The organism is Slackia equolifaciens (assembly GCF_003725995.1).
Lineage (GTDB): Bacteria > Actinomycetota > Coriobacteriia > Coriobacteriales > Eggerthellaceae > Slackia > Slackia equolifaciens.
This window is the reverse complement of record NZ_QIBX01000003.1, coordinates 1-57,671: the sequence shown is the minus strand read 5'-3', so window position 1 is coordinate 57,671 and position 57,671 is coordinate 1. Positions and strand designations below refer to the sequence as shown.

The window sequence follows — 57,671 nt, the reverse complement described above, 5'->3', positions numbered from 1 at the left end:
GAATAGAGCAACTGGGGCAACGCAAGCGCCCGAAATGGACAAAAGGCGCGATGCGCAATTCCATCGAAGAACTCCCCGCGCTCACGACAGGGGATACCCAACCGTCAAAGATCGAACAAGCTCCACCCGCTTCGCCTCAAATCCATCGGGCATCTTTCGAATTCTTCTACCAAGCCGATTCGCAAGTTGCACAGCAAAGTCCGCGAACTTGGCGCCATCGAAAACCGTCTCTTTTGTGAGTACCAACTCGGTATAACCGCACGCACTAAAGATATTTGCCTTGAGCGAATCACGATGTACGCTCTCCTGCCCCGTATGGTAGGGGCCTCCGTGGTATTCAACAACAAGCCGCTTATCTGGCCAGACCATATCGCATTCATAATAAGGGCGGCCATCTTCGTCATAGCGTACGTGCTTCCCGCTCCCTCTTCCAAGCGCTCCTTCCATTGGTTGCGTGCCGTTGAATTTACGCACATCGGGGGTGATTGCCTCGTCGACATACACGGGGTAGTTAAGAAAAGGACGCGGATACGAATACCCGCCATAACGAGGCGGAAGGGTTAAGCACAAAGCCGCAATCGATTCCATTGGGGAACGGCTGCGGGGCAGAACGAATTCAAGCGCAGCCAGAGCCTTTTTAGAACCTGGAAATGAAGCAATCTCTTGGGCGAACATCCTGAGGGATTGGGGGCTTGCCACCGGCCTTCGCGGATAAAGCCTCCTTCTCCTTTGCACCCTGGGCACTGGGCCTGACTGGAACAGCTCTTCTGTTGCATTCACGTCACGAGCGTATATCCCGCACAGCATCATCGCGAACAGTGAAAGCTGCGGCATATTCAGACGGTTGGCCATTTGGACATATGTAAGCTCAGGAGAGCACACCGCAACGCCTGGCGTTATCTCCACAAACGATCCGTTTGGGAAAGCGCGATCGCACGAATGGCACGACAGATTCCGGAAAGACCTCCTGTCGGCCTGCTTCGAAACCAGCACATGGATATCCTCATTGTTTGGGAAGATACCAAGATTGCCCACGAGCTCTAGAGAAGCAGCCAATGGTGGTCGGAGCGCCGAAGAGATGCTGAGCGAGCGCGCAGGAACATCGATGGAGCCGAAAGCATCCCAAAAGCGTGCGGCTGATATGTGAGAAAGCGTTGCGTTCATGCGCACAATGCTAACGTGCCATCGAGGCAAAGCGTACAAGGGCGGAGAAAAATCTCATTCGGGGCTTGCTCCGTTACGTAACCGTTATATTTGGCCAGATGGCGATACGATTTTAGACAGGATTGACCGAAAGAGCGAACAAGCTTTGGCGAGGTTTTGGACAGGTTTCGGCAAGGTTTGGGACAGAATGCGGCAGGCTGGAAGAGATATTGGGTTCTTATGTGAGTCTCGGCGATTGGAGGTCAGGAAAAGACCAGATTGGAAGCCGTTGAGTCGCATGTCATCACGATCGAGCCACGGGATAATTCGGAACGCAGTCTGCGTGAAGCATGCGCAGTGGTTACGGGGGGGGGGAATTTGCTCTATTCCCCGGTTTTCGGGCAAACGGCTCCACAAATCATGGAAATAGAGCAGCACATTGCGTACCGAGGCAATGAACAGACAGACCCAAAATTCATTGCGCATCCTTTATCAGGCATTATGCTGGAATGCCTGATTTTCCTAATCAACGCCCAATCTCCCACGAAAGAAAAACCTGCTCTATTCTCCCCTTCTCCAACATCCGATGCGCAAGATTTAAAGAATAGAGCAGCAATCCCTCCTCAAACAATACCGACTTCCTTGCTGACGCAGTATTTAGACAACACCCATCAGAAAAGCGCCGCATTCGGAAATCATCAATAAGAAAGGCGGCGCATTTGGAAAACGTCCATCAGAAAGGCGCCGCATTCGGAAACGCATCCATCATAAAAGCACCATGCTTGGAAACATCCATCAACGATTACAGGTCAAATCCAAAGACGAGCTGCTGGATTTGGCACACAGCAACGACGCAGAGTAGAAGCACCGAAGCGGGGGTCGCTATTCCCGCGCCTCGAGCACGTCGATGACTTCTTGAAGGTCACGCGGAAGCTTATCCTCGAATTCCATGCGCTCACCAGTAATGGGATGGGTGAACGCAAGCCTATAGGAATGAAGGAACTGACGGTCGAGGCCCAGGTTATCCTTCTTCTGCCAGCCGTACACCGGGTCGCCCACGCAGGGGTGCTTGATGTACTCCATATGCACACGAATCTGGTGGGTGCGACCGGTAAACAGCTTACAGTCGATCAGGCTGTACCCGTCGTCGTTTTTTCCGGGCTCGAAGCGGCGCAGCACCTTGAACGTGGTGATGGAGGGGCGCGCGTTGTCGCGGTCCGAGATCTTCATGCGCATGCGGTCGCGCTCGCCGCGGGCGATGGGCGCATCGACAAGACCGGTTTCAAGGGAAATCCACCCGTGGACAAGGGCGAGGTAATGCCGGTCGACGTCGCGCAATCGGATGTCTTCCATAAGCGCCAGGCCCACCTCGTTGGTTTTGGCGCACAGCATGAGCCCGCTCGTATCACGGTCGAGACGATGCACGATGCCTAGACGGTCCTGCTCGCCCTGCACGTCGCACAGGTTCTCCTTGCCGCAATGGGCAATAAGCGCATTCACCAGCGTGTCGCCATAATGCCCCTCCGAAGGATGGCATACAAGTCCCGCCTGCTTCGAGATGACGAGCAGATAGTCATCTTCGTAGCGAATGTCGAGCGGAATATCTACCGCCTCGAGCTCGGGAGCATGCGGGTCTTCAAAAACCGCGTATTGCAGCATATCCCCCGCCTGAACGCAGGAGCTCTTGCGCGCAAGTTTGCCGTTGAGCGAAGCGCCACCTTCTGCGATGCACTTCGCAGCGGCGGATCGAGTGGGATAGAGCCCCTCCGCGGCCATGAATGCATCGAGGCGCATGCCGGAAGCGTTTTCAGGAACAATGGCGATAGACATGTCAGCCACGAGGCTCCTCCTCTTCCCCATCGACGTTGCTGGCAGCTCCTGGTTCGGAACTCATTTCGAGTTCATTGACGCGCGAAGCGCTCCTCTCGGCGACGACGAAACCAATCACGATGATAACGAATCCGCAGGTTACTCCAATATCCGCGACGTTAAACACCGGGAAATCGATGAACGTGAAGTCGATGAAATCGACCACGAAACCCTGGATGAAGCGATCGAGCGCATTGCCCAAACCGCCGGCAAACACGAGAGCAAGACCCAGCGTTTCCAGCCAGTTCAAACGATGGCCCGCAAAGCGCGGCCACAGCAAGAAGGCAACGAGTATGGCGACGCACACCACACATGACAAAACGCCGAGCGCAAAAGTGGAATCGCCGAAAAGACCCCAAGCCATACCGGTGTTATGCACAAGGCGAAAGCGGAACAAACCGAAATCGCCCGCTGACGCCTGGCCAAGTTCGTACGACCCCTCGAAATACACCTTTGTGAGTTGGTCGAAAATGACCCAGATAACGGCAACGGAGCAAAAGAGGGCCAGAATCGAGGCGGCTGGACGCGAGGGAACGCCCTTTCCGGACGAAACGGACTGTTGCAGCTGTGGATCAGTATGTGAAGAGGAAGCAGTCACCTCGAGGTATCTCCTTTTATCTCTACCTACGCTGACGAACAACGCAGCACGCCAAACTCAAGCGGAATCCCTACGAGCGCATTGTCTAAGACCATGCAGCACATTGGAAAACGTCGCTTGAGCGACATCCGAAAAGAAATGCGACCAACAGGACGCAAAGGAGGGCGCCAACCTATAAGCTGGCGCCCTCGATACTCAGTCTAGACACGAGCTGGGCTTCGCATCGCTCGAGCAGGGCGAAAAATCCTAAGCGAGCTTGTCTAGCACATCGCCGCAACGCTTGCACACGTCGGCATGGTTTGCGTTGCCGCCGAGCTCGCGATGGTTCCAGCAGCGCGGGCATTTCGGCGCTTCGGTTTTTGAAACACTCGCGCGGATCTCCTCGCCATCGGCGGGCATAAGCGTCACCTTGGCAACGATAAAGAGCTCCTCGAGGTCGGCGTCATCGAACGTGGACACGATGTCGACCACCTCAGCAGGCGCCTCGATGGTGATATCCGCCTCCTGCCTCTTGTTGACGACCTTCTCGTTGCGAGCCTCCTCGAGAGCTTTGTTCAAGGAATCGCGCACCTCGAGTAAGACCGAGAACTTCTTCATGAGCGCATCGGCATCCTCGCCCTTAGGCAGCGCGGGGACGAAATCGTCGTCAGTAGGCCAGCCTGCGAGCTGCACGCTTACGGGTCGGCCTTCGCGATTGCGCTCAGATGCGGGGTAATGCTCCCACACCTCATCGCAGGTAAAGCTCAGGATGGGGCTCATCACGCGCACCATCACCTCGAGGATGTTCATCAGCACAGTCTGCGCGGCACGGCGCGACGTGGAATCAGGTGCCTCGGCATACAGACGATCCTTGATGACATCCATATAGATGGCCGAAAGATCGGTGATTACATACTCGTAAAGCGTGCGGAACACCTGGTGAAACTTGTATTCGTCGTAGCCGCGCTCCACTTCGTGCAGCACCTCGCGCAAGCGCAGCATCGCCCATACGTCGATAGGCGTCAGATTCTCGAACGCCACGCCGTCACGCTGCATGTCGAAATCATCCAGGTTACCCAGCAGGAAGCGGAACGTGTTGCGGAAGCGGCGATACGCGTCAGAGGTACGCTGCAGGATCGTGTCGCCGATGGACACATCCACGGAATAGTCGGTGGACGCCACCCATAGACGCAAAACATCGGCGCCGTACTTATCGGTAACTTCCTTGGGGTCGATGCCGTTGCCCTTGGACTTCGACATCTTCTCGCCGTTCTCGTCAACGGTGAAGCCGCAGCACATCACGCTCTTGAACGGCGACTGGCCGAATGCTCCGGTGCCCAATAGCAGCGAGCTCTGGAACCAACCACGATGCTGATCGGAGCCTTCGAGGTACATATCGGCGGGCCAACGCAGGTGATCGGCCTCGGCGCGGTGCTTGAGCACGCCCACATGGCTCACTCCGCTCTCCCACCACACATCGAGGATGTCCTTCTCGGGAATCAGCTCGTCGCAGCCGCACGCTTCGCAATGGGCGTCAGCGGGCAGATAGTCTTTGGGATCCTTGGTAAACCAGGCATCGGCGCCCTCAGTATTGAAAAGGTCGATGACGGCATCGAAGATCGCCTCGTTGGCCGCGGTCTCTCCGCACTTGGCGCACTTGAACACCGGAATCGGAACACCCCAAGAGCGCTGGCGAGAAATGCACCAGTCGGGACGGTCGGCGACCATTGCGCCGATGCGGTTGGCGCCCCATTCGGGGATGAACTGAATATGGTTGTGAATCTGGTCAAGAGCGGCCTCGCGCAGCCCGGTCTTCTCCATAGACACAAACCACTGATCGGTGGCGCGGAAGATGACCGGCTGATGGCAACGCCAGCAATGCGGGTAGCTATGCGAGATTTCCTTGCCAGCAACCAGCGTACCGCGCTCGCGCAGCCATTCGATAATGTGCGGGTTGGCCTCATCGGTATCCATGCCGGCGAAGTAAGGCACGCTCTCCATGAAGCGACCATCGTCGTCGACGGGCATGAGAGTGTCGATGCCGAACTCCTGGCCCACCAGATAGTCCTCGACGCCATGACCGGGAGCGGTGTGAACGGCGCCGGTACCGGCATCAAGCGTGACGTGATCGCCCCAGATAATGCGTCCAGTGCGCTCGAGGATGGGGCACTGGTAGGTTATCCCGTCGAACTGGTTGCCCTTCATGAGCGCCGGCTCTCCGCCCTGCTCCACGATGCGATAGCTTTCCCATCCTGCAGTCTCGGCCACCGTTTCCACCATCTCGTGGGCAAACAGCATATAGACGCCGTTTGCCTCCACGAAGCAGTAATCGATGTCGGGGCCGAAAGATACAGCTGTGTTCGCGGGAAGCGTCCAGGGAGTGGTGGTCCAGATGAGCACGTAAGCGCGGTCAAGATCGACGCCCGCTTCGGCGAAAGCCTGCGGAATCTCATTGAGCTTGAAATTCACGTAGATAGAAGGCGAAGTCTCGTCCGAGTACTCGATTTCCGCCTCGGCGAGGGCGGTATGACAATGTTTGCACCAATGGATAGGTTTACGGCCGCGATACACCGCGCCATCGAGGTACAGCTTCTTGAAAACTTCGACGTTCGCGGATTCAAACGTGGGTTGGAACGTGAGATAAGGATGATCCCAATCGCCGTTTACGCCCAGACGCTTAAAGCCGTCGCGCTGTACGTCAATGAACTTCTCCGCCCACTCGCGGCACATGCGACGCACGGTCGCCTGAGGGAGCTCACGCATCTTCTCGGTACCGAGCTTCTTTTCAACCTCGTGTTCAATCGGCTGGCCATGGCAATCCCAACCAGGGATGTAGGGCGTGAAGTAGCCGCGCTGAGCATGAGACTTGACCACGAAGTCCTTCAGAATCTTGTTAAAGGCATGACCAATATGAATGGGGCCATTGGCATACGGAGGGCCGTCATGCAGGATGAAGGGCTCACCGTCCTTGTTCTTTTCAAGAATGCGCCCATACAAATCCTCTTCCTCCCACTTAGCGAGCCGCTTAGGCTCGTTTTCGGGAAGATTCGCGCGCATGGCGAAATCGGTCTTGGGCAGATTCATCGTGTGCTTGTAATCGTTTCCCATCGTGTACTCCGATCCTCGCTTTCTAAACAGGCCGCACGATGCGGCAAAACCATAAGTTTTGCCATTATAGATAAAAGATGCCCACGCAAAGTGAAGAATAGGAGAAACCTCGCGCAGATGCGCGGTATGACCACGAATCGCACCCAATCGTAAAACCCGTCATTAAATAGTTTTGGATTTAAAAATTGCGAGAAGCACAGGGAGGGGGCGCAGCACGAGCATAAGCCAGAAGGACCGCTCGCCAAACTACATACGCATAAAGAGAAATAAAGAGAAAAACGTTTATACTTTCATGGTAGACGAACAAATGCGACATGCATAAGGCACAAGGAGGAGTCATGGCATATCAGATCGTCACCGATTCGGCATGCAATCTCACCGAAGAGATGATCGACGAGTTTGGACTCGAAATCCTCCCCCTCACGTTTATGGTTGACGGCGTACAGCATCAAAGCTACCTCAAGGGGGAGAAAACCGACCTCAAACAGTTTTACACAATGATGCGCGAGGGCAAAGTAATAACCACCTCGCTTCCAAACATGCAGGAGTCCGAAAAGACCCTGCGGGCGATTGCGGATTCCGGCAAGGACATCCTATATCTCGGCTTTTCGAGCGCGCTTTCGGGCACGTATGCGGCAACGGAACTTTTGCTCAAGCAAATTGCATCCGACTACCCCGATCGCACATTCATCTCCGAGGAGACTTTTGCGGCATCGGGCGGACAGGGCATGCTCGTATACCTCGCCTGCAAAAAAGCGAAAGATGGAGCCTCCATGGAAGAGGTCGCCCAGTTTGTGCGCGACACACGCGACCATCTCTGCCACTGGTTCACGGTGGACGATCTGATGTTTCTGTTCCGCGGGGGCCGCGTAAGCCGCACAAGCGCGTGGGCGGGCACGCTCCTCAATATCAAACCCGTTCTCCATGTGGACAACGCAGGCGCGCTGATCCCTATGGAAAAGGTGCGCGGTCGCAAAAAGTCCATCAAAGCGCTTGTGGACCACATGGAAAAGACCGCCATCGATCCGAAGAGCCAGACGATTTTCATTACACATGGCGACTGCATCGAGGACGTTGAGGCGCTTAAGGCCGAAATCACTGAACGCTTCGGAATCACCGACTTCGTGGTGAACTACGTCGACCCCGTAATCGGCGCGCATTCGGGCCCCGGCACGTTGGCGCTATTCTTCGTCGGCACCGAGAAATAGCAATCGAGCGAGACGCAGACCGAGTTTGCTATAGCGCCGTTGATGGCATCCGCGGCCATCAACGGCGCTTATTATTACTTCGATTTGAGCACGTGGAACCTACGGTTAGGCAACGCCGCTGGATCCGAAGCCGCCTTGGCCTCGTTCGGTCTCATCGAGAGAATCGACCACATTCCATACCACGTTTTCCACCTTCTGAATCACAAGCTGCGCGATACGATCGCCGGGGTTGACTTCAAAAAAGTTGTTAGGATCGAGATTAATGAGCGCGACCTTAAGCTCCCCACGATAATGGCTATCAATGAGGCCAGGGGTATTGAGAACGGTAACGCCCTGCTTGATGGCAAGGCCGCTTCGGGGCTGCACAAAGCCTGCATATCCCTCAGGTATCGCGACAGCAAGACCGGTGGAAACAAGCGCACGCTCGAACGGAGCGAGCGTCACATGCTCGGTAGCACGAAGATCCATGCCGGCGTCGCCCGGATAGGCGTACGCGGGAATAGTCACGTCATCCGTCAAGCGGGTGATATTGATAGAAAGCTGCTGAGACAAAAGACTCTACCGCCTTTCATGAAGAGAAGACAAAACAATTCATAGCACGATACACAAAGACAACCGTCATGCACGGCGGTCATAACGGGCAGTCGTCGTAGCCATCGGCAACCGATAACAACCACGGGAAAGAGAGAATATGAGAATTTATTTCTCCAGCCCCTTCAGAGCCTCTTGGAACTCCTCAAGCGTCTGAAAATCCTTATAAACGCTCGCAAAACGGATGTATGCGACATCATCGAGGCCCTTGAGGTGCTCAAGGACGATATCGCCTAAATCTTTAGAACGAATCTCCATGCGACCGGAGTTGCGAAGCTCAGCTTCGATAGCGTCAATAATCTCGGTCTTTTTCTCATTAGGAATGTTCGGTCGCTTGGCGCATGCAATTGAAATGCCGCGATACAGCTTCTCGCGATCGAACACTTGGCTTGATCCATCCGCCTTTACGACGATGATGGGGTTATCACCCAAGCGCTCATACGTTGTGAAGCGATTGCCACATTTGAGGCATTCGCGACGGCGCCTAATAGAATTGAACTCGTCTGACGGACGAGAGTCGACTACCTTGGATTCTGGATGGCCGCAAACAGGACAGCGCATTCGATCCTCCGTTCGCTCAAAGAGCATAGGGTTCAGTGCGTGCTTATCATACACGCTGAACAAAAAAGTGGGGACCGAACGATAAAATACACGCGACACACAATAAGACAGCAAGACACCGCGCGCCCAAGATCGACGAGAAACCTAGAGGACGATAAGCAGGCCAAGAATGAGGGTGGCAGCACAAGAGGCAAAGATGGCGCCGAATGAAGAGAGAATACGATCGGCGCCAGAAGCGCTGCCATACTTCAGCAAGGAAGGAACTTCGCGCAGGCCCGACGCGGCATAGGCGATGCGAAGATCATCCGTGAAGTACGCATCCTGATAATCGTCCGAAGAGCGACCGTTGCCGCGCAACACCGTAAAACGCGCCTGGGGATCCTCCATCTTAAGAGCGGACGTTCCATCGATGTAGGTATGCATTTCACGAACAGCCATTTTATTGCCTCCGAACTCTTGCAACGAACCTTTGTTCGGATATATAATAAATCGCACAAAAGTTCGTGTCAACGATTTTCTCAAACATTTGTTCGCTCGTTGGCCGAACGTGCGCCAGCCTAGACGCTGCTTCGACGGGCCCGCTTTCATTCGTAAGCGCGAAGCACGCGATGCTGTCGCATCGGCGGAACACGCCGGCGGCCTGAATGGAAAAGCCGCACGAAAGGATTGGAGAGCAATGAGCCAGCCCGAGGTCAAAAACACCAAGAAGATCACGAAGAAGCAGAAGGCCGTTCTCGATTTCATCGAGAAGACAATCGATGAAACTGGAATCGCGCCTACGGTACGCGACATTTGCGAAGGGCTGGGGCTTTCCTCCCCTTCCACCGTGCATGTTCACCTGAAAACCCTTGAGGATAAGGGACTCATCCATCGCGACCCGCTTAAATCTCGATGCATTACCATCGTGGGCCACGAACGCAAAGCACCCAGCGAGCCTGAAATCGATGAGGCTATTGGCTCAGGCAGCTTCTCCAACGTGGTAACGCTTCCTGTCGTTGGCAATGTTGCTGCAGGTATCCCCATTCTCGCCGAGCAGAACGTTACGGAGACCATTCCGCTCCCTACTGAAATCGTGGGCGATGCAAGCTCCTTCTTGCTCAAAGTGCGCGGTGACTCGATGATCGAAATCGGCATTAATGACGGCGATTTCGTTGCCGTAAAGCAGCAGCCTACCGCCAACAACGGCGATATCGTGGTCGCTATGGTAGAAGACGGCGCAACGGTGAAACGCTTCTTTAAGGAGAACGGCTACGTACGACTTCAGCCTGAAAATTCGTCGATGGAGCCCATTATCGTGACCGAGAACGTCTCTATCGTTGGCAAGGTCACAGCCGTATTCCGCCGTTTATAGCGCTCCCCCCCCCTTCGCGCGAAATGCGCAAAGGAAGCGGCCGGACCGCACGTGAATCACTCGCGATTTCAATGGACACACACAAAAGCCTCCGATGCTACATCGGAGGCTTTTTAAGCAAGGCGACACTTTTCGGATGAACGAGGGAGCCTTCCAGAATACAAATACGACATGCCTTCATAGCCAACATCATCCGTGGCGAATTAGCACGACGGCTTATTGCATTTAGACGCCGTCAAGCGGAGACGCTGGTTCCATCTGTCCGAAATTCGCTGAACGTTTTCACAAGATTCTGCGGCACGCGCAACGTCATAACCGTGCCACGCTCCTCGTACGCCTCGGCGATCACAGTGCATTTCGCGTGTGCAAGTGACGTAACATCGCCTCGAGAATAGGGAACGACCACCTCCATCATGCTTTCGCTCGCCGTGGCCGCGCGCTCGATTGCATGAATCAGGTCTTCGCTTCCCTCCCCTGTCTGAGCCGAGACAAACACGGCATCGGGATAGCGCGCAGCAAGGGCGATCCGTTCTGAGCCATCCACAAGGTCGCACTTGTTGAACACGAGAATCCGCGGTATCTCATGAGCGCCGATCTGCTCGAGGGTTTCATCCACCGCAGCCATCTGACGCTCGCGTTCAGGAGACGAAGCATCCACGACGTGAAGAATCAAATCGGCGCCGCGAATCTCATCGAGCGTGCTGTTGAACGCCTCCACGAGCGTGGTAGGAAGCTTTTGGATAAACCCGACGGTATCGGTGAGCGTCACCTCTCTCCCCTCGGGAAGCACGAGCTTGCGCGTAGTGGAATCGAGCGTCGCAAACAGCTTGTCGTAGCTCAAGACCTCGGCACCTGCCAAGCGATTGATAAGACTTGATTTGCCAGCATTGGTGTATCCAGCTTCGGCAACCTTGTAAATCCCGGAGGCATAGCGTGCGGCGCGTTGCGTAGAGCGCATCTTCGACACTTGGGCAAGCTCGCGACGAATCGAAGTAATGCGCTTGCGCACCATGCGGCGGTCGACCTCAAGCTGACTTTCGCCTTCGCCGAAACGCGAGCCCACGCCTCCGCCCATGCGGTTGCTTGCAAGATGGGCCCACATGCCGCGCAAACGCGGATAGAGATACTGATTCTGAGCGAGCCGTACCTGGAGCCTACCCTCCTTCGTAGTAGCGTGAAGAGCGAAGATATCCAAGATCAGCGCCGTACGATCGATCACCTTGACATCTTTAGGCACCACCTTCTCGAGATTGCTCTGCTGGGAAGGGGTGAGTTCCTCGTCGAAGATAACCACATCAGCAGCAAGAGACCGACACATATCCGCGATTTCTTCCGCCTTGCCGCTTCCGACGAACGTACGCGGATTGGGCGCATCGAGACGTTGCGTAGTGGTGGCAACCACCGTGGCACCCGCGGTGTCGGCAAGACGGGCAAGCTCCGCAAGCGACGACTCCACAGAGGTGTCATCCAAGGCGTTTTTGTACTCGATTCCAACAAGAATCGCCCTTTCAAGCCCCTCGGTTAGACTGCTCACTGAAGTATCGGAAAATGACATAGACGCCTCCGGTTATGCGTTGATCATCTGCACTATCGAATCGGCTACGCGACGAACATCGCCATCATCGGCGTTAATCCAGGTGATGCGCGCATCGCCGCGCCACCACGTACGCTGTCGCTTGGCATACCGACGCGTTGCAAGCTTGATCGCCTCGATCGCATCCTCAAGAGAGCACTCTCCGCGTAGAGCTGCAACGATTTCCTTATACCCTATCGCATCGCGGGCCGTGCAGGCGGACTCGAACCCCGCATCGATAAGCCTCTTGACCTCATCCACCAGACCGCTCTCAACCATCATATCAACGCGATGGTCAATGCGCCGCTTGAGAATCTCAGGGTCAACGGCCAAGCCAAAGAATGCAGCGGGGACATATTGGGCGATCGTTGCAAGCCCTTCGTGCTGGCGAGCGTAGCTCACACCGTCTAGCTCGAGCATCTCAAGAGCTCTCAGGACGCGCTTTGCGTTATTCGGATGAATGAGCTGCGCGCTCTCGGGGTCGCGCGTGTTGAGCTCTGTCCAAAGAGCCTGGGAGCCGTGGGCCTCAAGAAACGAATTCCATCGATCGCGAACAGGATTATCCACCTGTTCGCCCTGAGGGAATCGATAGTCATCAATGGCGGCGCGCACATAGAAGCCCGTGCCGCCCACGAGAACCGCCCTCTTTCCACGAGCATCGATATCGCTGAAGCATTCACGCGCGTATTCTTGGAACAAGGATGCAGAATACGCCTCGCCAGGATCAACGATATCAAACCCCCAGTGCGGCACAACGCGCTCAGGCACGGGAAGCTTGCCCGTGCCGATGTCCATTCCGCGATAAATCTGCATCGAATCGGCTGAAACGACCTCGCCATCAAGCGCCGAAGCGACCAGCTGGCCCACATCGGTCTTTCCTGAGGCGGTAGGTCCGACGATGCACACCACGGGACGCGAAAGCTCAAGCCTGTCGCACTCGCCTTTACCCACGAATGATCTCTCCCGACAGATACCACGTCTTCGCTTCGTCGATACGCACGGGAACGATCGTACCCTGAAGCCGTTCGATCGCCATACCCTCAGGAAGCTTCGCATGCACCGTCACATTATGGGGGCTGTGGCCGGTGCACATCGACCCATCGCGCTTCGATGTGCCCTCGATAAGCACGTCAAGCGTGCGTCCCGCGAAACGCTGATTCTGCTCGTGCGCAGAGTCTTGCACCAAGTCAACTAGCGATTCGAACCGAGCCTGAATGACCTCGCGAGGAGTCGTATCCTCCATTTTGGCGGCCGGCGTTCCCTCGCGGCGCGAATAGATGAACGTGAACACCTGGGAATATCCAATGGACTTCACCAGATCGTACGTCGCCTGGAAATCCTCCTCGGTCTCGCCCGGAAAGCCGACGATGATGTCGGTCGAAAGGGAGATATCGGGGCACACGGCACGCACCTTGTCCACAAGTCCGCGATAGTGATCGGCGGTATAACGGCGGTTCATTGCCTTGAGAATCTGATCGCTTCCCGATTGCACCGGAAGGTGCAGTGCGGGCATCAGGTTAGGCAGCTCGCCGAAAAGCGCAATCACCTCGTCGGTGAGATCTTTCGGATGCGAGGTGGCGAAACGTATGCGCTCAACGCCCGTGGCGGACACCCCCCTGAGCACGTCAGCGAAGCGCGGCTCTCCGTACAGATCGCGACCGTACGAATTGACGTTTTGGCCCAGAAGCGTGATTTCACGCACGCCATCGGCAACAAGCGAGCGGGCTTCGGCCACCACGTCTTCGAGCGTGCGCGACCGCTCCCTCCCGCGCACGTAAGGAACGATACAATACGTGCAGAAGTTGTTGCAGCCCACAGTAATAGGCAGCCAGGCAGCCCATGGATGAACGCGCTTGGAAGGCAGGTCGGTGGAAAACGTAGCAGCGGATTCAAGCGTCTCTACGCGGTGGTCGCCCTCCTGAATTGCCTCCTCGAGCAGAAGAGGCAGATGCTCTATATTCTGCGTGCCGAACACCACGTCGACATGAGGGAGCGCGTCGATAAGCTTTTGGCCGTCACGCTGACCGATGCAGCCACCGATGCAGATCATGCGCTTTTTCAAATCGCTGCCGCTAGGGAGCGGGATGTTTTTAATGGAAGCCACCTGGCCCATAAGGCGCACGTCGGCCGCTTCACGGATGCAGCACGTAACGAAAACGGCGATTTCGGCATCCTCGACGGATTCAACCTGAATGGCACCTAGGGATTCGAGCATGCCGGCAATGCGCTCGGAATCATGCTCGTTCATCTGACAACCATAGGTATAAAGACAGAACGTCCGTTCTGACAAAGAAGACATGAGGCCTCGCTTTCAGGCGATGGATATGGACTGCAGCCGCCGCACGAATCGCTACGAGATGCGCGATTCGAAGGAATCGGGGGTCGAAGCGGCGCGTGCGTGCCGGGGTTCAACATCGAACCTTATGGCGGTGCGATATTCCCCGTCGATTACGATGTCAGCGAAAGAGGGAATGCAGACGATTTCGATGCCAATCGGCGACAAGAAGCCGCGAGAGATGGCAATCGCCTTGACCGCCTGGTTAACAGCGCCCGCCCCTACGGACTGAATCTCGACACACGAGCCGTCTTTGATCATGCCGGCAATGGCGCCAGCCACCGAAGCGGGAGACGACTTGGATGAGACTTTGAGGCAGCCGACCTGCGGCTTGCGTTCGACGTCGTTGGACATAAGGTTCCTTTACGGTGTTTCTACTGCGTTTGGTGGTGTATTGCCCTTGCGACACGCTGCGAGCATGCCACAAGGGGTTATTTTACTACAGCTGCTTACGCACGGGAAAGGTCACGTGTACGCTGTCATGCGAAATGCGGATTGCCGGCTCGACGTCCCCTTCCAGGAAATAGCGGTCGGCAAGCTCGCGCCATGCACGTTTGAGATCGGCCGAGAAATCATCCACATCCTCCTGGGCAACTTTAAGGCCTCTGTAATCACGCCCCACTGCGCGCTTGGAAGAACGCGTTCCCGTATCGCCCTCTCGCCTACGTGACAGGGATTCGAGATACGGTGGAAGCGGCTTGATTTGACCTTGCAGTATACGATGGGCGCTTCGTGAAGACATTTCAAGCCCTATGCCGGCGGCGATCTGAGCGAACTGCTGCGAATCGGAAGCGCAGGCCAAACGTTTTGAAGGCGCAACCTGCTCGAAAGAAACCATTCCGGCACTCTGATGAGACGAGCGACCGAATGCAAGCAACGTCGCAGCTATCTCGACGGGGCTTCCGAAATAGACCGTGCATTTCTTTCTGTTCGCCAAGGCGAATTCCGCAACCGTACGCGCAATGTTGTGAGGGCTTGAGCCGACGCTCCAGACGCCATCGAGCGCCTTCACCAAATCGGGAAGCGTACTCTGGTCGCGCCGCTCTGTCACTTTCGTCGTATCGAACGTCACAACGAAAGAGCTACCCTGCCCCGCCGCCGAAGAGGCAATAAACGCCTCCTCGGCATTTGCCTTAATGGAGTACAGCGCCATGCCTCTGCCGTGCACACCCCAATCATCCATGGTCAGAGAGTCGAGCTTTGATGTAACGCGTGGCTCGAACACAGTTTCATGGAGATGCTCGGGTACGCCATCGCCATCGTCAACCATCGTGAAACGACGTATGGATCCGGATTTAGACGCGGCGAAGAAAATGGAGCGCGCATGCGCGTCACGTGCATTGCGCAGCATCTCGATGGCAGCATCTTCCACGCAGCGGATATCCTGCTTCGCCTGGCGGCGCTCCGCCTCGGAAACCCGCAAACGAACGAAGCCGTCCCCGAGGTCGCTCTCGACCCGAAGACGGCTCTCGTGCGTAGCCTGATCTATGAATTGAGAAAGGCCAGAAACGTCAGCCATGGCGACTACTTAGCGTAATCCACTGCACGGCTTTCGCGGATGACAACGACCTTGACCTGGCCAGGATACTGCATCTCGTCCTCGATCTGCTTGGCGATATCATGCGCGAGCACGACAGCGGCAGCCTCGTCCACCAGCTCAGGAACAACCATGACGCGAACCTCGCGACCGGCCTGCATGGCATAGGTGCGTTCGACGCCCTTATGGGCGTTTGCGATCTCTTCGAACTTCTCAAGACGCTTCACGTAGCTCTCGAGGCTTTCCTTGCGAGCGCCGGGACGCGCGGCGGAAACGGCATCGGCGGCTTGAACCAACACATCGAGCACGCTGTTGGGCTCGACATCGGCATGATGGGCCTCGATAGCATGCACGATCTCGGGCTTCTCGCCAAAACGACGCGCAAGGTCGGCACCGATCACGGCATGCGGACCTTCGACCTCGTGGTCGACGGCCTTGCCAAGATCGTGCAAAAGACCGGCGCGCTTGGCAGGAACGGGATCGAGGCCAAGTTCAGCTGCCATAACGCCGCACAGGTATGCGACCTCAAGCGAGTGATTCAACACATTCTGACCGAAGGAAGTGCGGAAACGCAGACGACCCAGAGTGCGCACGAGCTCAGGATGCAGGTCGTGGATGCCCACGTCGAAGGTCGCCTGCTCGCCAGCCTCCTGGACCTGCTGGTTCACGAGCTTCTCCGCCTTGGAGTACATCTCTTCGATACGGGCGGGATGGATGCGACCGTCAGCGATAAGGTTCTCCATCGTGACGCGACCGATCTCGCGACGCACGGGGTCAAAGCAGGAGATGGTAACGCACTCGGGGGTGTCGTCGATCAGCAGATTGACGCCTGTGAGCTGCTCGAAAGAGCGGATGTTGCGGCCTTCGCGGCCAATGATGCGACCCTTGAGATCGTCGGACGGGATATGGATGGTCTTCACCGTAGTCTCGGCAGTGTGATCGGCGGCAACGCGCTGGATGGCAAGGCTCAAGATCTCACGCGATTTCTTATCGGCCTCGGCACGCGTGCGCTGCTCGGCTTCGCGGATGATGGCCGCGCTCTCATGCGTCACCTCATCCTTCAGGCTGTCAAGGAGTTCACGCTTGGCCTCCTCCGGGGTCATGCCGGCGACGTGCTCAAGGCGGGCGCTCACCTCCTGCATGGCCTCTTTCAGATCGCGCTCGCGACGCTCCACCTGACCCTGCATGGAGGACAACTGATGCTCACGCGCATCGAGGCTCTCCACGCGGCGGTCCAGCGATTCCTCGCGCTGATTGAGACGATTCTCTGCGGCGCGCACCTCGCGCATGCGCTCCTTGTTCTCCGCCTGGGCCTCCTGCTTCATCTTGAAGACCTCATCCTTTGCCTCAACAACGGCCTCACGACGCATTGTTTCAGCCTGGCGTTCGGCATCGGACACAAGCTGACGCGCCTCCTCGGCAGCGCGCTTGGTGGACGAGTTTGCGAGATAGCGGGTTATGACGAAACCGACGGCAACGCCGACGATGATGCAAATCACGCCGACGATGACAGGCAACAGTGAATCTGGCATCGGCCTCCCCTTTCTTTCATCTAAATCAAACGGTCTAGGTGTACCGGAAATAAAAAATGCCGGGCATAGAACACCTGGCATGAGCGAAGCGCACGATAGATAAGCATGCGATATGCGATTGTTTATCGAAAGCACCGCAAACATTCGGCGCGAATACACTCAAGCTTGTCTATGATACACCGACTTGAAGCGATTATGAGCGCCGTTCGTCAAAAATACGTAGAGCGGGGAGCTGAACCGAAGCCGGACACCTCTTCTGCATAACGACGGGCGGCATCGTAGGCAACCTGCTGGCTGTAGCCCTTTCCTATAAGCCTACGAAACGCCGCACCGCGCACATCTTTAGAGCGAGACGGCTTGCGGCGCAAAAGCTCCAAAGCGCGTTCGAATTCAGAAGGAGCGTCCTCGGGGAAATACTCATCGGGCCATCCGGGAACGAGCGAAGCATCTATACCGACGCGCTCCAGCTCCGCCACGATGCCCGACCTTCCCCTTCCTTGCGCGATACGTGAACGAATGAGCACGCCAGCATACCTCAGATCATCCACAAGGCCGCATGACACAGCGCGCCGAAGGGCAGATTCGGCATCCTCCGAGGCGAACCCGTCGCGCAAAAGCCGCGCACGCAACTCGCTTTCGCAACGCTCCCTCACAGAGATGAGGCGCTGAATCTTGGCAAAGGCCTTCTCCTCGCCCTCCGATGCCTCGCGCACTACCGGCTCGAGCTGCACGGCAGACAGTTTCGCAAGAAGCTCTTCATCTATAACAGGCATGCTGCCCCCTCAAAACGTCATGGCGAAAGCATCGGTCGAGACCAGGGGCGCATCGCGCGCAAACGAGCCCCTTCCATCGTGGCCGGCACCGCCATCTTAAACACGGATCGGTTGCCGCGGCGCTCGCTTGCAGCGCGAGGCAAAGCATCGCATGCGCTCCATGCGCCAAACAGAGGCGCCCCGCGACCAGAACAGCATTCCGCATCGCGAGGCGCACAGCGCACAGCCAAAACGAGACCATGCGCATAATGGCATTGCCGAGCCCTACTCCTCCGAACCGTGAGGCGTAGGCGCGGGAATATCGAAATGCTCGCGGACCTTACCCTCGATTTCATCGCGTACGTCGGGGTTGGTACGCAGCATCTCCTTAGCGGCCTCGCGACCTTGGCCCAGGCGCTGCTCGCCGTAGGTGTACCAAGCGCCGCTCTTCTTGACCACGCCCGCCTCGACGCCCATATCTACGATGCAGCCCTCGCGCGAGATGCCCGTGCCGTACATGATGTCGAACTCCGCCTGGCGGAAAGGAGGCGCCACCTTATTCTTGACCACCTTGGCACGCACGCGGTTTCCTACGGCATCGCCCGACTTGTTCTTGAGCGTCTCAATACGACGAATGTCGATGCGAACGCTGGAGAAGAACTTGAGCGCGCGGCCACCCGTGGTGGTTTCGGGGCTGCCGAACATCACCCCGATCTTCTCGCGAAGCTGATTGATGAAGATGCAGGTGGTGTTGGACTTGGAAAGCGACCCTGCGAGCTTGCGCAGCGCCTGCGACATCAAGCGCGCCTGCAGGCCGACGCTGCTATCGCCAATCTCTCCCTCGATCTCGGCCTTGGGGACCAATGCGGCAACCGAGTCGACAACGATCGCGTCAATCGCATTGGAGCGGACGAGCATATCGCAGATTTCAAGCGCCTGCTCGCCCGTATCGGGCTGGGAGATAAGCACCTCGTCGATATCGACGCCAATACGAGCGGCATAGGTGGGGTCAAGCGCGTGCTCCGCGTCTATGAAGGCGACGATGCCGCCAAGCGCTTGCGCTTCGGCGATAATCTGAAGCGCAAGCGTGGTTTTGCCGCTTGACTCGGGACCGTATATCTCAACGATACGACCGCGCGGCACTCCGCCGATGCCCAGCGCCGCATCCAGCGGCAGAGCACCCGTGGGAATGATACCCACCTCAAGATTGTTGCCTTGGCCAAGCTTCATGATGGAACCCTGGCCGAACTTGCGCTCGATCTGCTCGGTGGTGAGCTCAAGCATCTTATCTCTATCTTTATCCTGACTCATATATGCTCCTTGCAGCGGATACACGCATTGCCAAACGACGATGAACGCCGCTAAACTTTTGCGTTTCCATTATTACGAACGGATGTTCTCATGTCAAGAAGGTCTTGCGAGATCCGTTCTGCCGGCGAAACGAACCCCGCATTCCTCTGACGCATGTTCTATATAAGCATAGAAACCTTGCCGAACCCTTGCAGAAACCTTGCCCGAATCTTGCCGAAACCTTGCCGATGTTCCCCACAGATGCCGGAAAACCCTTGCCAGATTTCGGCTCGAAGCCAGATAGAACGCTCGCTAGAATTTCTCGATTTCCTGCAGCATCAAAGAGAGCGCGGCGTTTACGGTCTGACGGCGTACGGAATCGCGATCGCCATCAAAATGATGAAGGAACGCGCGCGTGGCGAACTTCGAAGAAACGCCGATCCACACCGTTCCCACCGGCTTTCCCGGAACAGCGCCGCCAGGCCCGGCGATACCTGTAACGGAAACGGCAATATCAACAGAGAGCTCTCGGCGGGCACCCGCTGCCATCTGGCATGCGACCTCCTCGCTCACGGCGCCCTTCTCGTCGAGCACGCGCTCATCCACGCCAAGGCGATTGCGCTTGACCTCGTTGGCATAGCTCACAATGCCCCCGAACAAGGCGCCAGACGCTCCAGGCACGTTGGTGAGCGTGGCGGCGATGAGACCGCCCGTGCAGCTTTCCGCCGTACCTAAGCAGAGGCCCTTTGAGCAAGCGGCGCGTATGACAAGCTCTTCGATGCTCAGCTCATCGGCCTGGGCCATGGCCTCCTCGGCCGCAGAGCCCTTGCGCGGCTTGAAGCCGATGAGGTGCCGCGCCTTGGAGATGTAGTCCAGCATGGAGACAATCGTCAGCACGAGCGCGATGAGCATGACAAGCCAGCTCAGACCATAGAGTGCGCCGTAGGCCATCTCAGACCACTCGCGAATCACGGGGTTCTCTTTGACCACGAACAAAACGATTGCAATCATCTGGAACACGGTCTTGAACTTGCCGTACCACGAAGCGGCGATAACCTCGCCCTTATTGGCGGCCACCATGCGCACGCCCGACACGATGAATTCGCGCGCCACGATGATCAGCACGACCCAGCTGGGGAGCGCCTGCAGCTCAACGAGCACTAAGAGCGCCGCGATCACAAGGATCTTGTCGGCGAGAGGGTCCATGAACTTACCGAAATCCGTCACCTCGTTGCGGCTGCGCGCAAGATAGCCATCGAGCCAGTCGGTGCAAGATATGAGCACGAATACGGCGGCCGCAATCCAGCTTTTCCACTGGTTGAGCCAGTCGTAACCTATCCATTCGGGCCAGGGGCTGATGAGCGCCGCCACGAACACCGGCACAAGGCAGATGCGCACGAGCGTCACGATGTTCGCAGGGGTGAGAATCGCGTCTGAGCCCTTCGATTGAGCCTCAGCCATGAATTACCTCGCCTTCCATCTCGTAGACGAGCGTGTCGGTAATCTTCACCCGCACAATCTCACCAATCTCGCCCTCTTCCAGGTAAACCACGCCATCCACCTCGGGAGCTTGGCACATAGCGCGCCCGTACAGCTGGCCGTCTTCCTCTCGGCCCAGCACCAGCACGTCCATCTCATGCCCGATACGCTGCGACACATGAGCCTCGCCAATGGCGTCGGACAAATCGCGAACCTCCTGCGCGCGGGCGATTTTCACATCTTCGTCAATCTGATCGGGAAGCGTGGCAGCGCGCGTGCCCTCCTCGGCGGAATACGGGAACACCCCTGCGTAGTCGAACTCGGCTTCCTCCAGAAACCCGATAAGCTCTTCGAAATCCTGGTCGGTCTCGCCCGGAAAACCGGCAATCAGCGTAGTACGGAGCGTGATGCCAGGAACGCGCTCGCGCATGCGCTTCACGAGCTCAAGATGCCTTTGCGAATTGCCTCGACGGTTCATGGAACGCAAGATTTTTTGCGAGGCATGCTGCAGCGGCACATCAAGGTACGAGCACACGTTCGAACGAGATGCAATCACGTCGAGCAGTTCATCGGTCACGCCCTGCGGCTCGATATACATGAGCCTGAACCACGTATCGGGGAACTCGGCCGCCAGACGATCGAGCAGATGAGCCGTGGTGTCGGGCTCATCGAAATCTTCGCCCCATCGACCCGTGTCCTGAGCGATAAGCGTCACCTCGCGCACGCCCGCGCGAACGCGCTCGGCCACGGCTTCGCGCACGGCTTCGTAAGGGAAGCTGTGATATGCACCGCGAATGTAGGGGATGGCGCAGAACGAGCAGAAGCGGTCGCACCCATCGCTGATCTTGACGTAAGAAGCGGGGCTTGCTGCGTAGGGAGAGGGGCAATTCTGAGCCTCGAGCGCGGCGTCGAACCCGAGCACCTCGCACAGGACGCGCGCGATATCGTCCTCTTTGGAGCACGGCACGAAGGCGCTCGCTTCAGCGAGCTCGCCTTCAAGATCAGATCCGTAGCGCGCCGGCATGCAGCCTGCAACGACCAGTTTCGAGCGCCCGTTCTCGAAGTTTTCCAGCCCGCAGATTTCGAAAATGCACTCGATGCTTTCCTCGGTGGCCGCTTGGATGAACGAGCAGGTGTTCACCACCACCGCATCGGCAGCGGAAGGGTCATCCACCACGCGCATGCCAACCGAGATGACACGTTTGGTCATCTCGGCGGTATCCACCTCGTTCTTGGCGCATCCGAGCGTTACGAAGCAAACCGAAGGCGCAGCGCCTTCGCAATGGGCGGCCGTCACATCGATATTGGTCACGTATACCTCACCTTCAACATCGCGCCTCTCAAAGCGCACGAAAGCGCACCCCCAGCAGGAGATGCGCTCGAAACCAGCATGTACGTTTAGCGATAGTTGACGTACTGGAGGGGCTGGCCGTAATCCTTGCCCTTGAGAAACGCGATCACATCCTGGAGCGCGTCTTTGGAGGCGGAGCTCACACGCAGCTTATCCCCTTCGATGGTCACCTTGACCTTGAGCTTCTGAGCCTTGATATCCTTGTTGATGGCAGAAGCGGTTTCCTTGTCGATGCCCTCTATGATATCGGCCGTCTGACGAACGCTCTGGCCAGCAGCGGGAACGGGGTCGCCCCATTTGACCGATGCCAGATCGATGCCGCGACGAATGAGCTTGCTGGCCAGCACATCGGTGACCTGCTTTGCCACGAAATCGCTCGGCGCGCTTACCGTAATCTTGCGGCCGCCCTTGTCAAGCGATATTTCAGCGCCGGAGTCCTTGAGGTCGTAACGCTGCGAAAGCTCGCGCTTGGCCTGCTGAAAAGCGTTATCGAGCTCCTGCATATCAACGGTGGATACCACGTCGAAGCTAGAATCTTTTGCCATGGAGGTTCCCTTTCTATTCGTGTATCAAAAAACGAATCCGATACGTCTTACGCCGATGCGTCCGAAGCGCTGCCGGACGATGCGTCGTTTGCGGATTCGCCATCGGAGGCGCTATCCGTACCCGAATCGGATGAAGAGGATTTATGCTCCTCGTTCCAAGCGTCGAGCACATCCTGGAAGTCTACGCTATAGCGGAAGATGCCGCTTGACACGTTGTCTTCTATATTCACCTTTTTGCCGTCTTGAGTGACCGTCAAGCCTTCGTAGGGACTAGACACGATCTGGAACTGCCCGGTGACGTCATAGCTCTCTTTGGCGGGACCCGTCACATCGCCTGCGAAGATGCAGTTGTCTTCGCCCTCCCAGATTTCGATGTAGGGGGTCTGGCCGTCGGCGACCTCGTATTCGATGGTGGTCTTAGTGGGCGCGACCTCCTCAGGCTCCGACTGCTGCGTCTGCTGAGACGCCTGATCAGACGTCGAATCGCTCCCGGAAGACGAGTCGTTCTCCTGCGTGTTCTCCGAGCCGGGCATGCCCGTAATGTTCATCGGCTGGTTCGTCGACTCGGTGGTGGCGGCGCGATTCATGCCGTTCACCATGACCACGATCACCACGACGAGCAGCAGGATGACGATGCCCGCGATAAAAAAGGGCAGCTTATCGCGCAGGCCGGAACCGTGGTTGCGCACGCCCAAGTTAGAGGGCGCGGCATAGAGGTTGCCGTAATGCTCCTCGGAAAGGGCCGAGCGGCGGGCGCGGTGGGTCGAATGGGCGGAGTGACGGTCGTCGATTGGATCCATGACGCGCGTCTCCCCCGCCGCGCGGGCGGCAGCGCGTTGAGAAAGGCCCTGGCCGTAGGCATTATAGGAGCCCACATGAACCGCGCCGATGCGACGCGTGGTAGCCGCAGGCGGAATAGAGGTCGGAGAGGCGCCGCCGAAGAACTCGTCATCGGTGCTCGGCAAGCCGCGCCTAGACGATGAGCCTGCCGTGCTCGAAAGGTGCGCCCGCGACTCGGATGCCGAAACGGTTTCGCGGTTGTGGCCGCGACGCCTTCCCGCCGACATGTCGAAACCCGTGGGCTTGATCTGCTCGCGCGCCTTTTCCACCTGGCTGCGGTACTGAGCGTCCAGGTACATCTTCACCACTTCGGTGGGATTCAGTCCCAAATAACGCGCATAGGCGTTGATCATGTTGCGCGAATAGCCGCGCGGGGGCATTCCGTCCAAATCGGACGCCTCTATACGCTCCAGGATGTCGGGGCGGATGCGAATGCGACGGGCCACCGATACGATGTCCTCCCCGCTTCTCTCACGCGCCTGGCGAAGCACATCGCCAAAGTTCATGGCATCCACGCGTGGTACCTCCTTGTATGTTCGAAGGCGACGTTTGCAGCCGCCTGAAAACGCGACAAGCCGGACGGTGCAGCCGCCCGGCGATTGCTAGTATACAGAATCCTCGGCGTCATGCGCCTCGAACGCCTTGAGGCTCTCGAGCTCCATGGCATCCACCAGAACCTCGCGGGGCTTGCTGCCGTTGGGCGGCCCCACGATGCCCTTTTCCTCCAGCATATCCATGATGCGTCCTGCCCGCGAATAGCCTACACTCAAACGGCGTTGGATATTCGAGGTCGAGCCCAATCCACTCGAAACAACTATATCGGCCGCCTCCCAAATCAGAGGGTCGTCCGAGCTCGACGAGCCACCGCTGCCATCGGGCATGGACGACCCGATGCCGATGACGTTGGTCTGCAGGATCTCGTTATGATACTCAGGTTCGCCCTGCGACTTGAGATGCTCGACCACCGCGTCGATTTCCTCTTCGGACACGAAGCAACCCTGCAAACGCTGCGGCTTGGCCCATTCGGGCTTGCTGAACAGCATATCGCCCCAGCCGATGAGCTTTTCGGCTCCAGGCGTGTCCAGAATGACGCGCGAATCGATTCCGGAGGCCACCAAAAACGCGATACGGTTCGTGATATTGGCCTTAATCAGGCCCGTGACCACATTGGTGGAAGGGCGCTGAGTGGCAATGATCATGTGAATGCCGGCGGCACGCGCCAGCTGAGCGATGCGGCTGATGGAAAGCTCGACCTCTTTGCCGACGTTCATCATGAGATCGGCCAGCTCGTCGATCACGATCACTATATAGGGCATTTTCTTAGGCGCCTGAGGAATGTCGTCGATCGAGAGCTGCTTGGTTCCGCTCGCCGGTTGCGACTCATCAAGGCCCTCCGGATCAAGCGCGCCCGATTCGACCTTGGCGTTGTATTGCGCTATGTTGCGCACGCCCGCTTTGGACATGACCTTCAGGCGGCGCTCCATCTCAGCGACGCCCCAGGCCAAAGCACTTGCGGCCTCCTTGTTCTCGGTAACCACGGGAACGTAGAGGTGCGGGATGCCGTTGTAGAGCGTGAACTCGACGCGCTTGGGGTCGATCATGATGAACCGCACCTCGTCTGGGGTGGCGCGCATGAGTATCGACATGATCATGGAGTTGATGCCCACCGACTTACCGGAGCCCGTGGTGCCGCCGATGAGCAAATGGGGCATCTTGGCAAGGTCCACGATGATGCTGTTGCCCTCGACATCCTTGCCGATGGCCATCTCGAGCGCGCCGCCCTTGGCGTCTTTGAGCACATCGCCCAAAAGCACGGTCTGGCGCACCTTGTTGGGAACCTCAATGCCCACATGGTTGGTGCCCGGGATGGGGGCGAAAATACGCACGCCAGGCGCCGCGAGCGCGAGCGCGATATCGTCCTGAAGGGCAAGAATGCGGCTCACGCGCACGCCGGAAGGCAGGTCGACCTTGAAAAGCGTGACCGTCGGACCGGCGACCCAGCCCACAACCTGCGCCATAATGCTGAAGTCCTCGAGCGTGCCCTGGAGTTCAGCCGCCACGGCGCGTAGATCGTTCTCGTCGGCCTTTTCTGCCTTAGACGTATGCTTGATCAGGCTGAATGCCGGCAGCGTGAAGCCGCCGCGCGTCTCCCCTTGGGCATTGTCGGGCGCAGAAGCCGAAGACAGAGAACGCGTCTTGGCAGCAGGCTTAGAGGACGGGGCGTCCTCCTTGCGCGCCAGACGGCGCGTCATGGGCTTTGCGGGCTCTACGGAATGTGACGCAGCGTCGCGCTCATCCTCGGCATCGTTCCAAGGCAGCGCGACCGTTTTAGCTGCAGCCCCCTCTTTGGCACGCGAACGGGTCTTCTTCATGCGCGGACCTTCGTCAACGCCAAGCACGCGCGTCTGGGCCGACGATGCGTCGTTGGGCTCCTCCGCACCTGCGGCATCCGCCTGATAGGCGTAATCCGAAGGCCAGTACATTTCGACATCGGAAGCATGCGGGCCGCCGTACATAGTGCGAGAATCGCCGAGCGATTGAGTGATAGACTGCGAAGCGCGGCGCGGTCGAGAGAGGTCGCGCGGCACGCGGGGCGCAGGCTCGGGGCGGTACGGCTCCTGCTGGGCCGTACGATCGGGATCGACGGATCGACGAATGCCGCCAAAAGGACGGTTACGATCATAGCGCGGCTGCTCATAGGGCTGGCTGTCGAGGGCGGTGCTTTCCTCGTCCTGCTCGGCGGCACGGCGCTCGCGACGCAGTTCACGTAGGCTTTGCCCCTTGTCGCGAAGGGACGAAAGCGCTCCCGACACCGAGAACCCTATGATCACGACACCGCCCAAAGCCACGCCGAGCAGCAGCACGCAGCCCACGGCCTGGCCGAAAAGCTCAAGCAGCACCCATGCGATGCCGGCACCCACATACCCTCCGCGCACAGAGAGGTGATCCACCGAGGAAGCAGGATCGCGCGCGAACACCGCGCCCGGATCGGTCGCAGCACCCGGCGTGAAAAGGGCGAGAATGGACATTAGGGCGATAAGGATAAGAAACGACCCGATGCCTACGCGCAGCCCGAGATGACTATGCTCCGTGCGGACGAGCATGCATACGCCCGTCGCGAGCATCATGATGGGAAGCAGGTAGCACCCAAAACCGAGCCCCAGATGGAGCCCCTGCGATAGTGCCGAGGTAATAAAGCCCGAAGGCGGCAGCACCGCGATGATGAAGAGCGCGACCGCCACCACGCCGCACAAGACGCCGGCGATATCACGCCGGGTGCGATCGTCGAAAATCCTGGGCTCGCGAAAATCAAGCTCCTCCTGCTGGGCGCGGGCGGCTGCGGCCTTCCTGCCGCCCCCCGCCTTGGCGCCCGCTTCTTTGAGCGCGACGCGGTCGGAGGCGCGCTTGCCCGAACTGATCTTTGATTGTGCTTCGGCTTTTTTGGAACCGCGAGCCACTCCTCGCTCCTTACTGCTGCGTTTGAACTTCGTTTCAGATTGCAGAATTATACCCTCACCCGTCGCATGGCACCAAGAATCCGGCCTTTGCTCAAAACGGCCGGATTCTTGCGATCAAAACTCAGGGCTGACCTTACAGTTCGATGATGCTCGACACCACCATGGGGCGCTGCTTGGTGCGCTCCCAAAGAAGCGAGAGCAGGGAGTCGCGGCAGGTTTTTTCCAAATCGCGGCCCTTGGTGCCCTTTTCCAGCGCGCGGCGCAAAGTGCCCTTCACGGTATCGGTGGCCTCGCGCCGGAGGTCGGACACATCGCCGCCAGTAATACCCCGCATCTCCACGCGTACGTGGCCCATGATCTGCTTCTTGCGCAGATCAACCGCGGCGCAAATGAGCGCAACGCCCGCACCGCCCAAGGTCTGGCGTTCGTCGAGGACGTCTTTGGAGGTATCGCCCACCGAAAGGCCGTCCACGTAGACGATGCCGCTTTCAACCGGCTCGCCAAAGCGCACGCCGTCCTGCGTAAGCTCGAGCGTGTCGCCGTTTTCGCAGAGGAAGATGTTGCGCGCGGGAACGCCGGTCGCTTCGGCCAGCTTGGCATGGGCACGCAGATGAGTGGCCTCGCCGTGAACGGGCATGAAGTTCTTAGGCTGCACGATCGAGAGCACGAGCTTGAGCTCCTCGGCGCCCGCATGACCCGATACGTGCACCATGGCGCGGCGCTTGTCGTACACGTCGCAACCGATCTTGGCAAGAGAGTTAACCACGCGCGTCACGGCCTTTTCGTTGCCCGGAACAGGCGTGGCGGAGATGATTACCGTATCGCCCTCGTCGATCTGGATGGTGCGATGCTCGCCGTTGGCGATGCGCGCCAGCGCAGAGAGCGGCTCGCCCTGGCTACCGGTGCACATGATGACCACCTTGTCGGCAGGCATGTCTTTGAGGTCGTAAGCGTCGATGAGGTCCACATCTTGGATCTTGAGATACCCCAAACGGCGCGCGATATCGGTGTTCTGCACCATGGAGCGTCCGGTCACGACCACCTTGCGCCCGCAGGCAACCGCCGCATCGGCGATCTGCTGCAAACGATGGATGTGGCTGGCGAAGCTCGCGATGATCACGCGGCCCTTCGCGTTCTCGATGATGGGGCGCAGCGCGCGGCCCACTTCGGCCTCGGATGGCGTGAAGTTGGGGTTCATCGCGTTGGTGGAGTCGGACATCATCAAATCGACGCCCATCTTGCCGAAACGCGCCAGCGCTCCGAAATCGGTGTGCACGCCGTCGATCGGGCTCTGGTCAAGCTTGAAGTCACCCGTATGGAGCACATTGCCTGCAGGAGACTGAAGAAACACGCCGAGTGCGCCGGGGATCGAATGGTTCACGGCGAAGAAGTCCACCACAAAGCTTCCGAGCTTGATCTCGTCGCCCGCCTTGACCTCGGCCAGACGCGCCTTGACGCGATGCTCGTTGAACTTGCCCTCCACCAGGCCAAGCGTCATCTTGGTCGCATATATGGGCACCTTGCGGGAAAGATCCTTCATCAGGTACGGCAAGCTGCCCGTGTGATCTTCGTGACCGTGCGTGATGATGATGCCACGCAGCTTATGCTCGTTCTCCAGCACATAGGTGTAATCGGGAAGAATCAGGTCGATGCCGGGATGGTCGTCATCGGGAAACATCAGGCCGGCGTCCACGAGAATCATGTCGTCGCCGCATTCGAACGCGGTCATATTCTTGCCGATGGCATCCAAACCGCCCAAGGGAATAACCTTGAGCGTCGCATCGGGCTTGCGCTCCACGCTGCCGCGACGGCGAGATCCGCCGCGCGCCTTGCGGGTGCGGGGCTTGGAGAACGTCTCCTTTTCCATCTGGTCTTCAGGGGTGATCTGCGGGCGCTTGTGCTCCACCGTAACGGTCATGTGGCGCTTGGTGCGATGGCGACGGTTCTTGCCCTGCCCTGCCTGAGTTGCCGTGTTCTCCGTCTCGTTAGCGCGCGACTGCCTAGAGCCGGAACGCTTGCCGGCCTCGTTGCTATTGGCGGTGCCTCCGCCATGGATATGTTCGTTAGCCAATGTCGTAATCTCCTTTGGTTGATGGATTGATATGAATACAAACACGTCGTCAGCCTGCGCATGTCGAATAAAAAACGCAGGTGGCGACGAACCGTCCAGAAGTGCAGCGGCACTGCCGCCCAAATGCCCCGACGCGTGGCCGGGTGAAGTCGTATCGGTTGATTTTACGCCAAGTCGCACTATTCGACCAAATCTCGTTGTCCAATTAAGGAGAAACGGTGGTGAGATGCACCATGTGCGATTGTCGATGTCCTATAATACAAATACTTCACAAGTGTAGTCAAATGGCTATCAACGAAGACTTGCGGCTGCTTCTTCAGCACATCGCCAGACGGCGGCTTTAAGACTTCGCACCCGATTCCGAGCTCGCACACCACGAGGTGCCTCATGCGTCAACCCACCCATCATCCACAACGCGCCGCACACGACGAAGCGGAGATTGAGCCTCAGTTCGATTCCTCATTTTTTGTCGCTTTCCGCCTCACGCACGAAGCGCTAAAAGGCGCCCTTCGTGAAGCAAGCGAGCTGAATATCACACAGTACCGCATACTGGTCAAGCTTTCCGGCGCGGGCGAGCACGGGCTGGGACAAGGGAAACTCGGCGAGGCGTTGCGCCTCAAGCCCAACGTAGTCACCCAATCCCTCGGCGTGCTCGATGCCTTCGGATTCGTTTCGCGCGCCGAAGGCGAGCATGACCGTCGCTCTAAAACCGTTCGTGCGACCGAAGCGGGCGTCCATCATATCGAATACGTCAACACGCACATCGTGGAGCTTCTCTATAGCCTCTTCCCTACCGACAACGCCTCTTGGCGCGCCATACTCGAAGCTTCAGTGGCCGCTGGCGCGACAATCGACCCGCCGCTTTCTCGACAGACCGCCGAACGCTACCCTGCCTCGCGAACCCTTGTGTCGCTGGAGCTTGTGCGATTGGAAATCGAGCGCGAGCTTAAGCACTCCTGCGGCGTTCCGCTTTCAGAAGCGCTCATCATGATGCGCCTGAGCGAGGTCGACGACCCGCAGCGCATCGTCGACCTCGCAGAAGCGCTCGACACCTCGACCGCCAATGTCACGCGCACCGTCGATCGCCTCGCACGCCACGGCTGGGTCGGCCGCATGACGGGACCGCGCGATAAGAAAGCGGTCTACGTTGTGCCTACTCCTGAAGGCGCGTTCCAGGCTGCCGTGATCGCAGAGACCACCAATCGCATCGCGACGGATCTTCTATGGAGCAGGCTTTCCGGCGCCGATCGAGCGGCTATAGAGCAAGTGAGCACTGTGGTGATCGACGGCCTTCGCGAGCGACGCCGGGCTCAGCACCGTGTGGGATACGAGGATTTACGGCCCATGAAAAAAGCCTCCGGGTTCGAGGCCGGAGGCTGGAGGGGCTCATGTGAGCCTTGGCGCTAAGCGATGGTTTTTCGACCGACGTAGAAGGCCCCGAAGAGAATCACAAGATTGCACGCTACGTCTGCAGCAGCCCACATCAGGAGCGCAGAGGTATCGACGATTGCGCTATTGAGCGTGACGAACGTTCCCACGGTAAGCAGCATCACGGGCACGCCGCAGCATGCAGCCGCTGCCACGAGGCGCAAGCATGCGTCCTTCTGGCTCTTGGCGCCCACCAGGCATACGCTCGCCACCATCGAGGCAGCCCCGAGCAACGTGCCTATGAACGCGGAGAACGCCACCATAGCGGCAATGATAGCTCCCAAACCCGGCAGCTTGCTGCTCATGGAGCCCACCTGTACCGCGGAGAGGATGCCGCTCACCACGATCGCTAGGCAGATGAGCGCCACGAGCGCGGTCGCCCAGCCCCAAAGAAACGCCGTAGACGGCATCGCCCGCACGCCTTCTCTGCGCCCCAGCGCGGCATAGAGCGCAACGCCCGCCGTGGAGAGCGTGAGCGCTAATGCCGCCGCGAAAAGAAACGCGACGAACGCCGAGCCGGTAAGAATCGAACATACCACGTCGAGCACCGGAACGCCGGTGGCCGATATGTAGTCGTAGGCGAGTCCTCCCGTTGCGTCCATGACCGCAAGTCCGATGCGCGCCAGCACGGCAACAACGAGCGCCACCGCAAAAAGCGTCGCATAGGGCAGCGCCATCGCCTTCATCTGCTTCAGCATGGTTATTCGCCTCCTTGAGAGCGGTCAGCATCGGACCGACCCGCATCAAACTCGTGCTCGATGACCGACGTGCCGCAGAGGTATCCTCCGCAAAACGCCAGCCCAACGTCGCCCATAAGCGAGCCGAGGATAGGGTCGCCGATGTAGCTGTTCTCGCCGCAGGCGCCGCCAGCGGTATGCCAGCCGGCATAGAGGCCCGGTATCACGCGCCCATCCGTGCCCACCACCTGCATCTGGTCGTTGATAAGCAAGCCCGCTTTTGTGCCGTAAAGGTTGCCGCCGATACGGCATCCATAGAACGGCGGCTCGACAATGGGATGCAGCCACTCCGACGGCATGGGGTACATGAAGTCGTCTACACCTCGCTCGCAGCATTCGTTCCAGTGGGCCACGGCCTGCGTGAGCACGCCCTCTGCAAGACCCAAATCACGCTCAAGCTCCTCGAGGGAATCGCGTCGTTTGAGCACATCGGCATCGATGGCATCCTGAACGCCGTGATGCCAGTCGCGATAATGCTCAGGCACCTTGTCGATCTGCTCGAGATCGGGGGTGATAAGCTTGCGGCAGTGCTCTTGGGCGAAACCGGAGAGATGGTCCTCGTAGTTCGCGTCGAACACGATATATGAGCGGTGACCCGGAGGCGTCATCTGGATGGTCGCCAAATCACCGAGCGCATAAATTGCGTTGGCGCCGTCTTCTGCAACACGCGAATCCATGTAGCGCAGGCGATTGCCGCACCGGTCGATGGTGAGCCACGGCTGGCGCGAAAGCTGGGTCATGCCGTCATAAAGGAAACGAGCCCACTGCCCTCCTTCCGCCTGCCAGTCCACCCCGCCGTCAAAACTCGCCGAGCTGTTGAAGCCCGAAACGTCAGCCCCTACGCCGAGACCCATGCGGAAGCACTCGCCCGTTTCTCCGCCCACGAGATAGCTTGACGCGCACCCCATCGCCGCGGTGGGAATGTAGCGCTCGAGCAAGGCTTTGTTGTTGCAGAACCCGCCTGCGGTCAGAATCACTCCGCGCGGCGCATGGATATATATCTCGCGCTGAAAGTCTTCGCGCGCGACAACGCCCACGATTCGGCCGCTTGCATCCTGCACGAGTGCCTCGGCCGGACAACGAAACTTGAATGCAACGCCCCTCTTCTGGCCGTAATCGAACATGGCGTCGGTCGCATCTTTCATCTTGAGCACATGGTGGTCAAGGGTGGAGCGCTTGGGCGCCACATACACCGGCACCTCTCCCAGGCGCCAGTCGACTCCGCACGACGCCATCCAGTCGAGCGACGGGCCGCCCTGCTCGGCGATGCGAAAAATGAGCTTTGGATCAGCCGCGTAGTGGTATTCGTCCATCGCCCAATCGGTCAAGGCCTGAGGGTCGAACGGATAGCTGGGAAACGCGAAGCGCTTCTCCTCCTGTTTGCTATAGCCGCCCAGGATGCCGCACATGCCGGCAGACTGAGCATTGCCTCCCCAGGTCGCCATTGACTCAAGGCATATGACCGACGCGCCCAGTTCTGCTGCACGAGCGGCGGCATTCAGTCCCCCGCCGCCGGCGCCCACCACTACCACATCGCATTCGAGATCCCACTCATCGGGCACGGCACGCGGAGGTATAGGCGTGGCTTCGTTTGCGGGAAACGAGGCGGCGTTATGCTCGCGATACGTGCCGTCAGGGGCGCTGGCGTTGCTCCCTCGGCTTTCGGGAGCGGCAACCTGCGCGCTGCCGTCACGCGCCCAATCGCCGATCGCGCCTTCCTCGACGGCAAATGCAGCTGCGGGCGTGGCGCATGCCGCGGCCCCGACCATAGCTGCCGCGCCCGCCAGAAACTCGCGCCTGCTTACAGCATGCGATTCTTTCTTGCTGCTCATCGGAACCTCCCTTGTGCATGCATGCAACGGGGCAACCGATGCACGCATATCGGATGCATACATTCAAGAAGAGCGCTACCTGCCCGAATCGGGCGCGCCGGAAGCGAGCACGCGCGGCTCGATGGGCGCCCCCGCCTGGATGAGCGCGTCGTCAACCGCCTGCTTCACGCCTGCCGTTGTGTACGTCGCACCCGAAATCGCATCGATATCGGAGCATTGCGCCGCGTCGATCATCGAGGCGTACACGCCATCCCTGATGGCCTCGTACCCACCGACGCTTTGAGTTTCCCCCTCCTGCACGATTTCGAGGGTTGTGATGCGATCGTCCTGAACGAGCAACGTAACGGTGATCAGCCCATCCATTCCCAGGCCCTTTCCGGTGTACACCCCGTCTGTCAGCCCCTCGTACACTGGCTGAGTTTGCGCGGCATCAACCGTAAACTCCCACGGATCCTCTGCATGGAGAGCGAGCTGCTCGGCGCTTGCGGCATCCTTACTGCCCGACCCCTCGAACGAAGGCCCGCAGCCGCTCAGGCCCGCAGCAAGCACGATGATCCCGCATGTGGGTAATGCCAGCGCTGCGTTACGTTTAATCGACCCCATCTCGTCTCCTTTCTTTCGGATCCTCTATTTCATTACTTCTTCGAAGTTATTCTTTTGCTGCTTCAGTGAACTGTCTGAACCTTATCATAGAAAGCACACAATACATATTCCCAGTTGAGCAAAAGTTTTTAGAATTGACGATTTGTTAAAAGTGTACATTGACGCACCGTCAGACATTCCACATACTATAGACATCTTCAAAGAGGTGGCCGATATGACGGCACGACAGATGTCGCGACGTATCGAAGCCATCACAACGCAGATAGAACTCGAGAGCAAACATCCTCGATGCGAAGGGGGTCACGATGGAGCGAAGAGAAGAGATCGTTGCATGCGCCCGCGAGCTTTTCGAGGAAAAGGGCCTGTCCAAGACCTCCGTACAGAACATCGCCGACCGGCTTGGTGTGGCACGCAGCCTGTTCTATCACTATTTCCCCAGTAAAGAGGAGCTCACCTCTGCGGTGCTTGACACTTACGTGGAGGAGTTCATCGAATCGTTACGCGTCTGGAATGCCCAACGCCGCACGGGTGACATCGATCACGCGCTGGCAACTGTCGTTGCCCTTACGCGCAAGGAGCTCTTCGATTGCGAAAGCGCACATAAGCCATTCAGGCGTGCGCTCGCCACGCACGAAAACGCCGCGCTCTACCTCGCATTTGTGAACCGGGTAGCAGAGCGAGTGACCTCCTACATCATGGATACGACGGTCGAGGATTACCGCCGCCTGCATTCAGTCAACATTCAGCACCCTTACGAAACTATCTATACGCTGATTCTGGGGCTCGTGGGCTACCTAAGGCAGCATCCCGACGTCGATGACGAGGTGATCAAGGACATCATCGCAGAAACGCTCCACCTGGATACAACCCAAGCTGATCAAAGGCAACCAGATCAGAAGCAATAGCTCTGCAGGTATCTCGCGGGCGTGCCGGCCAAGCGCGCAACCGACAGCTCGCTCAAACATCCTAATGACACGGCAAGCCAATCGGCGCATTGGCGTGGGCCGCTACGCAGCAAAGGAGATGCATCATGCTATTCGACGTCTATGGCGACAACGCACTCTACCAATGGCTCGGATGGGTCATAGTATTCGTTGCGCTCATTCTGTTCAACGAGGTCGCACGACGCAGCAAAGCCGGCGGCATTGCCTGCTTCCTCGTCATCCCTGGCATTCTCACCGTGTATTTCATCTCGATTTACGCAAGTGCGGCAATGGGTGCCGAGTGGGCGCTCAATAATCCCACCTATCTGTATATGAACAGCTGGTTCCACTACGCGAAGCTCTACGCCGCCACAGCAGGATGCATCGGATTCCTTATCTTGAAGTACCACTGGGGACGGCTCGGCAAAGCCGAATGGTTCAAGTGCTTCCCGTTCGTGATCGTAGCCATCAATATCCTGATCGCCGTGGTGAGCGATTTCGAAAGCGCAGTGCGCGCGTTCGGAACCACCTGGGTCTCAAGCGAAGGCGTTACCCTGCACGGAGGCTGGCACAACGTGTTCAACGGCATCGCGGGCATCTTGAATATCTTCGTGATGACGGGCTGGTTTGGGATTTACGTGTCCAAGAAAAAGCAGGACATGCTTTGGCCCGATATGACCTGGGTGTTCATCATCAGCTACGACATTTGGAACTTCTGCTACACCTACAACTGCCTGCCTACGCACTCTTGGTACTGCGGCCTGGCGCTGCTGCTCGCCCCCACCGTTGCCAATGCGCTGTGGAACAAGGGCGGATGGATTCAAGACCGTGCATACACGCTTTCGCTGTGGTGCATGTTCTGCCAGGTGTTCCCGATGTTCGCCGACTCGAGCGTGTTCGCGGTCCAATCGGTCAATAACCCCGATGTGAACCTCGCGATATCCGTGCTTGCGCTGGGCGCCAACATTGCGGCGCTGGGCTACGTAGCATACCGCGCTAAGAAGCTGGGTGTGAACCCCTACACGCATGAGGTGTTCGTGGGAACGCGCGACTACGAGGCAGCTATGGCACGCCGCGAAGACGCAGAGCAGCTAGCGGCATAGAGCACAAACGACAGAACGGAGAAACGAAGCCGGCTGCCACTGAGGCGGCCGGCTTTTTCATGGGCAAGATAGCTTGTTGGCAGTTTTTCCGAGTATGTAATCCAGATTGATGCCCAAATCACTTCTTTCCGCCAGTTTCTCAAAGTATGTAATCCAAAATCCGGCATCAGAGAAGCAGTACTGAACCCTTCAATCGCCAGCTCATCTTTATATCCTGCATAATCCCAGGTCAGAATTCTCAATAGGGCAGCACAAATGTGCTATTGCCATTCTGGGGCAGAAATTTCCTCCGAATTGGATTACATACTCGGGAAAACTGACGCAGTAAAGGTAATTCGGCGCGCCCGCGGATTACATACTCGGAACAACTGCCAACAAAACGCACGCGAACGAAACAGCCAGTGTGCGCTTACTCCAAATATGCGCCCGTTTGGCGGCTCCAAAGATGGGCATATTCACCGTCTTGCTCGATAAGGCGAGCATGCGGACCGTCCTCAACCACTTTGCCGCCATCTAGCACCACAATGCGGTCAAGGCTCGCCACTGTAGAGAGGCGATGCGCCACAACTATAGAAGTGCGACCACGCATCAGCTCCTCAAGCGCATCCTGCACCATCTTCTCGCTTTCGGAGTCGAGTGCACTCGTGGCCTCGTCAAGCACCAGAACAGGACAATCGGCGAGCATAGCGCGGGCAATGGCGATGCGTTGACGCTGCCCGCCGGAAAGCTTCACGCCTCGCTCACCGGTTACGGTATTGAACCCCTGCGGCAGACGCTCAATGAACTCAAGAGCGTTGGCGCGTCGGGCCGCTTCGCGAATCTGATCCATGGTGGCATCAGGCCTGCCATATGCAATGTTCTCGGCAATCGAGCGATGGAACAGCAACGCCTCCTGGGGCACGTAGGCAATCTGACGACGCAGGCTTTGCTGCGTGCACCGAGAAACATCCTGGCCATCCACCATTATGCGGCCTTCTTGGATATCGGACAGGCGCAGCAAAAGCTTGGTGAGCGTAGTTTTGCCCGCGCCGCTCATACCCACCAGACCAATACGCTGACCTGCAGGAATATGCAGATCCAGCCCGTCGAATACACGCGTTTCCACGCCGCCGTCCTCGTAGGAAAACCCAATGCCCTCGAAATCGATGGCGCCTTCACGCACCTTCAGGTCGGGCGCGCCGGGAGCGTCGGCCACCAGGCGGGGTTCATCAAGGACCTGCGTCATGCCGCTCGCGTCGCCGAACGCGCGGTTGAAGCGCTGCAAGCCCGAATTCACAAAGTTGAACTGCTGCGTCATGGTGTAGGTATAGGTGAACATCATCACCAACGTACCGGGCGTGATGCCGAACCACGCGTTGCCGCCCGAAATGAACACAGCCACCACGCTCATGATAATCACGGCGATACCCGCAGTTAACACGCCGCGCAGAAGCGAAGAGCGCATGCGCTTGGAGTCGCGCGCCACCACCTCGCGATTGGCACGATCGAACAACTCACGCTCGTAGTCTTCGCGACCGTAGGTTTTCACGGTAAGAATATTGGTCACCGCGTCGGAGAGCTCGCCAGAGAGGTTGTTTTGAGCTCGGGCGGCATTTTCATTAAGGTGGAGAATGCGCTTGTACATGATGTAGGACACGCACGCGTATACCGCAAACAGCGCCATGAGAATGACTACATACACCGGCACGCGCGGCCCTAGCAGGATGCACACGAATACGACCGAACCCAACACCGGCAAAAACGGATGCACCAGCGCTTCGACCAGCTGGTTGTACGCCGCCATGAATTTGGAGGTCTGCGAAACCAGCGTGCCACCGAAGCGATTGGAGTGAAACGTCATGGACTGGTTGGATAGCGCATCGAAGCTCATGGTTGCGAGATCGTAGCTCACCGCAATCTCGAGCTTCCACAGCGCATAATCCTGCAGCTTGCTGCACGTTTGCCCGCACACATTCACCAGCACCAGAGCGGCAATGTAGGGGCCGAACACGGTAAACACCTGGTCGGCTGCCACAGGAGCAGCGCTTACGCGATCTACGATCAGGCCCATGACAAACGGGTTGCCATACGTTTGGAATCCGCCGAAGAACAGCGTGGAAAGCACCAGCAGTGCAAACAGCCCGAAATGCTTGCGCGTGACCAGCCAGTAATAATGCAGCGTACGCCGAGCAGTGGACGGCATCTTACGGGCGGCACTTTCCTTGGCATCGGAAGACGGCATGAACATCCTTTCAAGTGAATGCGGAAGACGGATACCGATTGAACCCGAAACCCGCCGCAGATGCAACTGTGAATCTTGTGTCCATCAAGCGACGCGAGCGTGCATTGCATACGCCAAACAAGCCTGTCATCAGGCGTGATGCATAACTCTACCACCGGTTGAGTCGGCTCTACCAACCGTCGGTTGAGTCGAAGACGTTCCCTGCCCCATCATAAAAACACGCTACAATGCGAACGTTTCGAAGGAGGCATCACATGGAAAAGAAAACACTCGGAACCACCATCGCAGCGCTGCGAAAGCGGAACGGAATGACGCAGCTTGACCTGGCCAACCTGATGAACGTCACCGACAAAGCGGTATCCAAATGGGAACGTGACCTGTCATGCCCGGACGTGAATTCATTTCCGCGCCTAGCCGAAGTGCTCGGCGTCTCGACTGACGACCTCCTGAACGCCAAAACCGCACACGCGGGCACCGAAAGCAACGGGCCTCGCGAAACGGCTCTTCTCGCACTCAAATGCATAGGTCTGGCAATGGGAGTCGCGGTGGTAGCCTTAGGCTCCATGGGCGAAATCGGTCTAGCCGAGCCCCTCTCCCCCAACGCAGGCATGACCATGCTCGGAATAGGTCTCACCTGCCTAGGAATCAGCGCATTCAACAAGAAGGGCTAGGAATCAGGCAAATAATCGCCCCGAACAAAGACAAAAAAGCGGGCCAGCAAAAGCAAGGCCCGCTCGGTGGGCGATGAAGCCCCAAGCATCCGGTTTCTCCCATGGACTGGAAGAGGAAAAGAGGATGGGGGTTCAAGGGGGAAGGAGGAAAGGACCCATCCTTTCCTCCTTCCCCCTTGCATAAGCCCTACGCCCCAAACCACACGGCAAACTTGGGCGCATACCCCATGATGAAGATAATGATGATCAGCACAGGAATCCCGTACTTCACCCAAAGCCTGCTCCATGCAGGGAACTTCATCCCCTGGCCAGCATCGGCCTCGGCGAGAAACTTGTCCCAACCCCAACCGTAGCGGGTCGTGCAGAACAGCACGAAAATGAGCGAGCCCAAAGGAAGCATATTGTTAGACACCACAAAGTCCTCGAGCGTCTGGATGTCGCCTATGCCGGGCACCGTGAATCCAGACCACAGATTGAAGCCAAGCGCACAAGGAAGACTCAGGGCAATAACGAGCGCTCCATTGACCAGTACGGCCTTGGTGCGACTCATGCCCCACTTGTCCATCGAAAAGCTGATGAGGTTTTCGAACACGGCGATTACGGTTGAAAGCGCCGCAAAGCTCATGAACACGAAGAAGAGCGCGCCCCATACGTTGCCCAAAGGCATTTGGCCGAACACTACAGGCAGCGTCACAAACACCAGAGACGGATCGGAATCAGGCGTTACGTCATAGGCGAAGCATGCAGGGAAGATAATCAAGCCAGCGAGAATGGCGACGAGCGTGTTCAGCACGGTCACATTCACGGCCTCGCCGGTAAGGCTGCGCTCGCGGCCCACCTTGGAACCGAAGATCTCCATGGCGGCGATGCCCAACGACAGGCTGAAGAACGCCTGACCCATTGCGGCGTACACCGCCTCGCCAAAGGTGGACCATCCGCCTTCAAACATGCGACTGAAGTCGGGAATCAGGTAGAACGCTATGCCCTCGCCTGCACCCGGCAACGTCATCGCGCGGATGCACAGCGCAATCATTGCCACGAACAGAATGGCCATCATCCACTTGGTGATGCGCTCCACGCCCTTTTGAAGACCCATCGCGCAAATCACAAACCCAATGAGCACGGCAACGAGCATCCAGGCAATGAGCTCGCTCGGATTGGCGAGCATCGCGTTGAACGCCTCGCCCGTCACCGCAGCATCGGCCCCGTTGAACATGCCCGAAGCCATCTTGGGGATGTACGCCACCATCCATCCGGCAACGGTGGTGTAGAACATCATGAGAATCATGCAGCCGATGTAGCCCCACCAGCTAAACCAGTGAAAGCGGCGCTTGGGCTCCAGAATATCAAACGCCTGAGCGCAGCTCTTCTGGCTGGCGCGCCCCACGGCGAACTCCATAACCATTACGGGCAGGCCTAGAATAACGAGGAAGATCAGGTACAGGAGCACGAATGCGCCGCCGCCATACTCGCCCGTGATGTAGGGAAAACGCCACACGTTGCCCAAGCCGATAGCGCAGCCAGCGGCTACGAGGATGAAGCCTATACGCGACGCGAAATGCTCGCGCCCCTTTGCTTCAGCGGGCTGATTGTTTTCAGCCATGGTGACTCCTTGCTAGCGTCTTACGCCCACTGCGATCGACGCGCTCTCTCAAGCGACAGAAACGCTCAAGATTCTACCACCCCAAATGGACAGATTACAAAAATAGTCCACCCGAAACGCATCTCGAAACACGCCGGAAACATTCACATGCGCAAGATTTACCGAGTCGAATGCCTCGTGCGGAATCAAAGGTCTTTCGCCAGCTGCTCCAGACGCCGCACGCGATGATAGACAGCGCTCTTGGACAGAGGCGGATTGGCGCGCTCGCCCAGCTCCTTAAGACTGGCGTTGGGATACTGCAGACGCAGACGCACGAACTCCTGCAGCCCCGGCGCCAAATCGGCCACCTTGCCGCTCTCGGCCAGCTTGCGGATGCTCACGATCTGCTCCACCGCCGCCTCGGAGCTCTTCGCCTGATTCGCCACCTCGGCGTTCACCTTGCGGTTCACGTTGTTGCGCACGCTCTTGCGCACACGTTCGTTTTCCATGCGCAGCGCGCTTTGATGCGCCCCCACAAACGCCAGAAAGTCGGAGATTGCCGTACCGCTTTTGAGATACACAATAAAGGAGCTGCGACGCTGAAGAATGCGCGCAGAGATGTCGCGCTCCGCTAGCAGCGACACGATGCCGTTTGCCATCTCCTCGCTTGCCACGGTAATCTCGAAATGGAAATCGCCGCGTGGGTCGGCGATAAATCCGCTCCCTAGAAACGCACCGCGCAGGTACGCCGCGGCGCAACAGGTCTTTTCCACGAGCTTTTCGTCGATACCCATCTCAAGCCCCGCCTCGCCCAACACGCCCAGGTCGCGCAACGCAGCCTCAAGCTTTGGCTGAGAGGGCACCGTGATAAGAAAGTTAGGGGTTTTATGCAAAACGCTGCGACGCACCGTGAGCTCCGTCCGCAAGGCATAAATCTGGTGAAGCGAGCGAATGACCAGGCGCGCCACCGAGCTGATTTCGGTAGCCACCTCAAGACGGTACTTGCCCGGACCAGAAAAGAACAGCGTGCCCTCGATGCGCACAAGGGCGGCGAGGGTGGCCTTGTCGCAGTGGCTGCATCCAGGCAGCACGCGCGTGAGCTCGTCTTTTACTTCTGAGGTGAACGACATGATATATGGTTTCTAGCTTTCTCTGTATATACGAAATAATGGAGACTGGCCGCAGAACATGACCGTCGGCATTGTCCATCGCTGACAGCGCGCTTGCGACTCATGCCTGCCGCGTCTTCCGCCCCCGCTCAAATTGACATCCGAGCGTCGGCAGACAACGGCAGCGGTCAGCGGATGCCGCGAGCGCGTGACAGCCTGATCACGGAGCGGAACGCATCGCGCAACGCCTCGGGGTTATGCCACGTGGGACGCAGCGGGTCGACAACGTTGCGCACGAGCACCACGGTGCCGCGGTCCTGGATGGCGCATGCATCGGCGTAATCGGCGCGAACAGGCCTAATGACCGGCATCGCGCCTTCGTCGCGCTTCATGCGGAACCTCTCCACGGAATGCTCCAAAGCCGGCGCATCGGCACGTGAGCCGCTCGCCGAAGGCCTGAGCGCTCCAGGGCTATGGATGAGCATGTAGTCGATCAGCCCGCCCATGCCATGGCGCTCGAGCGATTCGTAATGCTCCAGAGCCGAAAGGCCCCAGGTTTCGCCCTGCATGTCGGCGAGCGAGCATACGAACAGCGTCACGCCGCACGAAGCGCGGATCGCATCGGTCACGCCGGGCACGAGCAAGTTGGGGATGATGGACGTAAACAGCGACCCCGGACCCAACACAATCAGATCGGCCTCGCGAATCGCATCGAGCGCGGGCCCGTACGCATGGATGGGCTCATTGGATTCCAGCCACACGCGGCGCAGCGCCGTACGCGATTTACACGCCGCCGCCTGCCCGCTAATGCGCACCCCGTCGTAGGTTTCGGCGCATAGACGCACGTGTTCGAGCGTAGACGGAAACACATGCCCGCGCGAGCCCAGCAGCCTGCCGCAGATGGCAATGGCCTCGGGCAGAGAGCCAGTTGCATCCTCCAACGCCGAGAGCATGAGATTTCCGAGCGTATGGTTGCGAGCAAACGAAAATCGGCATTTGAACGCACGTGTCAGCGGATCGCCGTCGTTAGCTGCCATCGCGGCGAGGCACTTACGGATGTCGCCTGGAGGAAGCACGCCGGCCTCCTCGCGCAGGATGCCCGTCGAACCGCCGTCATCCGCCATAGCCACCACGGCCGACACGTCGGCCTCAAGCGTAAGCAGCGTGCGTATAGACACGGGAGCGCCCGTGCCGCCGCCGATCACGACGGCCTTGACGGGGGCCGCGGTATCGTGGAGCACCGTATCCCCCACCTTCTCGCGCAGGCGCGCGAAGGCAGCCGTGGCCGCAGGGTCGTACTTGAAGGGGCGGCTCATATCGGTGGAGCCGTCCATTACGCCTCCTTCTTCTTGGGGGCGGGAACGGGCTCGAGCGCCGATTTCACCGATTCAGCAAGCGCCAAGTCGCGATGCGAAACGCTCACGCGATAGCCCTTTGTCTTCAGGTGGTCGCCCGTGGCCTCTGCAATCGCAACGCTGCGATGTTGACCGCCCGTGCATCCCACCGCGATAGCCAGCTGCTGCTTGCCCTCTTTCACGTAGCCCGGCATAACCACGTCAAGCAGGCCTTTCCACTTATCCAGAAAATCAACCGTCTCATCGCGGAACATCACGAAGTCGCGCACAGGAGCATCGAGCCCGGTAAGGGGACGCAGCGTGGGATCGTAATAGGGGTTAGGAAGAAAGCGCACGTCCATCACGATGTCGGCATCGTCGGCCGCGCCGTGCTTGAAGCCGAACGAATACACCGTGACAGCGAGCCCCTCGCGCTCGCCGTTAGTGGAGAACAGCTCGCGAATACGCGAGCGCAGCTGCATAGGGAGCAGTTCGGTGGTGTTGATCACGTCGTCGGCGCCGGAGCGCAGCGAGAACAGAAGCGCACGCTCGGCTTCGATGCCCTGCGCGATGGTCATGCCTTCTTCGCACAGCGGATGACGGCGGCGGCTCGCCTTGTAGCGCGCCACGAGCTTATCGTCATCGGCATCGAGAAACAGGACGCGATACTTCACGCCGCGTTCGCGTAGCTCATCGAGCTCGCCCTCGAGATCGGCGAAGAACGCCTTGTTGCGCGCGTCGCACACCACCGCCAAGCGACGCGTCTTGTCGGTGTCGGAGGCAGTGGCTACAGCAAGGAGGTTGGAGATGAGGCTTGCCGGAAGGTTGTCGATACAGAAATAGCCGAGGTCCTCGAACGCGTGCATCGCCTCGGTGCGGCCCGCGCCGCTCATGCCGGTGATGATCACCAGGCCGTTGCGCTCATCCGCGCCGACGATCGTCTCACCCATCACGAACACCTTTCTCTTCGATTCCGCCGAATCTAGGATATGCTGCCATTGTGCGCCTCGAGGGCGCGTTCCATGTAATCGAAATCATTCCTCGCGCAATGCCTCAACCCGAATGTCGCTTTCTGAGGCGGCTCGGTCTTCAAACGTCGAGTCATCTGAGAACGCCGAGTTGCCCTCGAACGTCGCCCCGCCTCCGTCGAGCGGCCTTGAGGCTCGCTCATTATACTGCGTCAGCACCGCGAACACCTCTTCCGCCACCTCGTCGGGCACAGCGCGGCTCGCTTTAATGTCATCAAGCGACGCCTCGCGCAGCTTGCGAAAACCGCCCATCGCTTTGAGCAGCGCCTTTTTGCGCACGGGACCCAAGCCCACAACGTCGTCCAGTATCGATTTGGTCATGCCCTTGCCGCGCAGCTCGCGGTGGAACGTGATTGCGAAGCGATGGCTCTCATCGCGCACGTGTTTGACCAGGTACAAAGACGCCGATCCGCTCGGCAGCACCACCGGGCCGGTCTCCTGCCACGGAACGAACAGCTCCTCGTCGCGTTTAGCCAGACCGGCCATAGGAATATCGGTGATTCCCATGGATGCCAGCTGCTCCATGGCGGCCGAAAGCTGAGGCTTACCGCCGTCGAGAATCAGCAGGTCGGGCTTTTTGCCGAAACGCTCATCGGCCATGCGCTCGGGGGCATAGCGCCTCCCAAGCACCTCCTGCATGCTGAGGAAGTCGTTCGCCTCGTCAAGCGGGGTCTTGATCTTAAACCGGCGGTACTGATTCTTGTCGGGACGACCGCCCGTGAACACCACCATAGATGCCACAGTATAGGAACCATGGATGGTGGAAATGTCGAAGCATTCGATGCGCATGGGCGGAGCGTCGAGCGCGAGTGCGCTTTCCAGCTGAAGAAGCGCGTCGTTGATTCGCTTGTCCTCATAATTGGTGCGCACCTTGTAACGATTGAGCGTATGACCGGCGTTTTTTCGAGCCATGGCCAAAAGCTCCGCCTTCTCGCCGCGGCGAGGAACCGTAAAGCGCACCTTGGCCCCATGCGGGCTTGCGAGCTTGCGCGTAAGCCATTCCTCCATAGCGGGCGCATCTTCGAGCTCGGTTTCCACGATGACCTCGTGCGGGATGGACTCGGTAGCGTCGTAGTAACGCAGCAGGAAGTTATGCAGCAGGTCTTCGTCGGGCACATCACGGCCGCGATCGAGCACGAACTCGTTACCGTTGATGATGCGACCCTCGCGAATCATGAACACATGCACGCCCGCGATGGTCTCCTCGCGCTCGATGCCAATGACATCGGCGTCGAGATTGCGGGAAGAAACCGCATGCTGGCGGTCGGAAAGCGCATTGATGGTATCGATGCGCTGCTTGACTCGCCCGGCACGCTCGAAATCGAGCTCGGAAGCAGCGGCTCGCATCTCTTGTTCAAGCTCATCAATGAACTCGCGGCGGTTGCCCGCAAGGAAGCGCTCGATGCGCGAAACGTTTTTGGCGTACTCCTCGGGGGTGACCCACCCGCAGCAGGCCCCCGGCCCCAGCCCCACATGAGCATCGAAACACGGGCGCGTTCCCTCCTCGGAAAGAAACGCGTCAAGGGATCCGCTATCGAGCTTACGCTTGAGTCGGCGCCATTCAGCGCAGCGTGCGGCGCATAGGGGCACTACCTTGCGCGCGATATCTACGAGTTCACGGGCGGCACGACTGTCGGTGTACGGTCCGAAATACCGGGTGCCTTCCACGTGCTTCTCACGCGTGTATTTGATAGCAGGAAACACATCGCCCTTGGTGAGGGCAATGAATGGATAGCTTTTGTCGTCTTTGAAGTCGGCATTGAAAAACGGCGCATACTGACGAATCAGATTCTTCTCCAGCACCAGCGACTCGTGCTCGTTCTCGACGACGATGTACTCGAACGAATCAATCTGTTCGAGCATCATGGGAATCTTGGCGCGCTCATCCTGGCCCATAACGTATTGCTTCATGCGAGCGCGAAGCTGCTTGGCTTTGCCTACGTATATGACCTGGCCGTTTTTATCTTTCCACAGATAGACGCCCGGCAGCGTTGGCACACTTGCCAGTTCTTGCTTGATTTCCTGTATGCGTTTCTGGTTGCTCATGCGTAAAAGTATAGGCCAAGCAACGCACGGGGCGACTGGGCGCATCGAGCCGCCACCGAACAACCACGCGCCCGCGCGTGCCTACACACAGCTGATGTCAGCACGCACGGCGATGCAAGACCTTCCCTCGATTGTCGACAACGCAGCAGCGAATCCCGGTGTCTACGATGCGCGCATTCTCTTCGACAGAATCACGGCGACGGCGAGAAAAACCAGCCCGAAAGCCGCCAGAGCGCCTGCCACCGTGAATGCAAGGTCGTAGGAACCTGTAGCCGTAACCACGGTGGCCGCAAGCGACGGGCCTACGAACGATGCTACCGTATAACCCGAGAACAGCACCGCATAGTTGAAACCAAAGTTCTTCAGGCCGAACATATCGCCGCAGATGGAGGGCATGACGGTCATCACGCCGCCGAAGCACACCCCCACAAGGAACAAAACGACGCTGAACGATACGAAGGAATGCGCCGAGGAGAAGAAAACGAGCATGACCACGCACGTCACGGCAAGAGAAGCGCCCAGCATAGTGAAGCGCCCGAGCTTGTCGGAGAGGGCGCCTAAGCCAAGCCTTCCCGCAAAGCTTGCAACCGCGAGAAGCCCCACGGTCACGGCGGCGTCGCTCGACGAAAGCCCCGCCAGCTGCTGGCCGATGGTGGCGGCATGGCCCGTCATCATGAGCCCCGATGTTGCCGCCATCACGAAAGCCGCCCACAGCATATAGAAAATCGGGGTTTTGAGCATATCCTTGGCAGTGAAATCGCGTGAGGCACGCTGGCTCGATTCCTCGCTTTGGGTCCAGCCCGATGGCGCCCAGCCCTCGGGCGGCGCGACGGCGAACCGAGTGGCCACGATAAACGCGAGAGCGAATCCGACGCCGCAAATCCTGAAGCATGCGGAGGTGTCGAACGCCTCGATGAGCGCATTGCCGAGCGGCGCGAACAACAGAGGCGCAAGTCCTGCGCACCCGATGCAAATGCCGTTGGCAAGACCCTTCTTATCGGGATACCACTTGGTGGCAACCGACATGGAAACGTTGTACACCACGCCGTCGCAGAAGCCGCCTAGCACGCCGAAGCAGATGTAGAGCATGGGGAGCGACGTGGCGAACGAGGTGAGTATCCATGCGAGCGCGAACCCCATGCCGCCCGCCGTCAAAAGCACACGTGAAGAGACGACCCGTTGAAGCCATCCGCCCGCGAGCGTGGACATGCCGAGCGTGAAGGTGTAGATCGAATACGCGAGCGAGACCTCCTGCGCAGACCACCCATGTTCTGCCATAAGCGGCGCATTGAACACGCTCCACATGTAAAATGCCCCGATGATGAAGCAGCACAACGCCGCCGACACAAGCGGCAGCACCCTGTTACGCGGTTGCGCCATAAGATCCCCTCCGATTCGATCGCCCGAAGAAAGCCCGCCCTCGGATACCCCAAGAGTCTGCCCCAGTGTAGATTTCACCGATCGGTATGGAACTATATAAACAAGGCGAGCGCCGCTCAATCGGCAATCAAGCAGTAACCGGCCTCACTGCGTCGCATGATTTTAAGTATTTTCGAAAACTGACCCTTGCGAGTAGCGGAATCGCAGAACAGAACGCTACATCCTTGCCGAGCGAGCTCCTGGAACGCTCAAAACAGCCGCCGCAGGCCTATTCGGACTCAAGCTGGATGCTCTCCACAAGATCGATCAGCTCCTGTTTGCTGTGCACGCCAAGCTTGGTGTAGAGCGTCTTGCTGTGGCTGCGAATGGTGTTCTCCGAGAGCACGAGTTGAGAGGCAAGGTAGGCGACATTGCGTCCGTGGGCGAACGCCACGAGCACGTCGGTCTCGCGAGGACTAAGCCCGCGTTGACTCGCCAGCACCATGCATCGCCGCTCAATGGGATCCGGTCCATCAGATGGGATGGGATCGCTCGATGCGACGCCTTCCTGGACGCCGCCTTTCAAAGCGGAATCGCTCCCCTCGAAACTCGCTCGCACGGCGTCGGCCAAACCTTGCCGCTCGATATCATCACCGCCACGCTGCGCTTCCGCGCTGAAGGAGTCGCGCGCATGACGCTCCATTAGGACAAACGCCATGGCAAGGATATAAAGAACGACGAGGATGCAAACGACCACGACTCTGGAGTCAACCACATTGCCGCCGAGCAAAACGATACCAAGCAGCGTCGCAATGGCAAAAACAAGGTATACCAAGCCAGCGAAAAGCCCGAATGCCGACACCGGAGAAACGCCGCGTTCTTTTGCCGCATCGATACAGATAGGAAGCATCAACGCTGAAACAATGAAATAGATGGCGAAAACAGTGGCGCCCACAGGTAGAGCAAGCATATCCCCCGCAAGCGAAAGTGCAAGCAGCAGCGTTGCCACAATGGGAAACAAGACGCGGAACAGCGACGGAATCGAGATGCTACTTGCAAAGCTCTCGCCTGTGCGCTTATTCGCAAGGAGCAAAACGATAGATCCAATCGCGACGCCAGCAAGGCCGAAGGTATTCACGTCCGCGCTCGTTTCGGGCACAAGGAGCAGGGCGAGCATGCGGGTAATGGCCACCGAAAAGGCAATCGAGGCCGCACAGTAAAGCGGGTTACGGACAGCCTTCATCGTTTCGGCCAATGCAGCAACGCCCGAACTCGGCTGAGTGGGCGAAGCGCCTCGCTGGTCTCCCGCGCCCCCGTTCCCCCTTCGCGCTTTAAAGAACAGCCCAAGGGAGCACGCCGCAATCACAGCAAGCACGCAGAAGGCTGCCGCCAAAAAACGAGGCACAGCAAGATTGAGAATGAGATGGGCAAGCGCCGCCACCATGAGCGATATGGCAACGAGCTTCACTGACGAGTCACGATCGAACCACGCAAATGCATCGGCCCACGTGGCGCACGCAAGCCCCAAGCCAACGCCGGCCATTACCGCGAGAGCGCAGACGTGAACCCCAGACGCGGAAGGCGCAAGACCCAGGAGCATGTAGGCGATGACGACAACGATATGCGCCGCGGCGCCAACCGGAACAACCGCACGGTCTCTATGACGAAATGACGCACGGGCGGCAACGAACCCCACTATCAAAAGCGAAAACCCGATTGCCGAACACAGGGGCACAGACCACCAAAACAAGACATCGGAAACGCCGAAGCCCATACGCTCCCCCAGAGGAAGACCGCCCCACAGAACCAGTTGAAGCAGACAGAGGAGCGAGGCATAGCCTACGCACGCACACACACGAGTGACGTCGAAGCCCTCCCCTTTTTCTGAGACCGTCATGCGTTTGTCCTCCCCCACAACGCAATCTAGAACCATTGACTCCGTACAGTTTGCCACAAACGAGTCATCTATTCGTTTGCTTTTTGCTCCCGCGCATCTCCAAACCGTGTAATTCACCAATCGGGTGTGAGGCGGATGACGTGGCGTTTCGTGTATCACGCGCGATGCTTTGCGGTCATTTGCGCATCCACACAATGTTCACCAAGCTCATGTGAAGCGCACAACCGTGCGCGACGCTAATCTATCCAAGCGTCGCGCTGTTCAGAAAAGCGCGACGTTCGAAAGCACGATAAAGGAGGGTATTATGGAATTCTCGCGTCGTCAGTTCCTCGCGGGCATCGGCGTCGCGGGCGCTGCGGCAGCTGGAGCCGGCCTCGTCGGTTGCGCGCCTCAGCAAACGCAAACGTCGACGACAACCGAAGAAACGGCAACCGAAGAGCTTCTGCACACCGCTTACGTCAATCCCCAGGACTACGATTATCGTGGCAACACCACCGACTTTGCCACGCTTCTTTCGCCCTGGAAACTAGGATCTATCGAAATAGGCAATCGCATGGCGAAATCCGCCGCCGGCTCGGCATGCTACCTCGCCGGCTACACCGATGAGCTGTTCGAGTATTACCTTAATTTCGCAAAGGGTGGCGTCGAGATGATCTGGGTCGAGGGAGAGTTCCTCCCTACGGGCGACTTCACCGATGAGGTCATCTCTTTTGGAAAGAGGCTCTCTGAGGCATGCGCAGAATACAATGCCCATCTCGGATGCCAGTGGGCCTTCTCGGGCGACGTGCCCAACATGACCGTCGATGACATCCTCGCCGCAGAAGAACGCGCCGTGACCGTTGCCAAGAACCTGCAGAGCATGGGCTTCGAAGCTATGGAAATCAATGCGGCAGGCTTTAACCTGGGTTCGCACTTCCTTTCGCGCTACCACAACACGCGAACCGACGACTACGGCATAGGCAGCCTCGAGAACCGTGCGCGTTTCGTCGTGGAATGCATCCAGAAAATCAAAGAGGCCTGCGGTGATGACTTCGCGGTTCAAATCCTGATCGATTGCATCGAGGAGCTGGATAATATCACCAACAACCCCACGCTCATGACCCTCGACAATCAGGTTACCGCGTTCCAGACGAAAGCGACCACCATCGAAGAGGGCATTGAGTTCGCGAAGATGTTCGAAGCGGCCGGCGCCGATTCCATGCATCTGCGCCTTGGCCCGCTGGGCAACCACCCCTGCCAGTTTGCAAGCGACCTCTACTTCATCCTCAATGGCATCGAAGGCGCAAGCGGCTTTGCTACGCAGTTCGATTTCAATAAGCATTTCCAGGGTGCGCTTATCGGCAACCACAGCGGCGCAGGCATGCTGCTCGATGTCGTCGCACGGTATAAAGAGCAGCTGAGCATTCCTTGCGGAACCGTGACCTACATGGACCCTGCGCATGCCCCCGATTTCTTCGAGCAGGCGCTCGCCGATGGCAAATGCGACTTCTACCTGATGAACCGTCCGTTCACCGTTGATACCGAGTATGTCAACAAACTCAAGGAAGGCCGCCTGGACGAGATTGCTCCCTGCACGCGTTGCCTCCACTGCCACATCGGCAGCAATGAGATGAATGCCCAGATGGGCTACTGCCGCGTAAACGCCTTGACCCAGCGCGTGATGCGCGAGGGCGGCCCCTCCACCTACGAGGTTCCTGCGGCAGAAACCACCAAGAAGGTCATGGTCATCGGCGGAGGCCCCGCTGGCATGGAGGCAGCTCGAATCGCCGCGCAGCGCGGTCACAGCGTTACCCTCTACGAGAAAAGCGGCGCACTAGGCGGAAAGCTCGAATTCGCCTCCAACGTCAAGGGCCCCCATGAGAACCTGACCGACCTTTCCGCTTACCTCTCTCGCCAGCTTGAGGTGAACGGCGTTTCCGTCGAGCTCAACAAGGAGGTCGACGCCGCTTTCATCGACTCCGAGGCCCCCGATGCCGTGATCCTTGCCGTAGGCGGCAAGCGTCCCGAGGCGCCTGTTTCCGGCAACGACTCGGTTCAGGTGGTTGATTTCGACAGCTTCATGATGACCGAGATGGGTGACAACGTGGTCGTCTGGGGCTCGAACGCCCAAGCGTTCGACTGCGCACTGTGGCTCACCGTTCACAAAAAGAACGTCGTCATCGTAACGCCAAGCGCCAATGAGGAGCTTGACATGCAGCAGTCGCAGCACGCCATTCGCTTCATGACCACTGCACTCTATGCTCTTGGCCTGCGCGTTTGGCCCAGCTCTTCCATCCAGGAGGTTGGCGACGGGAGCATCACCATCCAAACCGAAACGGGCACGACGGTAAGCATCCCCTGCGACGCCATCGTGAACGCGGGCGACATGCTGCCCGACACGTCCCTGATCGACGGCTGCTCCGTATCCGAAACCTACGCGGTGGGCGATTGCAACGAACCGTTTAACATCGCTCTTGCTATCCGCTCCGGTAACGACGCCGGCCGCACAGTCTAATCCTATCGATAGCCTTCTCCCCTCCCGTTGTTCGCACCATGCGAACGAAAAAGGCCGCTCGCATCCCTCCCGCGAGCGGCCTTGCTTTGCCCTATGCGCCTTTATTCCTCTTCCTCGATGATGCGTGCGCGGGCCTCATCGGCCGGATCAGGCAGTCCGGCGGCTGCACGCTCTTCCGCGAGCTGAGCAAACTTCTCCTTCATAGTGGGGTTGTTGCGCGTCAAGCGCTTGATGGAAAGGTCCTGCGCTTTGTCGTTGGCTAGGCGAAGGTTGCGTTCGCTGCCCAGCAAGTTCTCCTTGATCTTTTGCAGATGGTCGATCGATTTGTCGATCTCGTCAATCGCGGCCTGGAATTTCCTGCTGGCCAGATCATAATTGCGCCCGAACTTGGCCTTGAAATCCTCCATCTGCTCCTCGAAATGCGTGATATCGATGTTCTGATTGCGCATCTGGGCAAGCTCCGCCTTGTATGTCATGGCCGAAAGAGCCGCGTTGCGCAGAATGGAAATCATGGGAATGAAGAACTGTGGACGAATCACGTACATCTTCTCATAGCGATACGACATGTCTACAATGCCTTCGTTGTAGAGCTCGTTGTCGGGCTCCAGCAACGTGACCAGCACCGCGTACTCGCAGCCCTTCTTGCGCCGATCAGAGTCGAGCTTTTTCAGGAAATCCTCGTTCTTGTGCTTATGGGTCGAGTCTTCGGATTCATTCTTCATCTCGAACATGATGGACAGGATCTCATTACCCTCGTCATCGGACTCGCGAAACACGAAATCGCCCTTCGTTCCGTCCACTACATCATTGTCCTTTTCGAAATACGCGCGCGGGAATGCCGTCGCGCGGATTTTGTTGAACTCGATCTCGCAGTGCTGCTCAAGCGATTCGCCGACCATCTTGGTGGATAGGCGCGCCTTCATATCTTTGTAGCGAGCGATTTCCTCATCTTTATAAGACAGGAGCTGATCTTTTTGTTTGAGTTCTTCGGCCATCTTGGCTTGAAGCGCGGCCATGTTGCGCTCGCTCTCTGCTTGGGCGAGCTGCATCTTGGTGGCAAGGTCATCGCGTTCACGCTCGGCCTTCATGCGCGCCTCCGCGACCGCGAGTTCCTTCTGCGCATCGAACGCGCTCTGCTGACCGGACAGCTGTTGACGCTGCTCGGCGATGGTGCGTTCCAATTCCGCTTCGCGCGATGCCGCTTTCTGCGCCAGCTCCGCTTCACGGGAGGCAGCCTTTTGCGACAGCTCGGCTTCGCGCGCCGCAGCCTGCTGGACAAGCTCCGCTTCGCGAAGCGCCGCCTGCTGACGAAGCGTTTCCTCTTGGCCGGAAAGCCTTTGCTTGAGCGCTGCAACTTGGGCATCGAGCTGCGCGGTCGCATTCGCGAGAGCTTTCTCATATTCCGCCTGCGCCACATTCTCGGCCGCGCGACGGTCACTCTCCTGCTGAGCTATCTGCGCCTTGAGCTGAGCGATTTCGGCGTCTCGCTGCGAAACGGCGGACTGCAGCGACTTCTCATGCTCGGCAGCCTCGGCGCGCGACGCGGCCTCATGTTGCGCCTTCACCGCCTCCATCTTTGCTTTCATCTCTCGGCGAGCCTCATCCAAGCTCATCGAGAGCTCCGCGATCTTGGCATCGCGCGCTGCGGCGGCTTTCGCCGCCTGGCCCTGGGCCTGCTGAACGGCGAGCTCCACCGCCTGGCGCTTGCCCTCCTCCATAAGCGCCTCGCGCTGCGCAATCTCTTTATCGAATTCTTCCGTGCGCACCTGGCGCAAGATGTCATTGAACTCGCTCTCGTCGACCTGGAACACCTTGCCGCAATGCGGACACTTAATTTCGCTCATGCGCCCTCCAAACGTTGCCGCCAAATGGTTTGCACCATTATGCACCAATTGCAGCTGACGCATGTACCAAATCTGGGACGCAGAGAAAGAATAGGGATTGGCGCTCCGCACACCCCAATGGCCCTATCGTCGCGACGGCATCCCTGGATTTCGCATCCGCACAATCCCGTATCCCGCCCGATTCGGACCCGCGGCCTTTTGCTAATGTGCGATAAAGAAGTAATAGAAGTGTAAAAAATTTTGCCGTTCCTATCCGGCACTTAGGGCTGTGTCGGATAGGTCAGGCGTTAGGCTTCCGGCAAGTCTATCTTGCCGACAAAGCTGTAATAAATCTCAATGTCCTGCCTGCGGGTGCCGTTCTCGTCATAGCTGCACTCATGCACGACGATTTTCTCAATCATTTCCCGCAAGAGGGTGGGGGTCAATTCTTCAAAAGCAAGGTGCTTTCTCACAATCCCCATGAATTTCTCGGCGTTGACGGTGGCGGCCTGCGACTTGGAAAGTTCCTCCTGCAAAGCGGCAGCCCGGTCTTTCAGTTCCCGCTGCTCCTGCTCATAGTCCGCCGACAGCTCCATGAAACGCTCGTCGCTGATTTTGCCGCTTACATTGTCCTCATACAGCCGCTTGATAATGCGGTTCACTTCGGCAATGCGTGTCTGGGCCTGTTCAAGCTGCTTCGTGGCTGCGGCGGTCTTTCTCTTGCCGCCGATTTCGTTCTGCTGGATGAGCAGCTTTACAAAGCGGCTCTCATGCCTGGCGGCGTATTCCGTCACTTGCCGGAGATTGGAAAGCACGCCCGCCGTCAAAAGGTCGGTGCGGATAAAGTGTGCCGTACAGTCACGGGTACGCTTCTTGTAGCTGCCGCAGATATAACAGTCCTGCTTGCGGTTCTTGTTCTGATACCGCTGCTGATACAGCACATGGCCGCAGTCGGCGCAGAACAGCATACCAGAGAACAGCCCCACTTCATCATAGCGGTTCGGGCGTTTTCGCTGCTTGCGTAACTCCTGCACACGCTCCCATGTTTCCGTGTCGATAATCGGCTCATGGTGATTTGGGAAGATAGCCTGCTTCTCGATGGGGTTCTCAACGCTGTGCTTGACCTTGTAAGAGGGCTTCTCCGTCTTGAAGTTTACCAGACAGCCAGTGTACTCCCGGTTTTCCAGCAGATGGACGACGGTGTTTGTCGCCCACTTGCACTCATAGCCGGGGTGGTAGCGTCGGGTGCTGCCCGTCCTGCGGTATTCCAGCGTCCCCGGCGTGGGGATTTGCTGCTCCGTCAGCATACGGGCAATCTTGGTCGGGCCATTTCCCGCAAGGCAAAGCTGGTAAATCTGCCGGACAACCGGGGCGGCTTCCTCGTCAACGATATAGTTCTCGTCCTTGTCCATGAGATAGCCATAGACTGGCTTGCTGGTTACAGGCTTGCCGCTCATGCCTTTTGCTTTCTTTACTGCCTTGATTTTCTTGCTCGTATCTCTCACCAGCCATTCGTTAAATAAGTTCCGCAGAGGGGTAAAATCATTGTCCATGCCGCCGTTTGCGCTGTCCACGTTGTCATTGACAGCGATAAAACGCACGCCCTTTTGAGGGAACAGCATTTCCGTGTAAAATCCCACCTGCAAGTAATTACGCCCCAGCCTGCTCATGTCCTTGACTATGACGGTGCCGACTTTCCCGGCTTCAATGTCTGCAAGCATGGCTTGAAATCCGGGCCGCTGGAATAATGAGGTGTGATAGCGATAGCGGCAAAAAGCTAATAAAATCAATGGTTTTGCGGACAGCGGATAGACAGGGAATGTGTTAAAAACTGAATACGCACACAAACGGCGTTACCTTAACCCCTTTGGGGGAGAAAGTAACGCCGTTTTTTTATGCCCGCAGGAAAGGAGGTGCAGCCGGAATGTATTTCACAAAGGGCAAGCAGCGGGCGTTTGAATTGCTCATGCAGCAGAAGCCGGGATTTGACCGCTATCAATCCGGTTGTGCCGGAGATGATGAAGATTGCGGCACTTGCCGTTTCTACCGCCCCGGGTGGAAATATGAGTTTTGCGTTTTCAAAGAGTGTCCCTATTGCCCCGGCAAAAGGACGCGGAAAACGCACGCCAGCATGGACAAATAGACGGGCAAAAGCCCTTGTGCCATGCGGCTTTGCAGACGCGAAAACGGCAAAGGGCATATTGCAATACCAAAACAGCCGAAAACGGCTTTCTAATTGTCCACGCATACCAAGAGAGGAAGTGAGGAAATATGGCAGTTTTCAGAGTGGAGCGAAATACGGGATATACCGTTATGAGCAACCACCACTTGCGAAACAAGGAATTGTCCTTAAAGGCAAAGGGCTTGTTGTCGCAAATGCTTTCGCTGCCCGAAGATTGGGATTATACCCTTGCGGGCTTATCCCATATCAACCGGGAGAAGATCGACGCAATCCGCGAAGCGGTAAAGGAACTCGAAAAAGCCGGATATATCGTGCGCAGCCGGGAGCGCGACGAAAAGGGACGCTTGCGGGGCGCAGATTACGTCATATACGAGCAGCCGCAGCCGCGAGAGCCGGAAGCAGCTACCAGCGGCGGACAGCCGCCTATATTGGATTTACCTACATTGGAAAATCCAACATTGGATAATCCAACGTTGGAAAAACCTACGCAGGAAAAACCTACGTTGGAAAATCCAACATTGGATAATCCAACGTTGGAAAAACCTACGCAGGAAAAACCTACGTTGGAAAATCCAACGCAATTAAATAAAGATATATTAAGTAAAGAACAATCAATTACTGATTTATCAAGTACCGATTCCATTCCTTTCCATTCCCTAAACCCCTTGCCCTTTGCGCATGGCGAAGCGGCTACGCCGCCGGAAAGGAAAAGAACGGAAGCGAAAAGCAATAGCGCAGTAGAGATTTACAGGGAGATTATCAAGGACAATATCGAATACGACCATCTCATTCAAAACTGCAAAATTGACAAAGACCGTTTGGACGAGATTGTTGACCTTATGCTGGAAACCGTCTGCACAGCCCGAAAGACAATCCGTATTGCCGGGGACGACTACCCCGCCGAATTGGTGAAATCCAAGTTTTTGAAGCTGAACAGCAGCCATATTGAGTTTGTTTTGGATTGCATGAGGGAGAACACAACCAAAGTGCGCAACATCAAGCAGTATCTAAAAGCGGTGCTGTTCAACGCGCCGAGTACCATTTCCGCACCGCCTTTCGGTATAAGGGTTTGGGATTATCCCAACAAGCATTTTCCGCAAACGGGTACTCGTTTGCTGTGCTTGCTATCTACTCCATACCCCCACCGAAAGGCGGTATTTGTTGCGCGTTCCTTTGATTTTGGACGCAAAAAAAGATTGCAGCCGCCATGCGCTGCAATCTCCCGATTTCTCATATTGTGAGGTTAATCCTCTGCTTTTTCGACTTCCGTTATCTCCCTTGCTGTTGCGGTTACAATCCGTATGCCTTTATCGCTCATACCGTCCAGCAGCGCGTCAAGCTGCCGCCGCCCGGTGGATTTCTCCGCATTGCTGTTCGGGAAGAAAAATTGATCTACCGAAATATGATACCGGGTTACAAGGTCATAGAATACCTGTAAACTCGGCTGTTGTCCCTTGTTCTCGATATTCGCAAGGTAGCGCGGGGAAATATATAACTCGTCGCTTACCTTTTTGCGGCTCTCGCCGTATTCATTTCTCGCGGCTTTTATAGCTGCCCCGAAAGCCTTAAAGTCGTACAATGGTACGGGTCTTTTTGCCATTTTCATTCACCCTGTTACATTTTACAGTTCACCTTTCTTTTTGGATATGTCCACACAATTCATATCATTAGGTTAAATACTTCCTGTTGTGTATTGACAGTAGACTGATTTTCTGATAAAATAAAATTTATGTAAAAGGAGGCGGCGTTTATGTTGCATAGCATGCGTATTAGATAAGCATTGAAAAAAAGGATTTTCCCATTTTCAACATGGGCTTTTTTGTCATGCTTATTTTGCGGATGCTATACAAAAAACTAACGACGTATAGATATAGTATAGACATAGTGCAAGCTATGCCTTAGTTTTGTTGTACTGCTCTGTGCATTATAAATGCAGGTCAATGCTCATGTTGAGGATTGACCTGCATTTTTTTGTGTAAAAAGGACGAGTGAAATATAATGGGGACCGCGGACGTTTTCTTGTACATCCTACAGCACCGGATAGCCCAGCGCCGCGCGGCGCTCGTCCGGGGTGAGCCACCCGAGCTTCTGGGATATGCGCCCCTCGCGGAACCAGCGCATCCACTCG

The 57,671-nt window shown here is 57.7% G+C and carries 45 protein-coding genes; 10 read left to right on the top strand and 35 right to left on the bottom strand.

Features of this window, described 5'->3' with window-relative positions; genetic code table 11:
- Window positions 1-81 precede the first annotated feature (81 nt).
- Window positions 82-1,164 (bottom strand): hypothetical protein, encoded by a 1,083-nt coding sequence (locus DMP06_RS03080; protein ID WP_148042483.1) that lies wholly within the window; start codon window positions 1,162-1,164, stop codon window positions 82-84.
- 399 nt (window positions 1,165-1,563) lie between these two features.
- Between DMP06_RS03080 and DMP06_RS11310 the strand changes: the two genes are divergently transcribed.
- Entirely contained in the window at window positions 1,564-1,848 is a 285-nt protein-coding gene (locus DMP06_RS11310) for a hypothetical protein (RefSeq protein ID WP_148042482.1), read from the top strand.
- Between the two features lie 177 nt (window positions 1,849-2,025).
- Here DMP06_RS11310 and DMP06_RS03075 read toward each other — a convergent pair whose 3' ends face one another.
- From DMP06_RS03075 to ileS, 3 genes are all read right to left on the bottom strand, one after another.
- Window positions 2,026-2,973: an RluA family pseudouridine synthase gene (locus DMP06_RS03075; protein WP_123208279.1), complete on the bottom strand. Its 948-nt coding sequence runs from the start codon at window positions 2,971-2,973 to the stop codon at window positions 2,026-2,028.
- A gap of 1 nt (window position 2,974) precedes the next feature.
- A complete protein-coding gene (lspA, locus tag DMP06_RS03070) occupies window positions 2,975-3,610 on the bottom strand; it encodes a signal peptidase II (protein WP_245962351.1) in 636 nt (211 codons plus the stop codon).
- Window positions 3,611-3,856: 246 nt separating this feature from the next.
- Window positions 3,857-6,697 (bottom strand): isoleucine--tRNA ligase, encoded by a 2,841-nt coding sequence (gene ileS / locus DMP06_RS03065; protein WP_123208278.1) that lies wholly within the window; start codon window positions 6,695-6,697, stop codon window positions 3,857-3,859.
- Window positions 6,698-7,035: 338 nt separating this feature from the next.
- On the opposite strand from ileS, the gene DMP06_RS03060 reads away from it, so the two are divergent.
- Entirely contained in the window at window positions 7,036-7,905 is an 870-nt protein-coding gene (locus tag DMP06_RS03060; RefSeq protein ID WP_123208277.1) for a DegV family protein, read from the top strand.
- A 105-nt stretch (window positions 7,906-8,010) separates the two neighbouring features.
- On the opposite strand, the gene dut is transcribed toward DMP06_RS03060, so the two are convergent.
- From dut to DMP06_RS03045, 3 genes are all read right to left on the bottom strand, one after another.
- Window positions 8,011-8,457 carry a dUTP diphosphatase gene (gene dut / locus DMP06_RS03055; RefSeq protein WP_123208276.1) on the bottom strand — a complete coding sequence of 149 codons (447 nt, stop codon included), beginning with the start codon at window positions 8,455-8,457 and terminating at the stop codon, window positions 8,011-8,013.
- Window positions 8,458-8,604: 147 nt separating this feature from the next.
- Complete coding sequence (gene nrdR / locus DMP06_RS03050) at window positions 8,605-9,057, bottom strand: transcriptional regulator NrdR (RefSeq protein ID WP_123208275.1); 453 nt, start codon at window positions 9,055-9,057, stop codon at window positions 8,605-8,607.
- Between the two features lie 144 nt (window positions 9,058-9,201).
- Complete coding sequence (locus tag DMP06_RS03045) at window positions 9,202-9,495, bottom strand: hypothetical protein (RefSeq protein WP_123208274.1); 294 nt, start codon at window positions 9,493-9,495, stop codon at window positions 9,202-9,204.
- 238 nt (window positions 9,496-9,733) lie between these two features.
- Between DMP06_RS03045 and lexA the strand changes: the two genes are divergently transcribed.
- Complete coding sequence (gene lexA / locus DMP06_RS03040) at window positions 9,734-10,408, top strand: transcriptional repressor LexA (RefSeq protein ID WP_123208273.1); 675 nt, start codon at window positions 9,734-9,736, stop codon at window positions 10,406-10,408.
- Between the two features lie 235 nt (window positions 10,409-10,643).
- On the opposite strand, the gene hflX is transcribed toward lexA, so the two are convergent.
- The 14 genes from hflX to DMP06_RS02970 form a co-directional block, all read right to left on the bottom strand.
- Window positions 10,644-11,963 carry a GTPase HflX gene (gene hflX, locus DMP06_RS03035; protein ID WP_123208272.1) on the bottom strand — a complete coding sequence of 440 codons (1,320 nt, stop codon included), beginning with the start codon at window positions 11,961-11,963 and terminating at the stop codon, window positions 10,644-10,646.
- Between the two features lie 12 nt (window positions 11,964-11,975).
- Window positions 11,976-12,932 (bottom strand): tRNA (adenosine(37)-N6)-dimethylallyltransferase MiaA, encoded by a 957-nt coding sequence (gene miaA, locus DMP06_RS03030; protein WP_245962350.1) that lies wholly within the window; start codon window positions 12,930-12,932, stop codon window positions 11,976-11,978.
- A complete protein-coding gene (gene miaB / locus DMP06_RS03025; RefSeq protein WP_123208270.1) occupies window positions 12,925-14,280 on the bottom strand; it encodes a tRNA (N6-isopentenyl adenosine(37)-C2)-methylthiotransferase MiaB in 1,356 nt (451 codons plus the stop codon). Before miaB ends, miaA begins: the two co-directional genes overlap by 8 nt.
- A 51-nt stretch (window positions 14,281-14,331) precedes the next feature.
- Window positions 14,332-14,670 (bottom strand): stage V sporulation protein S, encoded by a 339-nt coding sequence (locus DMP06_RS03020; RefSeq protein ID WP_123208269.1) that lies wholly within the window; start codon window positions 14,668-14,670, stop codon window positions 14,332-14,334.
- Window positions 14,671-14,755: 85 nt separating this feature from the next.
- The gene (locus DMP06_RS03015) at window positions 14,756-15,835 is read right to left on the bottom strand and encodes an ATP-binding protein (protein WP_123208268.1); all 1,080 of its coding nucleotides are present in this window, start codon (window positions 15,833-15,835) and stop codon (window positions 14,756-14,758) included.
- A 5-nt stretch (window positions 15,836-15,840) separates the two neighbouring features.
- On the bottom strand, window positions 15,841-17,385 hold the full coding sequence (rny, locus tag DMP06_RS03010; RefSeq protein WP_123208267.1) for a ribonuclease Y: 1,545 nt from the start codon (window positions 17,383-17,385) through the stop codon (window positions 15,841-15,843).
- Window positions 17,386-17,594: 209 nt separating this feature from the next.
- On the bottom strand, window positions 17,595-18,158 hold the full coding sequence (locus DMP06_RS03005; RefSeq protein ID WP_123208266.1) for a regulatory protein RecX: 564 nt from the start codon (window positions 18,156-18,158) through the stop codon (window positions 17,595-17,597).
- Window positions 18,159-18,422: 264 nt separating this feature from the next.
- On the bottom strand, window positions 18,423-19,448 hold the full coding sequence (gene recA / locus DMP06_RS03000; RefSeq protein ID WP_123208265.1) for a recombinase RecA: 1,026 nt from the start codon (window positions 19,446-19,448) through the stop codon (window positions 18,423-18,425).
- Between the two features lie 291 nt (window positions 19,449-19,739).
- Window positions 19,740-20,888 (bottom strand): CDP-diacylglycerol--glycerol-3-phosphate 3-phosphatidyltransferase, encoded by a 1,149-nt coding sequence (gene pgsA / locus DMP06_RS02995; protein ID WP_123208264.1) that lies wholly within the window; start codon window positions 20,886-20,888, stop codon window positions 19,740-19,742.
- Entirely contained in the window at window positions 20,881-22,218 is a 1,338-nt protein-coding gene (gene rimO / locus DMP06_RS02990) for a 30S ribosomal protein S12 methylthiotransferase RimO (RefSeq protein WP_123208385.1), read from the bottom strand. Before rimO ends, pgsA begins: the two co-directional genes overlap by 8 nt.
- Window positions 22,219-22,304: 86 nt before the next feature.
- The gene (locus tag DMP06_RS02985) at window positions 22,305-22,802 is read right to left on the bottom strand and encodes a YajQ family cyclic di-GMP-binding protein (RefSeq protein WP_123208263.1); all 498 of its coding nucleotides are present in this window, start codon (window positions 22,800-22,802) and stop codon (window positions 22,305-22,307) included.
- A 47-nt stretch (window positions 22,803-22,849) separates the two neighbouring features.
- A complete protein-coding gene (locus DMP06_RS02980) occupies window positions 22,850-24,148 on the bottom strand; it encodes a helix-turn-helix domain-containing protein (RefSeq protein WP_123208384.1) in 1,299 nt (432 codons plus the stop codon).
- Window positions 24,149-24,244: 96 nt separating this feature from the next.
- Window positions 24,245-27,100, bottom strand: coding sequence for an FtsK/SpoIIIE family DNA translocase (locus DMP06_RS02975; protein ID WP_123208262.1), 2,856 nt, complete (start codon window positions 27,098-27,100; stop codon window positions 24,245-24,247).
- 133 nt (window positions 27,101-27,233) lie between these two features.
- Window positions 27,234-29,171, bottom strand: coding sequence for a ribonuclease J (locus DMP06_RS02970; RefSeq protein ID WP_380782608.1), 1,938 nt, complete (start codon window positions 29,169-29,171; stop codon window positions 27,234-27,236).
- 387 nt (window positions 29,172-29,558) lie between these two features.
- On the opposite strand from DMP06_RS02970, the gene DMP06_RS02965 reads away from it, so the two are divergent.
- Complete coding sequence (locus DMP06_RS02965) at window positions 29,559-30,578, top strand: MarR family transcriptional regulator (protein WP_123208261.1); 1,020 nt, start codon at window positions 29,559-29,561, stop codon at window positions 30,576-30,578.
- Here the strand turns inward: DMP06_RS02965 and DMP06_RS02960 are convergent.
- The 3 genes from DMP06_RS02960 to DMP06_RS02950 form a co-directional block, all read right to left on the bottom strand.
- On the bottom strand, window positions 30,575-31,297 hold the full coding sequence (locus tag DMP06_RS02960) for a hypothetical protein (RefSeq protein ID WP_123208260.1): 723 nt from the start codon (window positions 31,295-31,297) through the stop codon (window positions 30,575-30,577). The two genes, DMP06_RS02965 and DMP06_RS02960, sit on opposite strands and share 4 nt — an antisense overlap.
- 2 nt (window positions 31,298-31,299) lie before the next feature.
- Complete coding sequence (locus tag DMP06_RS02955) at window positions 31,300-33,168, bottom strand: FAD-dependent oxidoreductase (RefSeq protein WP_123208259.1); 1,869 nt, start codon at window positions 33,166-33,168, stop codon at window positions 31,300-31,302.
- A gap of 75 nt (window positions 33,169-33,243) precedes the next feature.
- Window positions 33,244-33,771 carry an FMN-binding protein gene (locus DMP06_RS02950; RefSeq protein WP_123208258.1) on the bottom strand — a complete coding sequence of 176 codons (528 nt, stop codon included), beginning with the start codon at window positions 33,769-33,771 and terminating at the stop codon, window positions 33,244-33,246.
- Between the two features lie 305 nt (window positions 33,772-34,076).
- On the opposite strand from DMP06_RS02950, the gene DMP06_RS02945 reads away from it, so the two are divergent.
- Both DMP06_RS02945 and DMP06_RS02940 read left to right on the top strand, forming a co-directional pair.
- Window positions 34,077-34,676: a TetR/AcrR family transcriptional regulator gene (locus DMP06_RS02945; protein WP_123208257.1), complete on the top strand. Its 600-nt coding sequence runs from the start codon at window positions 34,077-34,079 to the stop codon at window positions 34,674-34,676.
- Between the two features lie 125 nt (window positions 34,677-34,801).
- Window positions 34,802-35,797, top strand: coding sequence for a DUF5692 family protein (locus DMP06_RS02940; RefSeq protein ID WP_123208256.1), 996 nt, complete (start codon window positions 34,802-34,804; stop codon window positions 35,795-35,797).
- A gap of 409 nt (window positions 35,798-36,206) precedes the next feature.
- Here the strand turns inward: DMP06_RS02940 and DMP06_RS02935 are convergent, their stop codons facing one another.
- Entirely contained in the window at window positions 36,207-38,018 is a 1,812-nt protein-coding gene (locus DMP06_RS02935) for an ABC transporter ATP-binding protein (protein ID WP_245962349.1), read from the bottom strand.
- Between the two features lie 254 nt (window positions 38,019-38,272).
- On the opposite strand from DMP06_RS02935, the gene DMP06_RS02930 reads away from it, so the two are divergent.
- Window positions 38,273-38,689, top strand: a complete 417-nt coding sequence (locus DMP06_RS02930) for a helix-turn-helix domain-containing protein (protein ID WP_123208255.1) — start codon at window positions 38,273-38,275, stop codon at window positions 38,687-38,689.
- Between the two features lie 187 nt (window positions 38,690-38,876).
- Here DMP06_RS02930 and DMP06_RS02925 read toward each other — a convergent pair whose 3' ends face one another.
- From DMP06_RS02925 to DMP06_RS02895, 7 genes are all read right to left on the bottom strand, one after another.
- Window positions 38,877-40,292, bottom strand: a complete 1,416-nt coding sequence (locus DMP06_RS02925; RefSeq protein WP_123208254.1) for a sodium-dependent transporter — start codon at window positions 40,290-40,292, stop codon at window positions 38,877-38,879.
- 185 nt (window positions 40,293-40,477) lie between these two features.
- A complete protein-coding gene (gene whiA / locus DMP06_RS02920; RefSeq protein WP_123208253.1) occupies window positions 40,478-41,401 on the bottom strand; it encodes a DNA-binding protein WhiA in 924 nt (307 codons plus the stop codon).
- A 167-nt stretch (window positions 41,402-41,568) separates the two neighbouring features.
- Window positions 41,569-42,714 (bottom strand): gluconeogenesis factor YvcK family protein, encoded by a 1,146-nt coding sequence (locus tag DMP06_RS02915; RefSeq protein WP_245962348.1) that lies wholly within the window; start codon window positions 42,712-42,714, stop codon window positions 41,569-41,571.
- Complete coding sequence (gene rapZ, locus DMP06_RS02910) at window positions 42,714-43,664, bottom strand: RNase adapter RapZ (RefSeq protein ID WP_123208252.1); 951 nt, start codon at window positions 43,662-43,664, stop codon at window positions 42,714-42,716. The genes DMP06_RS02915 and rapZ overlap by 1 nt, the downstream gene beginning before the upstream one ends.
- A gap of 84 nt (window positions 43,665-43,748) precedes the next feature.
- Window positions 43,749-45,788, bottom strand: coding sequence for an excinuclease ABC subunit UvrC (gene uvrC / locus DMP06_RS02905; RefSeq protein WP_123208251.1), 2,040 nt, complete (start codon window positions 45,786-45,788; stop codon window positions 43,749-43,751).
- Window positions 45,789-45,950: 162 nt separating this feature from the next.
- On the bottom strand, window positions 45,951-47,168 hold the full coding sequence (locus tag DMP06_RS02900; RefSeq protein ID WP_123208250.1) for an L-lactate MFS transporter: 1,218 nt from the start codon (window positions 47,166-47,168) through the stop codon (window positions 45,951-45,953).
- A gap of 268 nt (window positions 47,169-47,436) precedes the next feature.
- A complete protein-coding gene (locus DMP06_RS02895) occupies window positions 47,437-49,044 on the bottom strand; it encodes a helix-turn-helix transcriptional regulator (protein WP_161957800.1) in 1,608 nt (535 codons plus the stop codon).
- 304 nt (window positions 49,045-49,348) lie between these two features.
- On the opposite strand from DMP06_RS02895, the gene DMP06_RS02890 reads away from it, so the two are divergent.
- On the top strand, window positions 49,349-51,538 hold the full coding sequence (locus tag DMP06_RS02890; protein ID WP_123208380.1) for an oxidoreductase: 2,190 nt from the start codon (window positions 49,349-49,351) through the stop codon (window positions 51,536-51,538).
- Between the two features lie 101 nt (window positions 51,539-51,639).
- Here the strand turns inward: DMP06_RS02890 and DMP06_RS02885 are convergent, their stop codons facing one another.
- Window positions 51,640-53,382, bottom strand: coding sequence for a DUF2130 domain-containing protein (locus tag DMP06_RS02885; RefSeq protein WP_123208379.1), 1,743 nt, complete (start codon window positions 53,380-53,382; stop codon window positions 51,640-51,642).
- Between the two features lie 287 nt (window positions 53,383-53,669).
- Window positions 53,670-55,208 (bottom strand): recombinase family protein, encoded by a 1,539-nt coding sequence (locus DMP06_RS02880; protein ID WP_452585899.1) that lies wholly within the window; start codon window positions 55,206-55,208, stop codon window positions 53,670-53,672.
- Between the two features lie 77 nt (window positions 55,209-55,285).
- Between DMP06_RS02880 and DMP06_RS02875 the strand changes: the two genes are divergently transcribed.
- Together DMP06_RS02875 and DMP06_RS02870 are read left to right on the top strand one after the other, a co-directional pair.
- Window positions 55,286-55,504: a hypothetical protein gene (locus tag DMP06_RS02875; protein WP_002604486.1), complete on the top strand. Its 219-nt coding sequence runs from the start codon at window positions 55,286-55,288 to the stop codon at window positions 55,502-55,504.
- A 128-nt stretch (window positions 55,505-55,632) separates the two neighbouring features.
- Window positions 55,633-56,784: a DUF6017 domain-containing protein gene (locus DMP06_RS02870; protein WP_452585898.1), complete on the top strand. Its 1,152-nt coding sequence runs from the start codon at window positions 55,633-55,635 to the stop codon at window positions 56,782-56,784.
- Between the two features lie 2 nt (window positions 56,785-56,786).
- Here the strand turns inward: DMP06_RS02870 and DMP06_RS02865 are convergent, their stop codons facing one another.
- Window positions 56,787-57,122 carry a helix-turn-helix transcriptional regulator gene (locus DMP06_RS02865; RefSeq protein ID WP_425458579.1) on the bottom strand — a complete coding sequence of 112 codons (336 nt, stop codon included), beginning with the start codon at window positions 57,120-57,122 and terminating at the stop codon, window positions 56,787-56,789.
- Window positions 57,123-57,671 lie beyond the last annotated feature (549 nt).

What these genes read in the sequence shown, in the direction of transcription:
- DMP06_RS02895 (WP_161957800.1), bottom strand. Translation starts at nt 49,044, where the DNA reads ATGACGGTCTCAGAAAAAGGGGAGGGCTTCGACGTCACTCGTGTGTGT.
- DMP06_RS02960 (WP_123208260.1), bottom strand. Translation starts at nt 31,297, where the DNA reads ATGCTGAAGCAGATGAAGGCGATGGCGCTGCCCTATGCGACGCTTTTT.
- DMP06_RS02950 (WP_123208258.1), bottom strand. Translation starts at nt 33,771, where the DNA reads ATGGGGTCGATTAAACGTAACGCAGCGCTGGCATTACCCACATGCGGG.
- rny (WP_123208267.1), bottom strand. Translation starts at nt 17,385, where the DNA reads ATGCCAGATTCACTGTTGCCTGTCATCGTCGGCGTGATTTGCATCATC.
- uvrC (WP_123208251.1), bottom strand. Translation starts at nt 45,788, where the DNA reads ATGAGCAACCAGAAACGCATACAGGAAATCAAGCAAGAACTGGCAAGT.
- DMP06_RS02930 (WP_123208255.1), top strand. Translation starts at nt 38,273, where the DNA reads ATGGAAAAGAAAACACTCGGAACCACCATCGCAGCGCTGCGAAAGCGG.
- recA (WP_123208265.1), bottom strand. Translation starts at nt 19,448, where the DNA reads ATGAGTCAGGATAAAGATAGAGATAAGATGCTTGAGCTCACCACCGAG.
- DMP06_RS03015 (WP_123208268.1), bottom strand. Translation starts at nt 15,835, where the DNA reads ATGGCTGACGTTTCTGGCCTTTCTCAATTCATAGATCAGGCTACGCAC.
- DMP06_RS03045 (WP_123208274.1), bottom strand. Translation starts at nt 9,495, where the DNA reads ATGGCTGTTCGTGAAATGCATACCTACATCGATGGAACGTCCGCTCTT.
- DMP06_RS02915 (WP_245962348.1), bottom strand. Translation starts at nt 42,714, where the DNA reads ATGGACGGCTCCACCGATATGAGCCGCCCCTTCAAGTACGACCCTGCG.
- DMP06_RS02885 (WP_123208379.1), bottom strand. Translation starts at nt 53,382, where the DNA reads ATGAGCGAAATTAAGTGTCCGCATTGCGGCAAGGTGTTCCAGGTCGAC.
- DMP06_RS02980 (WP_123208384.1), bottom strand. Translation starts at nt 24,148, where the DNA reads ATGAACTTTGGCGATGTGCTTCGCCAGGCGCGTGAGAGAAGCGGGGAG.
- miaB (WP_123208270.1), bottom strand. Translation starts at nt 14,280, where the DNA reads ATGTCTTCTTTGTCAGAACGGACGTTCTGTCTTTATACCTATGGTTGT.
- DMP06_RS02875 (WP_002604486.1), top strand. Translation starts at nt 55,286, where the DNA reads ATGTATTTCACAAAGGGCAAGCAGCGGGCGTTTGAATTGCTCATGCAG.
- DMP06_RS02925 (WP_123208254.1), bottom strand. Translation starts at nt 40,292, where the DNA reads ATGGCTGAAAACAATCAGCCCGCTGAAGCAAAGGGGCGCGAGCATTTC.
- DMP06_RS03080 (WP_148042483.1), bottom strand. Translation starts at nt 1,164, where the DNA reads ATGAACGCAACGCTTTCTCACATATCAGCCGCACGCTTTTGGGATGCT.
- DMP06_RS02940 (WP_123208256.1), top strand. Translation starts at nt 34,802, where the DNA reads ATGCTATTCGACGTCTATGGCGACAACGCACTCTACCAATGGCTCGGA.
- DMP06_RS03060 (WP_123208277.1), top strand. Translation starts at nt 7,036, where the DNA reads ATGGCATATCAGATCGTCACCGATTCGGCATGCAATCTCACCGAAGAG.
- DMP06_RS03075 (WP_123208279.1), bottom strand. Translation starts at nt 2,973, where the DNA reads ATGTCTATCGCCATTGTTCCTGAAAACGCTTCCGGCATGCGCCTCGAT.
- DMP06_RS02935 (WP_245962349.1), bottom strand. Translation starts at nt 38,018, where the DNA reads ATGCCGTCTTCCGATGCCAAGGAAAGTGCCGCCCGTAAGATGCCGTCC.
- pgsA (WP_123208264.1), bottom strand. Translation starts at nt 20,888, where the DNA reads ATGGCTGAGGCTCAATCGAAGGGCTCAGACGCGATTCTCACCCCTGCG.
- DMP06_RS02965 (WP_123208261.1), top strand. Translation starts at nt 29,559, where the DNA reads ATGCGTCAACCCACCCATCATCCACAACGCGCCGCACACGACGAAGCG.
- DMP06_RS02890 (WP_123208380.1), top strand. Translation starts at nt 49,349, where the DNA reads ATGGAATTCTCGCGTCGTCAGTTCCTCGCGGGCATCGGCGTCGCGGGC.
- DMP06_RS02945 (WP_123208257.1), top strand. Translation starts at nt 34,077, where the DNA reads ATGGAGCGAAGAGAAGAGATCGTTGCATGCGCCCGCGAGCTTTTCGAG.
- DMP06_RS02985 (WP_123208263.1), bottom strand. Translation starts at nt 22,802, where the DNA reads ATGGCAAAAGATTCTAGCTTCGACGTGGTATCCACCGTTGATATGCAG.
- DMP06_RS02870 (WP_452585898.1), top strand. Translation starts at nt 55,633, where the DNA reads ATGGCAGTTTTCAGAGTGGAGCGAAATACGGGATATACCGTTATGAGC.
- DMP06_RS03020 (WP_123208269.1), bottom strand. Translation starts at nt 14,670, where the DNA reads ATGTCCAACGACGTCGAACGCAAGCCGCAGGTCGGCTGCCTCAAAGTC.
- DMP06_RS11310 (WP_148042482.1), top strand. Translation starts at nt 1,564, where the DNA reads ATGGAAATAGAGCAGCACATTGCGTACCGAGGCAATGAACAGACAGAC.
- DMP06_RS03005 (WP_123208266.1), bottom strand. Translation starts at nt 18,158, where the DNA reads ATGCCTGTTATAGATGAAGAGCTTCTTGCGAAACTGTCTGCCGTGCAG.
- ileS (WP_123208278.1), bottom strand. Translation starts at nt 6,697, where the DNA reads ATGGGAAACGATTACAAGCACACGATGAATCTGCCCAAGACCGATTTC.
- whiA (WP_123208253.1), bottom strand. Translation starts at nt 41,401, where the DNA reads ATGTCGTTCACCTCAGAAGTAAAAGACGAGCTCACGCGCGTGCTGCCT.
- rapZ (WP_123208252.1), bottom strand. Translation starts at nt 43,664, where the DNA reads ATGGGTGAGACGATCGTCGGCGCGGATGAGCGCAACGGCCTGGTGATC.
- lexA (WP_123208273.1), top strand. Translation starts at nt 9,734, where the DNA reads ATGAGCCAGCCCGAGGTCAAAAACACCAAGAAGATCACGAAGAAGCAG.
- hflX (WP_123208272.1), bottom strand. Translation starts at nt 11,963, where the DNA reads ATGTCATTTTCCGATACTTCAGTGAGCAGTCTAACCGAGGGGCTTGAA.
- nrdR (WP_123208275.1), bottom strand. Translation starts at nt 9,057, where the DNA reads ATGCGCTGTCCTGTTTGCGGCCATCCAGAATCCAAGGTAGTCGACTCT.
- DMP06_RS02955 (WP_123208259.1), bottom strand. Translation starts at nt 33,168, where the DNA reads ATGAGCAGCAAGAAAGAATCGCATGCTGTAAGCAGGCGCGAGTTTCTG.
- DMP06_RS02900 (WP_123208250.1), bottom strand. Translation starts at nt 47,168, where the DNA reads ATGGCGCAACCGCGTAACAGGGTGCTGCCGCTTGTGTCGGCGGCGTTG.